A 57,546-nucleotide genomic window follows, 5' to 3' on the forward strand; every position below is an offset into this window, starting at 1 on the left:
CTCGCCCCTGTTTACCCTGGTGAAGATCGATCCCATCCGCCTGCGTGTGGAAGTGCCGGAACGCATGGCTCCCTGGGTGAAGCTGGGCCAGCGCGCGGAAGTCATCGTCGAGGCCTTTGAGGGCCGGAAGTTCGAAGGCAGGGTTTCGCGCATCTCCCCGACGGTGGACCAGACCAAGCGCACGTTTGTCGTGGAAGCGCTCATCCAGAACAGCAAGAACGAGCTCAAGCCGGGCTCCTATGCCCGCGCCCGGCTGGATACCGACAAGATGGAGAACATCCGTGTCGTGCCCCCGCAGGCAATTCTGTACGTCCTTGGTACGAATAAGTCCTACGTCGTGAAGAAAGACGCCTCGATCGACGTGCGCGATGTGAAGGTCGGCGACCGGTTCCCGAAGGAGATCGAGATCCTTGAGGGGCTGAATGAGGGCGAGACGGTTGCCATCTCGAGCCTGACGCGGCTGGATATGGGATCAAAGGTCAAGATTTCGGCCGCTGAAGCGAACTGAGCACCGGCGTGCCTGACGGCGAATCTGCGAAAATGGAAATGAAGGGTGGGTTGTCTGAAATGCACGACTCCGCCACCCTGATTTCCTCATGCGCCTTTTTCTCCTGTGTCTCGGTCTGACGCCAGCCTGCTGCCTGCTGTTTGCGCAGTCGGATCCTCCCGTCCTGAAGCAATCCGTTGTGGTCACCGGCACCTGGCAGCCGCTGCCTCTAGAGGAGGCTGACCGCAGCATCGACTCCCTGCCTGTACGCGGCCAAACCCTTCTCTTCAATAGCTTTGTCGACCTGCTTCGGCTCGACCCGTCGCTCGATCTGCGGCAACGCGGCCAGAACGGCGTGCAGGGTGACCTCTCCATCCGCGGTGCCAGTTTCGGCCAGACGCTCGTGCTCCTCAACGGACGGCGGCTGAACGACCCGCAATCCGGCCATCACAATATGGATTTGCCCGTGCCGATGGAGTCCATTCAATCCATTGAGGTTCTGCGGGGCACGGGTTCGACTCTCTATGGCTCCGACGCGGTGGGCGGCGTGGTGAACATCATCACGGCTCCGCCGGAGGCGTGGCAGGCCCGAATCCGGATGGCGGCGGGCAGTTTCGGGACGAACCAGGAGTCGGCTACGATCACTGGCCTGGTTGGGCCGCTCACCCAGCAGTTCACCTTCTCGCGGGATTTCTCCACCGGGTTCATTGCCAATCGGGATTACCGGAATCTGGCGTTCGGCTCCACCACCCGGTTCGCGTCCAAAATGGGTTCGACTGATCTGGATCTGGGTTACGCCGATAAGCCGTTCGGCGCGCAGGATTTCTACGGCGCGTATCCCTCGTGGGAGCGGACGAAAACCTGGTACAGCGGACTGCGCCAGTCGCTCGGTGAGCGCACCGAGGCTTCGTTCAGCTTCCGCCGCCACACCGATCTGTTCTATCTCTACCGGGATAATCCACAGCGCTACCAGAACAACCACATTGCGGAAAGCTGGCAGGCCAGCGTGCGCCGCCGCGAACCGCTGGGCCGAACCATGACTCTGTTCTACGGGGTAGAAGGCTTCGGCGAGAACATCAACTCGACGAACCTGGGCGTCCACAACCGGGCGCGCGGAACCGGCTATGTTTCCCTGGACATCCGGGCGCTGAAGCGGTTCTCGTTGACCACCGGGGTACGGACGGAGAGCTACCGCGGCATCTTCGACCAGGTCAGCCCGTCGATCGGAGTGGGCTACTACGCGACCTCGAAGTTCAAGCTGCGCGGCGGAGTGAGCCGTGCCTACCGGCTGCCAACCTTCACCGATCTGTACTACAAGGATCCCGCCAATCAGGGCAACGCGGCGCTGCAGACCGAGACTGCCTGGAGCACCGAGGGCGGAGCCGAGTACCGGCCCACCGCCAACCTGCGGCTGCAAACGACCGTGTTCCACCGGCGCGACCGCAACGGGATCGATTACATGAGTTCGTCGCCCACCGGACCCTGGGTCGCCGCGAACATCACCAGGCTGAACTTCACCGGCGTCGAGAGTTCGGCGGCCTGGCGCTGGCGCCACCAATTGTTCGACGTCAGCTACACCGGCCTGCGCGGCGTCTCTGAACTCCTGCCTGGAATCTATACGAAGTATTCTTTCAATTACCCCATCCACTCGGCGGTGGCCTCGTGGACCGGCACCTTGCCCGGCTCCCTCACCGCGCGGACCCGCATTGGCGCCATGGAGCGCCGGGCCCGCGATCCCTACGGAGTATGGGATCTATACCTGGCGCGAAACCGCGGTCCGGTGCGGCCGTTCGTCCAATTCACAAATCTGGCGAACACGCGCTACCAGGAGATCCTGAGCATCCCGCTGCCCGGCCGGGCGGTGTTGGGCGGCGTGGAAATCGTCATCCGATAGACAGTTACCCGCGGGCGGCGCGGTTGTTGCACAATTTTAAGGAATGCTCTCCCGACGCACTTTCCTCGCAGCCGTTCCCGCGGTCGCCCTTGCCCAGCAGGCAGACGAGTCCGGCTTCCAGCCCGTCACCGGATGGACGATTGTCGATGGGCCGGATTCGGCCTATACGATCACAGGTTCCGAGATTGCCGTGCATTCGCACGCGTCGTTCCCGTGCTGGCTGCGTTCCGGCCGCCAGTATGAGAACTTCGAGCTGCGCGGCGAGTTCTTCGTCAAGGGCTGGACGGATTCCGGTTTCTATCTCCACGCGCCTGAGTTCGGCCGTCCGTCGCAGGCCGGCTTCCAGATTAAGGTTTTCCACGAAAAAGAGGCCAAGGCCACGCCGTATTCCGTGGGTGCGCTGTTCCCGTTGATTGCCCCTTCGAAGATCAATGTCCAGCCGGGCTGGAATCCCATTCGGGTCGTGTTCGACTGGCCGAAGCTGCAGGTTTCGATCAACGGGGAAGTGGTGCAGGATCTGGATGTTACGGCCAACCCGGAGCTCGCTCCCCGGCTGCGGAACGGCTATCTGGGCATTGTCGCCGCCTCGGCCGAGTGCAAGTTCCGCAACCTGCGGGTGAAGGAGTTGCCGGGTAAGCAGAAGTGGCAGCCACTCTATACGCAGCCGGGCGACCTGGCGGCGAAGTGGACGGTGTCCGAGGGCAAACCAAACTTCACGGAACTGGGCGATATCCTGCGCGCCGACGGGGCAGGGCATCTGGCTTCAAAAGAACAGTTTCGCGACTTCCAGTTGCAGCTCTACATCCGAGGCTGCCCGCAGCACAACGGCGGAGTCCTGTTCCGCAGCGGCGGCCGGGGTACCAACCCCAGCAAGGGCTACGAGATCCAGCTCCACAACGTGGAGGAAGCGCACTTCCCCACGGGATCGCTCTACCACTTCAAGCGCGCCCGCTATCCCCGAATTGAGGACGGCAAGTGGTTCCTGCTGGAACTGTGGGTGAAGGACAAGCAGTGCCGGGTGCGGGTCGACGGCGACACGATCCTGGAGTATTCGACGCTCGAGAACCTCGAAGAAGGTTTTATTGAGCTGCAGGCGCACCGGCAGGGCTTCTGGCTGGAGTTCAAGGACATCCTGATCCAGCGTTTGTAAGAAGGAAGTTCTGAGATACGGATACGTAACAGAATTCCATTCGTATTGACTGTCAGTATTGCGAAGCTTATGCTGGAAGGCATAGGAGCTTCGCAATGCTTGACGACGTCGACGCCCAACTTCTCGCCGCGCTGCAGTTTGACGCCCGAGTCAGCAATGTAGAACTCGCCCGGCAGGTGGGCATGGCTCCCTCTGCCGTGCTGGAACGCGTTCGAAAGCTGGAAGAGCGCGGGCTGATTCGAGCGTACGAAGCCAAATTGAACGCTCGCGCGCTGGGTATCGGACTGACGGCCTTTGTGTTCGTCCGGGCCGAGGAGCGTATTGGCGCGCAGGAGACTTCGCTCCAGTTGGCGGAGATCCCGGAAGTCCAGGAAGTCCATCATATTGCAGGGGAAGACTGCTACCTGGTGAAGCTGAGGGTGCACGACACCGACGCCCTGGCCAGCTTGCTGCGCGAGCGTTTCGGCAGCATTCCCACCATTCGCTCAACCCGAACGACCATCGTTCTCCAAACAGTCAAGGAAGTTTCCACGCTGCCCATTCCGGCGCCCAAGGCTGGAGCGGGGAAGGGAGACAAGAGCCGTGCCTGACGTCAAAGCGACAGCTACCCGCTGGCGGTTATTGCTGGCGTTTGCCATTGTTTACGTGGTGTGGGGCTCGACATACCTGGGCATCCGCTACGCCATTGAGACCATTCCTCCGCTGCTGATGGCCGGCACTCGATTCCTTACTGCCGGGTCCATTTTGCTGATTTGGAGCCTCCTCCGGAACAAGGTGCGGCCCACCTGGAAACACTGGCGCTCGGCGCTGGTGATGGGCACGCTCATGTTGTTGTGCGGCAACGGCTTTGTCACCCTGGCCGAGCAGCGGATCCCTTCGGGCCTGGCGGCGTTGCTGGTTGCCAGCGAACCCCTGATGCTGGTGTTGGTCGCCTGGGCGGCGCCGCGCGGGTTGCGGCCCACCGGCCGGGATTTCGCGGGCATCTTCCTCGGGTTTGCGGGTGTGGCGGTCCTGGTCTGGCCGTCGAATGTGAGCGGACCGGGCGCCGACCTGATCGGCGCGGCCCTGGTCCTGAGCGCGGCCCTGGGCTGGGCGGTGGGTTCGATCTACGGGATCGACGCACCAACGGCTCCGGCGCCAATCCTGGCGAATGGCATGACCATGCTGTGCGGCGGGACTTTACTGTTCCTTTCCGGCGTTTTCCGCGGCGAACTGCCGCAGGTGCAACCGGAGAAGTTCTCCGTGGTGTCGATGGCGGCCTGGGGCTACCTGGTGGTCTTCGGGTCGATTCTGGCTTTCTCCGCCTATACCTACCTACTGACAGCGACAACTCCGGCCAAGGCAAGCACCTATGCCTTCGTGAATCCGGTGGTAGCCGTGATGTTGGGGTGGGCGATCGCGGGCGAGCCGCTGAGTGTGCGTGCCTTCTGCGCCATGGCCGCGATTGTGGCGGCGGTTGTAATCTTGACGGCGGGGCATCGTAAGAAGGTGGAGCCGGAGTCCGGCTTCACGGCGGAGGCACTTACCGTTGAATAGCTACCGCACCCTGAGCTTGTGCAGGATGGCCTGGAAGCGCGGCTGATCCGCCAGCACCGACAGCCGTGGATCGAGCCCGGCGAAGGGCAGGCTGTGGTCATGCAGAGCGTACGCGGACTCGAGCGCGGTGAGTGCGGCCGGATAGTTATTCAGCCCGGTCTGGATCAGCGCGACGGAGTACGGGGATCGTGCCAGCGGGCTGGTTCTCAACTGGATGGCCTCCATGACATGCACTGCTTCGGCTCGCCTGCCCAGTCTGGCGAGGCTGTGGGCTCGGGCGGGCGTGCAGCGCGGATCTCCGGGCGAGGACTTGAGGCATTCGTCGAAGGCGGCCAGGGCCTGCGCGTGCCGGCCCACCTGTTCCAGGGCAAGGCCGCGCAACCAGAACGCCATCGAGTAACCGGGTTTCCTGGCAAGCAGGTCGGAAGCAATGCTCAAGGCGGTCTGTGAGTCCAGGGACTGGTAGGCGACGATCCCCCGAGCCAGTTTGATGGACAGGGAACCGGGCAGCGCGGCGGCTCCTTCATCCAGCTTCCGCGCCGCGGCGGCGAGGTTGCCGCGGATTCCCGAAATCTCACTGTAGAGCCTCAGCCACATGGGCGCACGGAATTGCAGACTGAGGGCTTTGCCCATGTTTTCTTCGGCTTGCACGAAGTCCCAGCCGTGCAGGTACTGATCGTAACCCAACACGGCATAGGCCTCTGCCGCGTTGGCGTCGAGCGCCAGGGCTCGCTGGGCGGCTTCGCGGGCTTTACGGATCAGCTCGGGGTCTGCTTCCGAGGCGGAGAGATAGACCCAGGCCAGGCCGGCGTGAGCCTGGGCCAGTTTGGGATTCAGCGCAAGTGCCTGATTGAAAAGGGCGGTGACTGACGTCAGCGCGGCCAGCGAGGGAGGTTCCAGCATGTCGGCGCCGTGGGTGAGCAGGACATCGGAGTCGCCCATCTGCTGCCGGGCGCGGGTATAGAGCTGATAGGCCTGGTGCTGGCTGGCCGACCACTCGCTGGCGCGTTCGTGGTGGAGGTCGGTGATGACGGCGTCGACCTCTTTTGCGATTTCCTGGGCCAGATGGGTCTGCTGCTCCAGCGAGCGGGACTGGTTTGCGTCCATGGAACGGGACCAGACCTGGTAGCCGTCGGCGCGGCTGACGAGGTCGGCGACGATCCGGACCTGCTGGCTGTCCTCGCGGATCGAGCCTTCGAGCAGGAATCCTTCCTGGTCACTAGAAGACAGGGGGCGGCGAGTGGCCGCATTACCGATACCGGACTGCCGGCCGGCGACGCGGAGATTTCCGGCACGGCCGAGTCCGGCGGCCACCTCGTCGGCCAAACCCACGGAAAGAGCGGTCAGTTCGGCGCGGCCGGTGAGGTTGTCGAACGGCAGGATTGTGATCGAGGGCAGCGCCGCCGGCTGCGCGGAGGGTGGATGTAAGGCCAGGGCAATGCCCAGCGCGGCAAACAGGGCGGCGCCGCCGGCCGCCCACCACCAACGCCAGCGCGGCCTGGCGTGTGTAGGCAGGGGCACATCGACGGGCTCGGGCGAACCCGGGGTCTGAGGCGCCACCTCCAGGAAGACCGGCACATACGACCCCTTGGGGAGGTCGATGCGGATGGCGTCGGCTGCTCCCTCGTGCTCGTAGTAGTCCTTCAATTTGGCGCGGAGGCGGCTGGCCTCGACCCGGACGATGGAATCGGCTCGCGGGTCATAGTCCGGCTTCCGGCCGTACACCTCGGTGGCAATGAGCGTCTCTTTGATTTCGGCGGCTTCGCCGGCGAGAGTTTTGGCGACGACAAACCGGAGAAAGCGGCTGATGCGTTCGGCCCCGGCGAAGCGTGGCGTCCGCAGCAGTTCGTCCAGGTAGCCGGGGAGGCCGGGAGGCATAAAAAGAATAATACTTCATCCGGCTGCAACTCGTTGCTTCTGTATGGAGTTTGTTGCGTTACGTAACTCGTCCGGAACCGTGCCGTGACTCCCCGCGGCGCGGAAAAATCAGGCAATCTTGATTCCGGCGCGCGGTTTACCGCGAGCAGGAAAGGAAGGCGAATGAAGAGGATCCTTTGGGGGATCGCGGCGGCCTGGCTCTCGTTACCAGCGGGCGCGACCACGCTGACCGGGGTGAACCTGTATGGCACGGACGCAACGGGTGCGGCGCACCTGGATCCGGCCTACTGGAGTACGTCCGGAGGCGGGGACGGAGCATTCGTGTGGGACGGCTCCAACTGGTCGAATCAGGTGCGGACGCCGGACCTGAACTATGTGCTGACGCCTGGATTCTACGGTCTGGATGCATACGGAGAAGGGCATCCCGATCTGGCGTTCGTGGCCGTCAATCTCTACTTCAACGGCAATACGGCCGGCGCGCCGCACATCTCGATGTTGACCGTCCCGAACACCGGAATCTATGACGTCAATCCGGCGGCAACCAACTTGAATCTGCCCGGCTCCGGCAATAAGCCCAGCGGGCAACTTTGGTTCGACGACGGAGTGAACCGGGTGGACGTGATCGGGGTGTGGTGGTTCAACACGGGGGTAGCGGACGTGGTGGGTCCGGACGAAGTGGGTCAACTGGTGGGATCGGCCCACACGTTGGACAGCTTCGCGCACATTCTGTTGCAGGTTTCGCCGTCGCAGGTGTCCCAGACGCCAGAGCCTGCTTCCGCCTGCCTGACGATTTCAGGCCTGGCGGGGCTGCTGCTGGCGGCCCGCTGGACTCGTAAGCAATGATTTCGAACAATTTACCGAAGGAGCTCGGAGGAATACCCAAATGAAGAAGACAGTGTTGATTGCGCTGATGAGCGCGTGGATGGGCCTGGTTTCGGCGCCGGCGTTTGCAGCCGGTCCGCCGGCCCTGGCAGTGAAGGACGTCGACAATGGGGCCCGGCAGCCCTGGTCGTTTACCGGAAGCGTGCAGATGTCGTACCCGGATTTCATCGGAGGCTCAAATGAGTACATTGTGCCCGCCGGCAAGCGACTGGTCGTGGAGCAGGTCTCGGTGCGCGTGAAGGCGCCACAGGGGCAACTGTTCCACGGCTATGTGAACACCAACCTGAGCGGAGGCCATTTCTTCGACATTCCGTACAAGGGAAAGTTCTATGCGGACGGGTTGAGCGTGGGCAATACCTTGCTGCGGATGTACGTGGCTCCGGGCGATCACTTCTCGGTGTCGATATTCCGGGCCGGGAACGACTCCTCGGCTTCGGTCGAGATCAGCGCGTCAGGCTATCTAGTCGATCTGCCCTGATCGGTGATTGCCATGGGGCATCCCTGCTAGATCGAATTGGAGGAGCGGCGGCCGTGCAAGCGGCCGTCGACCTTTTGCACCAACGCGTGTTGGCGGATGCCGAAGTGGCCCCGTTCTTCCTGAGAATCGATCTGGATCGGATTCGGCGGCATCAGCGGCTCTTCCTGGAACAGTTCACCTGCTGGAGGCCCTGACGGCATTGGGCTTGGAGGAAGAGTTGACTGCGGAGGTTGTTTTCGCAATCGCACTGCTGGCGCGGGGCGTGTTGAATACTCAAGAACATCCTACGTTTTCAAGCTGATAGGGGAAGTCTGCATCGCACGGTGGACGGGGTACATCCTAATGAGGGGGAAGTCCGATTCCAGGGCCGGGTACAAGGCGCTATCCTGGGATCAGTTCACTTCTCATCTGGGAGAAACATACGATGACGCAGCTCTGGAAGACGAGTGTCTGTGCAGTGGCGCTGGCGGCGCTGGGCATGGCCGCCGAACCTGCCACTGAAGTCTCCGGCAATTATGTCGAATCACGCACGGCCGATGTGTACGTGGGTGCGTGTTTTGCCAACTCCGAGGTGCAACTGGTCGGAAACCTGGCGGTTTTCGGCTGGCAGATCAACAAGGGCGCCTGGAAGGGCGTGTCGCTGGACGGCCTGAATGTGGCCGCGGCGGTGCGGGCCAATTCCACACTGGGCGACAGGACGGGCGAGCCCTACCCGGTGAAGGCTTATCTGATCGTCGACCAGAAGGCGAATCTCGAGCAGCGGCAAGCGTTGAAAGAGTTCGCGCAGCGGATGACGGGCGACCTGCTGGCAGACATCGTACGGATTGACGCGCTGCCGATCTCGTTCGAAGTGGCCAACAACAACATCCACGAAAAGCGCGTGACGCTGAATGCAGGCACGCTGGCCGAGATCCGGACCCGGGCGCTGGTGGATAGCGATTCCACCTGCGGCCATGAGGCGACGGTGTACGATCCGCTGTCGAAGACCGAGCACGCGATGCCGGCTTACACCATGGAGAGCAAGTTCAGCGGTTCGCCGACCGGCGACCTGAAGGCGCGTTGGACGAGCCTCGACAAGCGCAGCGCGTATGTCGGCACGTTCCATGTGACTGAGTAGGAACCTTTACAGAATCATGTAGTTGGTGGGGGAGCCCGGCGCGGCTCCCCTTTTCTTTGTCCTGAAGATTGCCTCAAACAAAGACAAAAAGATCCGATTACATGATATTATGGGTCAGTTGAAACTCGCGCCCCTCATTCTTCCCCTTGCCTTCAGCCCGTTGTTTGCGCAGGCTGTGTCGAACGATTCCGCGCCGTCCAATCGTCCGGCGCGCAGATGGGTGACTACGGTCTCATCCGGTTTCGCTGATTGCTTTCAGCTCACCCTGGGTGGACTCTTCGGCGAAGGTCCCGCCTGGCAGACGAAGGTGACGACTGGAATCAGCAACGCGATCGTGAAGGGCGACATGCTGTACCTGCATGGTTGGAATACCCACGACGCCCCGTCTCACTCGAATGACTGGATGGCAGGCCTGGCGTACAAGGCGCCGGTCTGGAAGCATAGAGACCAGTTTCTCAGCCTCGGAACTGGTTTCTACAAGCTTCGTTTCCCCAGTGTGAAGACCGGCGTCAATGACTGGATGATTCCGATCAACCTGCAGTACCAGGCCAAGCCGATGAAGCTGCCGATCCTGGTGACGAGTGATGCATGGACGCTGCCGACCAGCACGATCCAGCGGGGTACGCTGCTGCACACGCAAGGCTGGTTCATTCATCCACTGTTGAAACGGGATGACGTGCAGGTGCAGTTCCGGCATGGACCGGCGCACACGCACTCATGGGGTTTCTGGGGGACGAATGGCGAGCGGATCTGGCGCTACCAGACGATGCTGGTGATCTCCTGGAAGAATACTTCGCTGGAGGGCGGCTACCGCAAGCAGTGGGGGCAGCAGCCGGGCATGCAGAACAACAACTACTGGCAGTTCGCGCTCACCCGCACCTTCACGATGTAGTCCCGGGCGGGACTACATCAGGCGCAGCAGCTCACGCTGGATCTCTCCGGTCACTTCGGCTGAAGTCTCGTGCCGGAACATGTTGATCTCGCTGCGGATGCCGAAGTCGCTGAGGTAGACGCCGGGCTCCACTGAAAAACACGCGCCAGGGATGACCAGGCGTTCGTCGTGCGTCTCGTAGTTGTCCATGTTAGCGCCGTTGCCATGCACCTCTTCGCCGATGGAGTGGCCGGTGCGGTGGAAGAAGTGCTCGGCCAACCCTTTCTCGACAAGGTGGTTGCGGCACGCGTCATCCACCTGGTAGCCCCGGAGAGTCTTGCCGGCATCCACCGTCTCTTTTACGCATTGAATGGCCGCGTCGCGGGCGCCGGTGACGGCGGCGAAGACGTTCAGCATGGCGTCGGTGGGCACGGCTCCGCAGAAGCCGGTCCAGGTGATGTCGTAGTAGATGGCTCCGGGCTTGTCGAACTTGGCCCAGAGGTCGATCAGCAGCAGGTCGCCGGGTTTGATGGCGACGCTGTTTTCGGGTGAGGGCGAGTAGTGCGGGTCGGCCGCATGCGCGTTGACGCCGACGATGGGGCCGTGGTCAGTGAACAGGCCCTCCGCTTTGAACGATTCGAGCAGGAACTGCTGGATCTCGATCTCGGTGACGGTCGTGCCGGAGGCCAGCGCCTGGCTGACCTTGGCGAAGGCGGCGCGGCGGATGGCGTCCACCTTCACACCGGCGGCGATGTGCGACTCGTACTGTTCCTGGGAGCAACGGGCTTCAAAGAGCTGGATCAGGTTGGCGGAGGTGACGATCTCGACTCCGGTGGAGCGGACGAGTTCCAGAGTCCCGCCATCGACGTTGGCCACGTAGGGCACGGCGCAGTTGGGCGAGTACTGCATGGCGACGGTCTTGTAGCCGGCCAGCAGGGCGGCCAGGGCTTCGCGTTGCTGAATCCAGCCGGCATATTGGCGGCGGGCTCCGGGCAGGTCGCCGAGCACCTTGGATTCAATCTTGTGCACAAGTCCAACGGGTTCACCGTGCGCGGGAATCAGGTAATACCAGCGGCGGGTGACCATCTGCGCGGGTTCGTATTGAAGAACCCGGTAGGCCAGCGGGTCGCGATGGTGGTGATCGAAGAACAGCCAGGCGTCGAGCCCCTCCTCGCGAAGAGCTTGCTGGATCTCGGCAATGCGCATGAGTCTAATGTATTACGCGGGACCGGCGGAGTGCAGGATCTAAGGATGGACAATCCGGATCTGCTTCTTCAGCGCGTTGAGTCCTTCCGGACCAAGATCGCGGGCCATCTGCTGCTCGGCGTTCAGCCGCATGACGGCGGAGTTGAATGAGGCAGACGGCGCGACGTCGACGGCCTGCAACTGGGGGTTCAACGTATAGAGCAGGTAGCCCTTCTGGCCCTCGAGCGATTCATGGACAGTGATCTGGAGGAGATTGCCGACCAGATCCATTGTTTCGATGAAGTTGAAGGGCTCGTTGCGGCGGTTGAGCGGGGTACGGGGGAAATAGATCACCGTCTTTTCCGTACCGGGCGGCAAGCCGCGCAGGTGGACCGGGCTGGCGGGCCTGTCGGGCGGCGGAGTGCCGTGGACATTGCGGGGGTCGAAGACGAGGAGGACGGCCTGTGAGGAGGACTCCCGGATGCCACCGACCAGAAGCTCGTAGATGCCGTCATTGTCGAGATCCGCCGCGCGCACCACGTTCATATGGCCAACCTGCCAGTATTCACCCCGCGGGCGTCCGGTGGCATCGACGACCAGCAGGACGGAGGGGCTCATGGTGTGGTGGACGAAGACGGCCGCGGTCCAGAGCGTGGAGTCGTGTTCGGGCGAAGGGAATGTTGTGAAACTGCGGACGACGTAGGGAGGTGAAAACTCCCTGGTCCCGGTTTGGACCGGTTTAGTCACGGAAAGTTGCCAACGGGTTTCCCCGCCGGAGGAAAGACAATAGAGATCCCAGCCGAGCGATTCGCGCTGATTGTGCGGGTATATGCCGATTGTTTCAATTTGGCCGTCATGATCAAGATCCCCGAGCCACGGGATCCGGGGGCCTACAATGTCGGGATCATTGGCGACCGCAAAGGGGAATTCGCGGCGCCAGATTGTGCTTCCATCGGCTCCGAAGGCGGTGAGGGTGTTGCCGTTCCAGGTGGCGTAGGCGGGCGGGCGCTTCACCCAGGCGTGACGCTTGTCCCAGGCGAGGAAGCCTGCCAGCAGCAGGACGGTGAGGCTGAGCGCCGCTGTGATTCGCTGCAGAATCAAGACATTGGCCCACCAGGGAATCTCGCTCAAGCGGCGGCGGCGCCACTCAAGGAGGTCGGACTCGAGGGCGGCGACGCGCTTGCCGTCGCGCTGGACCGGGAGTCCGCGGGTCTTTTCGTAGATTTGCGCGGTGCGGACACTAATGCCGAGAAGGGCCGCGATCTCTTTCCATGAAGACAGCAGGCGGGGCGGTGTGGATGCTTCCTGGCCGGGAGTCTCTTTGCCCATCAGTGAAAAATAAGTTTATCATTTTTATGATAAATGGATCCCGGAAGCGGCCTCAATAATAAGAAAGGAGGAAGGAGGTGAAACTGGCCGATTGGGATCATCTGCGAGGCGTGGCCGGGTCTTGCCGGAATTCTCTTTCCGCACTACACTGAGAATGTTCATTGCTGCGAGACGCCCATGTGCATCCAGCTGAGTTCTCTCTCCACGGTGCCCGCCTCCGCCGAAGTCCTTGTACCGGTGGCGGCCGGCGTGCGTCGCGCCTAGCCGCCTGCTCCGCGACGAGCCCCCTCTTCTCCCATCGAAATTACGCGGCCAAGCCGCGGTGTGTACCGGGAGCGCCCCATTCCCAGGGGCCGGAAACGCATCGCGTGATAAAATAAGAGTTTCCCATGCAGCTTGATAAAGTCTATGAGCCTCAGCGGTTTGAACCGCACTGGGCCCAGTGGTGGATTGACCGTGGATTCTTCCATGCGCCCTCTTCCAGGCACGAGGGCCGCGAGATGTTTTCCCTGGTGATTCCACCGCCGAACGTGACCGGCAGCCTGCACATCGGTCACATGCTGGAGCACACGGAGATCGACGTCACCACCCGCTGGCACCGCATGAAGGGCGACCAGACGCTGTGGCTGCCGGGTCAGGACCACGCCGGCATCGCCACGCAAATGGTGGTGGAGCGCGCGTTGAAGGCGTCTGAAAACATCACGCGTCACGACCTGGGCCGGGAAGAGTTCGTCAAGCGCGTTTGGCAGTGGAAAGAGCAGTACGGCGGCACCATCATCAACCAGATGAAGCGCATGGGCGACTCGTGCGACTGGTCGCGCAACCGCTTCACGCTGGACGAGGGGCTGTCGCGCGCGGTGCGCGAGACGTTCGTGCGGCTCTATGAGAAGGGCCTGATCTACCGCGGCGAGTACATGGTGAACTGGTGTCCCCAGTGCCATACGGCGCTGTCGGACCTGGAAGTGGTGCACGAAGAGACGCAGGGCAACCTGTGGCACATCCAGTATCCGGTGAAGGATATGCCGGGCCGCTTTGTGACGGTGGCGACCACGCGTCCGGAGACGATGCTGGGCGATACCGCGGTGTGCGTGAATCCGGAAGACGAACGCTACTTCGACCTGCATGGGAAGAGCGTGATCCTGCCGCTGACGGGCCGGGAGATCCCGGTGATCTGCGACGAACTGGCGGATCCGAAGTTCGGCACGGGTGTGGTGAAGGTCACGCCGGCGCACGATCCGAACGATTTCGAAGCGGGCAAGCGCCACAACCTGCCGCATGTGAAGGTGATCGGGCTCAACGGCGAGATGACGGCGGAAGCCGGCGCGTATGCGGGGCTCGACCGCTTTGAGGCGCGCAAGCGCGTGCTGGCGGATCTGGACTCGCAGGGCCTGCTGGTGCAGACGGCCGCGCACCAACTCAGCATCGGCCGCTGCCAGCGCTGCAAGACCATCGTGGAGCCGCTGGTGTCGAAGCAGTGGTTCTGCAAGATGAAGCCGCTGGCCGAGCCGGCCATCAAGGCCGTGGAAGAGGGCCGCATCGTCTTCGTGCCGGAGAACTGGTCGAAGACCTACTACGAGTGGATGTACAACATCCGCGACTGGTGCGTGTCGCGCCAGTTGTGGTGGGGCCACCGCATTCCCGCGTGGCATTGCGGCGAGTGCGGCGAAGTTACGGTGTCGCGGGAAGACGTGACGGCGTGCCCGAAGTGCGCGTCCACGAACATCACCCAGGACCCCGATGTGCTGGATACGTGGTTCTCCAGCGGGCTGTGGCCGTTCTCCACGCTCGGCTGGCCGGACAAGACTCCGGAACTGGCTGCGTATTACCCGACGACCGTGCTGATCACCGGCTTCGACATCCTGTTCTTCTGGGTGGCGCGCATGATCATGCTCGGCATCGAGTGCATGGGCGATGTGCCGTTCAAGACCGTGTATATCCACGGCCTGGTGCGCGACGCCGAACGGCAGAAGATGTCGAAGACGAAGGGCAACACGATCGATCCGCTGGTGGTGACAGAGCAGTACGGGACGGACGCCGTGCGCTTCGCGCTGCTGCGCGGGGCGGCTCCGGGCACCGACATTGTGCTGAGCGAAGAGCGCATGGTGAGCTCGCGCGCGTTCTGCAACAAGATCTGGAACGCGGCCCGGTTCATCTTCCTGCAGATGGAGAAGGTGGGCGTCGAGAGCCTGGAGATCCAGAGCCTGGCGAGCCATGTGGCTCCGGCGGAGCGCATCGAAGGCGCGCTGCCGCTGGAGGACCGCTGGATCTTCCACCGGCTGAACGAGACGGCGGCCAAGATCCACGCGGCGCAGGAGAACTTCCGGTATCACGAGGTGGCCGACCTGATCTGGGGCTTCCTCTGGGATGAGTTCTGCGACTGGTACCTGGAAGTGAAGAAGTTCCGCATCCAGCAGGGCGAGCACATGCATGCGCACCTGCGGAACCTGCTGACGGTGTTTGAATTCGCGCTGCGGCTGCTGCATCCGGTGATGCCGTTCCTGACTGAGGAGCTGTGGCAGCGGTTGATGAAGAAGTGCGACAGCCTGCCGGAGTCGATCTGCCTGGCGGCGTTCCCGCAGGCGCAGGACTCCACGGCGGATCCGCAAGGCGCGGCGGCGTTCGCGCTGCTGCAGGAGATGACGGTGGCGGCGCGCGGGCTGCGGGCCGACCAGAAGCTGGATCCGAAGGCGACGCAGGACGGGTTCCTGTATCCGGCCAACGAGACGGCCGTGATGCTGGGCGCGACCGAATTGCCGCTGCTACAGGCGCTGACGAATACGAAGTTCGAAGTGGGCGCGGCCGGGGCGGAGAAGGCTGCCGGCGCTTCGCGCGCCACCAACGACTTCGAGATGGTGTTGAAGTTGAGCGGCGCCCAGGTCGACGCCGTGCGCGGACGCCTGGTGAAGGAGATCGAACAACTGCAGAAGGTGATTCAGAACAGCCAGAAGCAGTTGGGCTCGGAAGCGTTCGTGGCCAAGGCTCCGGCGCATGTGATCGACGGAATCCGGTCGAAGCTGGCCGACTACGAGGCGCAACTGGCCAAGAGCCAGGCGGCCCTGACGGATCTGGGGGCCTGATGGACTTCGACATTACGCATCCGCAGGTGATGAACGCCGTGGCTCGGGCGATGGAAGAAGACATCGGCCTGGGCGATATCACCAGTGAACTCACCGTGCCCGGCGACCAGCAGGCGTCGGGCGCTTTCTTTGCCCGCCAGCGCATGGTGGTGGCGGGCATCGAACTGCTGGAAGTGGTTTACGGGCTGGGCGGCGACGGGGTGAAACTGGAGATTTTGAAGCCCAGCGGATCCCATGTTGAGCCCGGTGAGTGCCTGGCGCGAGTCGAGGGGCACGCACGTACGCTGCTGCGCTGTGAGCGGACTGCCCTGAACTTTGTTCAGCGCTTGAGCGGTGTGGCCACGCTGGCCTCGCGGTTCGTGCAGGCCGTGGCCGGCACCAAGTGCAGGGTTTTGGATACGCGCAAGACCACGCCGGGGTTGCGGATCCTGGAGAAGATGGCGGCGGCGGCCGGTGGGGTGACGAATCACCGCATGGGTCTGTTCGACGCGATTCTGATCAAGAACAACCACATCACGGCGGCCGGCGGCGTGCGCGCGGCGCTGGAGGCAGTGAAGGGCCAGCCGATTCCGGTGGAGATCGAAGTGCGGACGATGGAGGAGCTCGACGAGGCGCTGGGCTGCGGAGCGACCCGGCTGCTGCTCGACAACCTGACTCCAGACGAGGCGCGGCAGTGGATCGCGCACATTGCGGGTCGGGCCTTGGTGGAGCTGTCGGGCGGCATCACGCTGGAGACCGTGCGAGCGTATGCGGAAGCTGGGGCGGATTATGTATCCAGCGGATCCATCACGCACTCAGCACGGGCAGTGGATATCAATTTCCGGTTGACGCTGGCATGAGACGGACCGAGTGGCACCAGAGCATCGATTCGACGATGCACCGCGCGGCGGAGCTGGCGGCGGAAGGCTGCCCGGCCGGCACCATAGTCGGAGCCGACATCCAGACGGCGGGACAGGGCAGGCTGGGCCGGACTTGGCACTCCAACGACGGCGGGTTGTACTTCACGATGATCCTGCGGCCCAAGGTGGAGATGCGCGACCTGCCCATGGTCACAATGGCGAGCGGCGTGGCGGTGGCGGATGCGCTGCAGATGTTTGCGGGTGTGAGCGTGGATCTGCGCTGGCCGAATGACGTCATGGTGGGCGAGCGCAAGCTGGTGGGGATCCTGGCGCAATGGCATGCTGGAGCGGTGCTGGCCGGTATCGGGCTCAACGTCAGTCAGTCTGCGTTTCCGGACGATGTGAAGAACATCGCTACGTCGCTGGCGCGCGAGACGGACCGGATCCACAACAAGCAGGTGTTGCTGAAGGCGATTGCGGCGTCGGTGGAGACTCATGTCGAGATCCTGGAGACCAGCGGCGTGACGGCGATCCTGCGGCTGTTCGCCAATGCGTCGTCGTATGTGTCGGGCAAGCGCGTGAAGGTGGAGCTGCCGGGCGGCGATGTCGTTGGTACCACGGCCGGATTGACTCCGGACGGGTTCCTGCTGCTGCGCAAGGACGACGGCGAGGAGATCACGATCACCGCAGGCGGCTTGCGGCCTGTCTGATCAGGACTCAGGGGCTGGTATTTAGCGGGAAGGCATAATTGCCGGACTCCGCAGAGAAAAGGCGATCGCCGAAATTAGCTGCCTTAATTTTCAGGGTGCCGTCCGCGTTAATTGCCAGAGCGCTGAGAGTTTGCTGGTTCCGGCGATACTCCACCAGGAACTCCTTCTTTTCCGCGTAGTGCTTTGCGGCGCGATCAATCAGTTGCTTCGCCTCAGGAGCGGCCTGCCGCCATGCCTGGATCCTATCTAAAAGGAGACTGAAATTGCGGGACGGTTTCCAGGGCTTTTGGGTATGGATATGCACCGGATTGACCAGGCCTCGCGGAGCGGATCGCCGCCCGTGTCTCCACAGGCGCCACATGGACGGAGCACAACCGCCGGCGTGCCTGCGGCCACACCTGGAGTGCTTCAATGCTAGCCTGAGGGTTCATCGATTTCACTGCCATGTTGCTCGCTATTGACGCTGGGAATACGAACGTTACGATTGGGATCTTCGACGGTCCGCGGATCATCACCCGCTGGCGCCTGCGCACCGTCCATGACCAGACTCCGGATGAGTGGGGCATCAAGCTCCGCAGCCTGTTTGCGTTGGAAGGATTGCCCCTGGAAAAGATCAGCGGCATCATCGCCGCTACCGTGGTTCCGCCGCTGGAATCGTCGCTGACGGGCATGGCCCGCCGCTACTTCCCGGTGGAACCCATGTTTGTCACCGGGCATACAGAGACCGGGCTGAACATACTCTATGACAATCCGCGCGAAGTGGGCGCCGACCGGATTGTGAACGCCGTGGCCGCCATCGCCAAGTACGGCGGACCGTGCATTGTCGTCGACCTCGGCACCGCCATTACCTTCGACGCCGTCAGTGCGAACTCAGAGTATTTGGGCGGCATCATCTGCCCGGGCATCGGGATGTCGATCCAGGGGCTGTTTACGCGTACGGCGCGGCTGCCCATGGTCGATTTCCGCGATCCTGAGAAGCTGATCGGGACCAACACCGTGGTGAGCATGCAGTCGGGCCTATACTACGGCACCATCTGCATGATCGACGGGATTGTGGAGCGCATGATCGCGGAGATGGGCAAGGACACAAAGTCGGTTGCGACCGGCGGGCAGGCGTCGTTGATCACAAAGGGCTCGAGGTTCGTCAAGATCGCCGATGAGGATCTTACGCTCGAAGGCCTGCGCATGATCTGGGAGCGGAATCGCCAGTGACCGAGCAAAAAGACGACGGCTCCTGGCGGCTGAACTACTTCAATTACTTCACCGAGGTGGAGGAGCACTTCCAGCGCGCCCGGGCGAGTGCGCTGTTCCTGTTGTCGCCGTTGGACTGGGCCATGGTGGAGAGCTGGAAGAACTCAGGTATCCCGCTGGAGGCCGTGTTGCGCGGCATCGATGCCTCCTTTGAGAAGTGGCGATCGCGCAAGCAGAAGACGCAGATGGTGAACTCGCTGGCCTATTGCACGCAGGCGGTGATGAAGGAGGCGGAAGCGATGGCCAACAACATCCCATCGAGCGCGGTGGGTGCGGCTGAAGAGTCGCCCTTCCCGCTGGAGGCCGTCAAAGCGCACCTGGCGAAATGCGCTGAGGCATTGCGCGCCGCTGCTGGGTATGAGCAGATGGCGGAGTCGCTGGACGCGCTGCTGACTGGGATTGAAGAGCATTTCCAGCACCTGGAAGAGCTCGACCAGCGGCTCACCGCACTGGAAGACAAGATGTCGGCCATCGCGCGAACCCGTCTATCCGAGGAAGAGTTGTTCCGGATGCGGCGGGAACTGGATCTGCAATTGAAGCCCTACCGCGGGAAAATGACAGCCGACCAGCTTATCCGGTTGGAGAAGACTTACCTCGATAAAAAAGTGTACGAGCACTTCCGTCTGCCGAGGCTGAGCCTGTTCTACATGAGCTGAGGGGAGCAGCGTAGATTGCGGCCCGAAAACCCGCTTGAGTTAGTACCAATGGGGCTAGTTCCCGCCTCTTTTGGGCGGCCGCAATGCTTATCTTACTCCTTTGATTACAAGAGCTTAATCAGATTTGTTCGATCCGCAACAAAGACCACGCAAAATGTACACATTCAATGTGGCGGAGGGATACAGCCGGGAAGCATTGTGATATTATCTCCAGTAGAGCGTACATCTAGTACGAGTAGGCCAGCATTCCTCCGATTCAAGCTGGCTTTGTGCCGGTGGGGATCTTCCTCCGAGTCCCCACCGGCCTTTTTATTTCCAATGAGTTAGGTAGAGCAACAGGGCTTCCGGCCCGGCTTGCTGAGCGGGGCCTCCGCCCAGGCACAACTCTCCTGCGCCCGTCGAATACCCGTTGCAACAGATAGTTCAGGACCGATTTCGCGAACTGGGACATGCCCTATGCGAAAGATAGCCTAAGACGGGCTCAGTGGAAGTACATGATGTCGGGCCGTACGCGATTCCCGACTGCGTTGCAGGGCCCGCATTCGGTGGTGTAACCCGGCCAGGCAGCCAGCACGCCCTTGGGCACTTCCACGGGGTGATCGTCCTGGTGATAGACGGAGAGCGACATGCGGGGATGGAACTTCGCGATGGTGGCCCGGCCGCCGGCCAGCGCTTTCACTTCCGCCCCTTCGATGTCCATCTTTACGAAGTCGACGCGCTCAAGCTTGAGTTCGTCCACCATTTTGTCGATGGTGGTGAGCGGAACCTTGGCTATGGCCTTGGCGCCCTTGCGGTGAATGACGAAGCTATCGGCCGCCTGGTTGTCTTCGTCCACCAGGAGCTCCAACGTATCGTCCTTATCCCATACGCCCTTGGGGTAGATAACGAGCCGGTTCTCGCCGATCTCCTTGGCGAAGTTGCGGCGCAGGCACTCCAGGTTGTCGGGCGCGGGCTCGATGGCGACGACGAGTTTGGCTCCGGCATCGAGGGCGAAACGGGCGAAGGTGCCGACGTTGGCTCCGCAATCGAGGACGATGTCTCCCTTGTGGACGAACTGTTCGCCGGTCCCATAGATATGGGTGGCTTCCTCAGAGAGATTGAAGGGCAGAATGAAGCGGCTGCCGGCGGGCGACCAGAAGTTGCCATAGGGCGTCTGGTACAACTCCAGTCCTTTGTACTCCTTCTGAAGCAGGCGCGTATGGGCCAGGATGCTGTCCTTGACGCGGGTGAGCTCCTCTTTCTCCGCCTGGATGGCCCAGGCCCTCTGGGTGGTGCAACCGTCCCCACGGCCGATCAGGACCAGCGCCCAATAGCGCAGCGGCGGGTGGATGGCCAGCAGGGCGACGGCGATGACAGCCACCGAAAGTACCAGGATTAAGAGTCGTTTCACAGGGTTCAATCTATCACGGCGGCCACCTTTATAGCTGCGCGGGTTATCCTGTCATACGATGGACTTTATCTCGGGTCATGTAGGTTGGATCGAGGTCGTCTGCGGTCCGATGTTTTCGGGGAAGAGCGAAGAGCTCATCCGGCGGCTGAGGCGGGCGCTGATCGCCCGCAAGCGCGTGCAGGTCTTCAAGCCTGTCATTGATATTCGCTACTCGGCGGACGAAATCGTGAGTCACGCCGACGTCAGAATGCGCAGTGAAGTAGTACAGGGGCCGGCGGAGATACTCACCCGGCTCGACTGGCGCACGCAGGTAGTCGGTATCGACGAGGCGAACTTCATGGGGCAGGATCTGGTGGGAGTGGCTCAGCAGTTGGCGGATTCCGGCAAGCAGGTGATCATCGCCGGCTTGGATACAGACTATATGGGCCGGCCGTTTCCGCCGGTGCCGGACCTGCTGTGCGTGGCTGAGTCCATCACTAAGACCCTGGCCATTTGCTTAAGGTGCGGCAATCCGGCCAAACATACCCAACGGCTGGTGGACTCCAGCGATCTGATCGTGGTGGGCGCCACGGGGATGTATGAGGCGCGCTGCCGGCACTGCTTCGATCCGGGGGCTCCCAGGCAGGAGTACCTGGACTTTAGTAGTCCCAGGATTATGTCTCCGGGCACGCCCCAAAACGGATGAAACCGTCTGACATGCCAACTACATCTATGGTGTTAGCATAGGTTTAGCAGCCTGACTGTTCAAAAAGAGAGGGATATCGAAGTGAGCGATCCACAATATGGCGCACCGCAGGGTGGCGGTCAGCCCAGCTATGTTTTGCCCGCACCGGCCTCCAGCGGCTCCGGTGTCAAGATGGCTATCCTGTTCGGCGCAGTGATCGCGCTGATCGCAGCCAATGTCTATCTGTTTCTCCAGATTGACACACTGAAGCAGGAGATGGCCAAGAACCGCGACTCCATCCTCGAAGAGGTGGGCCGCGTGAAGGAAACCTCCTCAGTTAGTTCAGCGGCGGCGCGGCGGAACATGGACACCCTGAAGGAAGAGCTGGAAGCAGCCCGCCGTCAGGCCTCGATGGCCGTCGGTCAGGCTAAAGTGGATGCCACGAAGCATGCCGAAGACTTGGCCGCCCGCCTGGCTCAACAGCAGAAGGCGAGTGAAGCCGCGATGAAGGGCCAGATCTCGAAGGTGGAAGAGGCCGCGACCACGGCGAACACCAAGATCGGCGAAGTGGCCACCGATGTCACCGGCGTCAAGACGGACCTCAGCAACACCAAGTCCGAGTTGGACAAGACGATCGCCAGCCTGAAGACCGTTTCCGGCGACCTGGGTGTGCAGAGCGGCCTCATCGCCACCAATGGCAAGGAACTGTCGGCCCTGAAGGCCCTGGGCGAACGCAACTACTTTGAGTTCAACCTGGCGAAGACGAAGGCCCCGCAGAAGGTTGGCGACATCTTCCTGCAGCTGAAGAAGACCGACAACAAGAAGAACAAGTACACGGTGGAGATCACGGCCGACGACAAGCGGGTGGAGAAGAAGGACAAGGGCGTGAACGAGCCCGTCCAGTTCTACACCTCCAAGGCGCGCCAGCCGTACGAAATCGTCGTCAATGAAGTGAAGAAGGACGTCATCGTCGGCTACCTGGCCACCCCCAAGGTCCAGTCCGCCCGTTAAACCTATTTGCTTCCGTAGTTTGAAAGGCCCGCCAGTCTCCACCGAGGCTGGCGGGCCTTTCCGTTTCTAGCGGCGGGCCTGCGTTTTCAGCACGGGATAAGGCTGGTCGTACCCCTTGGCATCCCACCACAGGATCTTGTTCAGCACGTCGCTGGGAATGTCGTCCACATCTTCCCAGTTCATGGCCGCCGATTGCTGGGCCGCCCACAGCTTGCGGCCATTCAGGGCCTTCAGCGGCGGATTCATCTGGTCCAGCGGGATCCGGTTGGGGATCGCCGTGTACGGCTCCAAGTTGGATTCGGGCGTGAAGACGCTCGTCATCGTGCGCGAATTCTGCAGGAAGACGGTGCGGGGTGGAATCTGGAACAGCTCCTGAATGGTCTTGACCATCGAGATCTGGTTGTAGTGGTTCGAGTCGACGACACCGCGCCGGATGTTGGGCCCGATGGCCAGGGCGACCGTTCGGTGCCCGTCGACGTGGTCTAGCCCGTCCTGCGCGTCGTCTTCCACCACCAGGATCAGGCTGTGCGCCCAGAACCGGCTCTTGGAGATGCCCTCGACGATGCGGCCCAGCGCCAGGTCATCGTCCGCCACCATGGCCTTTGGGGTCGGCGAACCGGGCCGGGTCCCGTTGGTGTGGTCGGAGGTCATGGTCAGGATGTTGATATTGGGCATCTCGCCGGACTTCTCGCGCTCGCCCAGTTCACGCAGGAACTCTTCGGCTCGGATCTGGTCGGTGATCACCGTGTCGTCCTGCGGGTAGCTGGGGCTCATCAATGGCTTCAGGGCAGGGAGACCGGCCGCGCTGCAGCCCACCTGATCGCGCCACTTGCCGGTTTTGTACAGATCCCAGTAGTAGCTCCAGCTCATCCCGGCGCGCTCGTGGATGTCCTCGGCCTGCTGGGTGGCGGGATCGAACTTCCCGGGCAGGCAGAACTCGCCGAAGATCCGTACCTTCACGTCCGGCGGCGCGCCCTGGAAGAAGAAGCCGGCGGGCGAAACGGTGAGCGCGTCGCTCATGTCCCACGCGTAACCGCGCGGCGAGGCGGCGAAGGCGCGTTGGGTGTAGTCGCTGACAAACGCCATCATCAGCCACTGGTGGCCGTCGAAGCTGATGGAACTCGAAGTGAGGAAGTTGTCGAGCACGACATAGCGCTCGGCCAGCGCGTGGTGGTTCGGCGTGACATCCCCGCCATAGATCGCCAGCTTCGGGTCGCCGTTCGCTTTGGCGATGTCGCCGAAGACCTGGTCGTAAGTGCGGTTCTCCTTGATGATGAAGAACACGTGCTGGATGCCGAGCGAGCGCAGGTTCTCCACGCCTCCGGCTGGGGTGAACTTCGGCTGATTGGCGGCTTTCACTTCCCGCAGTCCGGCCAGCCACTGGGCTTTATCCGGAGCCGGCATCGACTGGATCAGGCCTTCATAGGCTCTCGAATTGAAGTTGCCACCGGGCAGGGCGGTGTTGCCGGTGCCTTTGATGGAGACGACCCGCAATTTGCCCGCTGCGTCGATGGCGATGCCGGACGGGAACCAACCGGTGGGCAGGGCTCCTTCCACCTTGTTCTTACGAACCACGGCGACGGAATTGGTGCCGCCGCAGAGAACGTAAAGGGTCTGTCCGTCGGGGGCGTAGGCTGCGTTGGTTGGAATACTCCCACGCGTACCGTCGGGATAGCTGGGGATGCGCACTTCGCGCGTCTTCAAGGTGGCTGTGTCGACGAGGGTCACGCTGTCGGAGTGGCCGTTGGCCACCGCCAGTTCCTTGCCGTCTCCGCGGAGCGCCAGGCCGGAGGGCGCGAGGCCCACGGCTACTTCACGGGGCTGGGAGCCGTCGGGATCGATGACCGTCAGGGTCCCGCTGATGGATGAGCCGGTCACGGGATCGCTGGCGATCTTTGAACCGCTGGACGGCGCCAGTACGTCGCCTTCCTTCGGCCGGCGGCCGCCTCGGTTGGCGACAAAGATGCGGCCTGAGCGGGGCTCCAGCGCGACATGGAACGGCGCAATGCCAACCGGGATCTCGCGCTTCACCTGGCGCGTGGCGGCGTCGATCTCGGCCAGCGTGTTGTTGCGGCTGAAGGCGACGTAAGCCGTTGCGCCGTCCTTCGAGAAGGCGATGCCGATGGGCAGGGGGTGGGGCTTCAGTTCGACCCGCTCTTCCTTTGTGGGGGCGCCGCGATCATCCAGGGTGATGATCAGGAGCCCGTCAGGACCGTTGCGCAGCGTTTCGCTGGCCCAGACTTCACGGGTTCCGGGCCGGAAGGCCAGTCCGGCATACGAGGTGGACTTCGACTTCGTCTCGCCCAGCAGCGACATGGCCGTGGGGTCGAAGAAGACGACTCCCTTTGTATTCAGCACGGCCAGGACGCGCTTCTCCGGGTCGAAGGCCAGATCCACCGGCCGGCCCGCGATGGTAACCGGATCACCCCAGGGCTGCAGAAGTTGGGTGGTGGGGATCAGATAGACACCCCCGGGCTGCTTGCCGCCCCTGACGGTGCTCGACAACACCGCGAATACGCCTGTCTTCTCCGCTGTCACCAGCGCCGCGCCCGCCAGGCACAGCCCGCCCGCCGCCAACCAATACCCGAGTTTCACGCCTGCTCCTCAGTCAAAGAAAAAAGCCCGGGTCCCATTGAAGGGCCCGGGCTTGATTCTATCGTGTTCAGTCTCTACAACTCCCGGTAGCAGGTCCGGGTTTCGTTGCACTCATACTCATCGACCACTTTTGCGTCGGGGCCGATGCAGATCTGCGTCTTCTCGCACCAGAAAGCCCGGTCGTTGCCGTGCGGCACCGTTGGGTCCCACTCGGCCTCGACATACAGGCCTTTCCAGCGGAGACATTCACAGCGGTCATCGCCGATGCGCGTCAGGCCTGCGCGTTCGCCGTTGACGATTGCCATGCCGGGTCTCCTTTCAGCTCTTCACGCCGGCCGCGGCCAGCAAGGCGCGCTTCACCGCCACCGATGCGAGCTGCACTTTGTACGTATTCTGGCTGAGGGGTTTGGCGCCCTCCACCGCGGCTTTGCCCGCGGCCTCGGCCGTCTCTTCCGTGATCGCTTTGCCGGCCAGCAGACTGGAGGCTTTCTCCGCCCAGTAAGGCGTCGGGCCCACATGGCCGAGCACGATGCTGGCGGAAGCGACGGTCGAGCCCTTCATGGTGAGGGTGACCGACGCGGCGGCCAGCGGCCAGTCCATTGCGTCCTTCTGGCGGACTTCGTAGGTGGCGCTCTTTTCACCGGCCTTGACCGGGACCATGATCTCCGTGAGGATCTCGTTGGGCAGGAGGGCCACTTCGCGGGCGTCGTTGTTCGAGGGCGCGACGAAGAACTTCGCCGCATCCACTTCCCGGGTGCCGCCGGCCGAAGCCAGCTTCACCTTGGCGCCCATGGCTACCAGCGCGGGTCCGAAGCTCGAGGCGGAGACGAACTTAGCCGCTCCATCGCCGAAGATGGCGTGGTAGCGGTTGTCGCCTTCGATCACGAGGTCCTTCCCTTCGTGTTTGGGCAGCAGGCCGAAGCCGGCGCGGAAATACCAGCAGCGGGGCCGCTGGCACAGGTCGCCGCCCACCGTACCCATGTTGCGGATCTGCGGGCTGGTGATGCCGTGGGCAGCTTGCGTGAGCGCGGGGAGGGCGGCGCGGACAATCGCGTTGGAGAGCAGTTCGTCCACCGTCACCGCCGCTCCGATGCGCACGCCGGTGGCGGTCTTGGTGATGCCCTTCAACTCAGCGATTTCCTTGATGTTGACCACCCGCTTGGGGGCCACTACGCCGTCCTTCATCAGGCTCAACAGGTCAGTGCCGCCGGCCAGCACCGCCGCGTCGTCCCACCCCGAACCCAGCAGGGCCAGGGCTTCTTTCAGCGTTTTCGGACTTGCGTACTCGAAGGGTTGCATCAGGACTTCCTCCCGCTCAGCGCGTCCAGGACATTCATCGGGCTCATGGGCACCGTGGGCACCCGCGTGCCGATGGCGTTGGCCACCGCGTTCGAGATGGCCGCGATGCCGCCGATGGCCGGGGGTTCGCCCAGGCCGATCACGCCGCGCTTGTCGTTCAATTCATCGATTTCAAAGTGGACCACAATCTCGCCGATATCTTTGATGCCGGCCAGTTTGTAGAACTCCATATCCGCATTGAGCATGCGGCCGGTGAGCTCGTCCATGATGCGCTCTTCCATGAGAGCGCCGCAGATGGACATGATGCAGGCGCCGAAGACCTGGCTTTCCGCCGTCTTCGGATTGACGACCAGGCCGATGTCCTGGACGGCCACCAGCTTGTTCATCTTAACGACGCCGGTTTCCACATCGACGCTGACGTCGGCAATCTGCACGCCGCCCACGCCGCCCGTGTTCAGGCCTTCCTTGGCCGCCTCGCGGGGCACGTTGGAACCCGTCTCGGAGACGGTCTTCACGCCCAGCTTCTGGCAGGCCGCTTTCCAGGTCAGGCTCTTGGTAGCGTTGCCCTTCACCTGGATCTTGCCGTCCACCGCTTCGAGCTGGTCGGCCGGTGCGCCGAGTCCGCCGGCCACTTCGGCCAGCAGCTTGTCGAGCGCATTGACGGTCGCCTTGCGGGTGGACGAGGTGACGCCGCCCACGGTGGTGGATCCGCCCGATGTGCCCGACGGGGGATAGTTCGTATCGCCCAACTTGACGCGGATGTCAGGAACCCGCAGCCCCAGGGTCTCGGCCGCCACCTGCGCGATGATCGTGCGGGTGCCGGTGCCCAGGTCCTGCGAACCGAGTTCGACTTCCACGGTACCGTCGGGATGGATGGTGGTGCGCGCCGTCGAGTCGTGACCCGCGCCGCCCCACGTATTCACGCCGATGCCCAGGCCGCGCTTGATGGGGCCCTTGCCCGCATCGCCGCGCGGATGCCACAGCTTCTTCCAGTCGGAGAGTTCCGCGGCCTTCTTCAACTGGCGGACGTAGGTGTCTTCCCGCTGCGTCAGGTTGGCGTTCTTGATGAACATGTCCAGCGGGTCCATCTTGAGCTTGGCCGCCAGATCTTCCAGCGGAGCGCACGTCAGATAGGACGCCTGCTGGTGGTTGGGAGCGCGCCAGGCGCGGATGGGTGCCGTGTTCAGGCTGACCGCGGTGTGGTTCTGGCGCCGGTTGGGCACCTTCGTGAAGACATACGGGATGGGTGGGGATCCGCCGCCGCCGATACCGCCGGAGGCCCAGCTTTCGCTCTGCCACACGGTGAGGGTGCCGTCCTTCTTGGCGCCGAGCTTCACGTTCAGGAAGCCGGAGGGGCGGCAGCCGGCGATCATCAGTTCCGTCGGCCGATCCAGGAACAGCTTGACGGGCTTGCCGCCGGCGGCCTTGGAGAGTTGCGCCGCTTCCACACCCCAGCGGTCGGGCTGGAACTTGGAGCCGAAGCCGCCGCCGACGTGGTCCTGATGGACATGGATGTCGGTGGTGGGGATGCTCAGCAGGCGGGCGAGGTCGCCGCGGATGCTGGTGACGGATTGGGTGGAAGGGTTGAATTCGACTTTGCCGTCGGCACCCCAGCCGATGACCTGGCCGTGGGGCTCCAGGCAGCAGTGGGTCAGTGTCGGAATGCCGTAGCTGGCTTCCAGCGTGACGTCGGCTTCCTTCATCGCCTGGTCGGGGTCGCCTTCAAGCTGTTCGCCCGCCGGCTTGGCGCGGGTCCGCACCTTCTTGAGATCATTCTCGACTACGACGTGCGGCATGATGTCGTACTCGATCTTGATTTTCTGGACTGCGTCGCGGGCGGCCAGTTCCGTGCTGGCGGCGACCACGGCAATCTCCCAGCCGGCCCATTGGATTTCGGTGCCGGCCGGCGCGATGACGCGAACGGCGGCGACTCCGGCGTGTTTTTCGGCGGCGCTGGTGTCGATGGACTTCACCTTCGCGTGGGCGAACGGAGAGGTGAGCAGGACGGCATGCAGCATGCCCGGTTTGTTCAGGTCGGAGTTGTATTTCGCGCGGCCGGAGGCCTTCTCGATGCCATCGGTGCGGCTGAGGCGCTGCCCGATCACCTTCCGGCTGGCCATGGGCGGCCAACTGTAATTAGGCATTCGAGCCTCCCTTCATCATCTTGGCTGCTTCGAGGACGGCCTTGCGGACACCGACGTAGGTGCCGCAGCGGCAGAGATTGCCGCCGAGACCATCCTTGACCTGCTCGTAGGTCGGGTTGGGGGTGTGATCCAGAAATGCTTTTGACGCGACGACAAAGCCCGGTGTGCAATAGCCGCACTGCTGGGCGTCGTTGTTCACGAAGGCCTGCACGACGGCATGGGGCTTGCCGCCCGACATGGCAAATCCTTCGATGGTGGTGATCTGTTTGCCCTGTGCGTCGATGGCGAGGATGGAGCAGGCGTAGGAGACTTTGCCGTTGACGAGGACGGAGCAGGCGCCGCAGGTGCCGCGATCGCAGACGCGCTTGGCGCCCGTGATATCGAGTTGGTTGCGCAGTGTGTCGAGCAGCGTTTCGCGCGGCTCCACCGTGGCCTTCATTGGCTTTCCGTTAATGTTCAGGGTGATCGCTACCGCGCCCGGTCCCATGACGCCTGGAGGCGTTTGGGCCTGGGCCTGCTCTGGAAGCAGAGCTGGAGCAACGGCTCCGGTGACACCGATGCCCTGCATGAAACCGCGGCGGGAGAAACCGCGGCCTTTTCGCTTTTCCCGGTTCTCGGGATCGAGGATTTCACTCACGAACGAACCCCTTCCTTCCGCGTCCCGGCGCCAATTGCGCGCCTGACTCGAATCAGTAGAATTGTACCCGATTCAGACTGGCGCGATTGGGTTTACGAGACGAGGGTCTGAAACCGGCGAAGGGACACAAATGCAAGCACTTTGGCGAGGTGAGCGGGTATGGAAAGGGAGCGCGGCGTCAGGTGCTGAGACGATTCAGTGCGCACGGGGCAGATTATCGGGGGATAGGTGGAAGCGGTTCTCGGTGGAACTGACTGTTGGGGCGCACACGCGCACCAGCGCTAATGTGTGGTGGCCCGCTGGCTGTGACAGAAGCGGCGCGCGGGTGCGGCGCGCGCCCATTCCAACTAGTTCGGCCGGGAGTTGACCCGGCGCACCCAGACTTCCAGTTGTTGCGCCTGGGCGGGCTCAACCACCTTGCTCTTGGCGTCTTCTTCTGACCCATGGACCACCAGGCGCAGCAGGCTCTGCTGGAACTTCATGATCGCTTCGAGATCTTTCACCGATTGCTCCATACTGCATTTCTCATCGGCCCATTCGCCCGGCTTGAATAGGGATTGTTGCTCCCCGCACCGAAAAAACTTTGAACTCAAGAAGCCGGCTGGGTGGGGAAACGAGGAAAGGTGGGGAACAGGGTTGGGGGAGGAGAGGAGTAGCAGTTCAGGGAAGTAGGAGACAACCGCGCTTCTTGAGTTCGCCCTGTGGATTCACAGTCCTTTCTAAAGCAGGCGTCGGACCAAATGCGATCCACGTAAACTCAAGCACTTACGCCGGGCACTCCGTCCCGTTTCGGAACTGGGTGTCAAAACGGAACCCGGAAATGCACACCGGCCCGGATGCCGTTGAACATCCGGGCCGGTTGGGTTTGTTCCGCAGCGGCAGTCTAGAACGTGAGCTTGGCGCCCAATTGCATGTTGCGGCCGCCGCCGGCTCCGGTGATGAAGCCGAAGTTCGCGTTCCCGAGCGTGGTGTTCGGGTTGTTGAACTGCGCGGTGTTCGTGATGCCGAACGATTCGGCGCGAATTTCCAGGCCCATGCGTTCAGAGATCCTGAAGATCTTGAAGAGCGAGAAATCCAGGTTGAAGAAGCCCGGTCCGCTGAAGTTGTTCCGGCCCAGGTTGCCGAAGACGCCGGTTTCCGGAGCCGCGAAACTGCCGGTGCTGAACCAGGGATTGCCCACGTTGATCCCGTGCAGGACTTCGATGGGCGCGATCTGATTCGGAGACTGGCTGTTGCCCGGAGCCGACAGGCCCGCGGCGCTGTAGCTGAAGTTCACAGGCATACCAGACATGAGAGTCAGGACGCCGTTGACCTTCCATCCGCCCAGGCCATGGGAGGCCCAGCCCGAGTTCAGGAAAGGGTGGCCCTTGCCGATGGGCAGTTCGTACACATAGCTCTGGACGAACGTGTGGGTACGATCCCAGTTGGTGCGGGCATAGTTGCGGCGGAAGTTGATGTAGTAAGCCGCACCGCCGTCGTCGCCGTCCTGGAACGCCATGCCCTTACCGTATGTGTACGCGGTGGTCATGGTGAGGCCAGTCTGGAAACGGCGGTCCAGTTTCACCTGCAGGGCATTGTACATGGAGGAGAAGCCGGCGAACAGCAGGTTGGTGGAGGCCGTGCGGCCGAACGGTCCAAACTGCGGCAGGCCGTTGTTCCCCTGGCCGACGACGGTGGCGGCGTTCAGGTTGTAGTTCAGGCCGGTGTTCACGCCGTGGTTGCCGACGTAGGTGACGTCGAGGGCGAGCTGCATCGGCAACTGGCGCTGGATGGCGAAGTTCCAACTGATGACGTGGGGATTCTTGTAGCCCGGATTCACGACGAAATAGGCCTGATTCTTGTCGGGGTTCGTGATGATTCCGCTATCCGGGATGGGCACCTGGATGGGGGCAGGGAAGCCCTTCTGGAAGGTGGCGACGGAGCCGTCCGGCAGGATCGCCGGACCGTAGCTAGCCACGGCCGGGTTGAACGAATTGTTGGCGCGCACCGGGTAGTTGTAGGCGTAGCTGTTGTCCGGGAAGGGCGTGTAGCTGATGCCGGAGCCGGCGCGGATGACCGTCCTGTCGTTGAGACGGTAAGCGATGCCGAGGCGGGGCGCGAAGTAGTCCTTGTGGTTGGTGATGCCCAGATTCATCGGGACGCTGCCGTAACCGGCGACCGAGAGGGTGTTCTTGTACGGGTCGTAGTTCGAGAAGCCGCCCTTAAACCGCGGCGTGGCCGGGGGATAGAGTTCCCAGCGGAGGCCGATATTGACGGTCAGCTTGGGGGTGACCAGCCAGCGGTCCTGGAGAAAGAAGAACGACTGCCAGGCGCGGTAGGCCGGGAAGTAGGTGGCCAGGTCGCGGCCGGCGGAACTGGGCACGTCCAGCAGGAAGCTGGCCATGTTGTTCATAAAGCTGGTCTTGGCGCCTGGGATGGAGGTTTGGCCGTCGCCGAAGTTGTAGACGCCGCGCGGGCTGAACGTCTGCATCTGCAGCAAATCGTCACGAACGCGGCGGATGTCGGCGCCCCATTTGATCGTGTGGTTGCCCAACGTCTTGGTCCAGGTGTTGGCAATGTCGATGTTGGCTTCGGCGCGCTTCCAGGGGAGGCTGGCGCTGTAGCCTACCAACGGGTTGCTGTATCCGTTGTTCAAATTGATGCCAACCAGGCCGCTGGAGTAGGCGTCGATGTTGACGCCGGGAATCCCCAGCGCTTCGGACGACTTGGTGCCGAAGTCGGCGTTCTGGGCATCGTTCCGGTAGTGGGCCACGCCCACGCGGAATTCGGAGACCAGGGTGGTGGAGAAGACCCGGTTGTAGTTCAGTCCGGCGCTATAGGTGCGCTGGATGCCGGTGCCGGCGAAGGCGCTCTGGGCCGCGCCGCCGGCCGCGCCGAAGGCAGGGGCCTGGAAAACCACAGGCCGGGCGAAGCTGAAGCGGCCGCTGAGGCGGTCTTTATCCGACTTGTTGTAGTCCATCTTCCAGTCGAGGGAATCGGTGTCCTTGGTGAAGGGCAGCAGGCCGAACCAGTTGTTGGTGTCGCCTGCTGAGGTCGGGGCCGGGACCAAGCCCAGGATCTTGGCGGAGATGGGGTTGATGCGGCTGGTGGGGATGACGTTGTTGGTAAACGGGACGCGGCCCGTGCCGTCGGCATTGCCGGTGGCCGGGTCGTAAATCGGCGTAGTGGAACGGCTTAGGTCGCCCGTGCGAAGGTCCGCGGCTGGAATGTTCAAGCGGTTGGTGTTCGCCTGGTGATCGGTGATTCTCAGATAGTCGCCGAAATAGAACAGCTTGTTCTTGATGATGGCTCCGCCGGCATTGCCGCCGAAGTAGTTGTAAGCCTGGTGGCCCACCGAGGTATCGAAGAAATTGCGGGCGTTCAGCGCGCTGTTGCGCATGAAGTAATAGGCCGCGCCGTGCAGTTCGTTCGTGCCCGACTTGAGCATCACGTTCGTGACGGCGCCGGCCGCGCGGCCCAGTTCCGCGTCAAAGTTGCTGGTCGCCACGTCGACGTTCTGGATGGCTTCGATTGGTGGAATATAGACCTGCAGCAGGCCCGTGCGCTCGTTATTGTCGATGCCCTCGATCTGGTAGTTGTTGCCCATGCGCATCTGCCCGTTGACCTGCGTTTGCAGGGAACTGGCGGCATTGAAGAACTGCGAGTGCTGGAACGACGCGCGGCTGGTGCCGGGCACCAGGTTCAACAGATTCTGGAAGTTACGGTTCGTGCCCAGGGGCAGGTTTTCCGTCTGCACGGCCGACATCTGGCTGCCCGTGGTCGCCGTTTCCGTCTGGAGCAGGGCGGCCTGGGCAGAGACTTCGATGGTTTCGGAGACGTTGCCGGGTTGCAGGACCAGATCGACGCGGGCCGTGGTATTCACCTGGAGGGTGACTCCCGTCCGGGTTACCTTCTTGAAGCCTGTGACCTCGCTGGTCACACTGTAGGTGCCTGGCGGCAGGTCGGGGTAGTTGTAATTGCCGCTGTCATTGGTCGTCGCCGTTTTGGTGACGCCGGTATTGGTTTCGGTCAAAGTGACTTTGACGTTGGGAACGGACGCTCCGCTCGCGTCTGTTACGGTGCCCAGCAGGGTGCCGTTCACGGCTTGCGCTACAAGCGTCAAGGTGGCGGCTACAAACATGACAAGAAGGGCTGCAATCGTTCTGGACTTCAAATCCGACCCCTTTGATGAACGTGGACTAACTTGTATATTTACCCGGGCCAAGTCAGTCATTCCAGAAGCCCGCCCGTCAATTCTGCACCGACTGGCCCGTCAGTTGGCGTTTAACCGGTTTGCTAACGGCACGCTACGTTGTTGAAAGGTAAGGCGATCTTTGGAAATTGCTGCAAAACGGTTAAGGTGTTAGCATTGCTGAGGCGTAACATGGCACAGAAGGCCACCCCAGATCCGGTGCCGTCCTCCGCAAGCTCCAATGCCGCGTCGCCCGACGCCGAGGTGCTCTTCGAGTTGCGCCAGGTTCTGGAGAGCTCGGAATTCGCCGGCTCCGAGCGTGGACGGACGCTACTGGTTTACCTGGTTGAGAATGCCCTCAGCGGCGGCTTGGAGCGGCTGAAGGAAAGGACGATCGGAATCGAGATCTTCGGCCGCGATGCATCCTACGATACTGGCCAGGATGCGATTGTGCGGGTCTCGGCGAACAGCGTGCGAAAACGGCTGCAGGCCTATTACAGCCGGGTCCCCGCTGCCAGCCGAGTCCGGATTGTCCTGCCCGCCGGCACCTATGTCCCTGAATTTCAGCGTGTTGTAGAGGAACCGGTGGACGTGCCCGGGCCCGCGGAGGTCCCCCAAGGCCCGACTGCCCGGCCGCCCAATGCTTTCCTCTCCAAGATGCGGCTGAGCTTCGCCCTTGTAGTACTGGTGTTGGCTTGCGCCGTGCTCGGCTATCAGAACTGGAAGTTTCGATCGGCCGTTGCGGTGTCGGTCCGCCCGGATGTGCTCCCCTGGTCGGGTTTCGCCGGCCGTGCCGATGCGGGCATTATCCTCACCGACGCGAACTTCACGCTGCATAAGTCGTTCAGCCATCGGGAAATGACGCTCGCCGAATACTCGAGCCTCGACTGGCTGTACGAGCTGAAGGCACAGGCGCCGGCGATGCTTCCGCTGAGCGGGGTACCCTACACGAGCGTCGCCAGCGCGGTCACCGCCTCGAGGATCGCGATCCTCCTCGATCGCTGGGGCGTCACGTCGTTTGTCCGTTCCGCGCGGAACATGCAGGTGGACGACTTCAAGGAAGACCGGCCGATGATCCTGCTGGGCAGTGCTCCGTCCAATCCGTGGGTGGAGCTGATCCATGACCGCCTGAATTTCCACGTCAGCGTGGATGTTGTGCGTGGAATGCAACTAGTGCTGAACCGGTCACCGCGCCAGGGCGAACAGGCGTCCTACGTCCCGACAGCGCAGAATCAGACCGCGGGAGTCGCCTATGCCGTGGTGGCCTTGATGCCCAATCTGGCCAACAAGGGACCGATTCTGCTGATCGCCGGCACGAACGCCAACGCGACACAAGCGGCGGGGGAGTTTTTGACGGACCTGCCGTTGCTGAGGTCTGAACTGGCGGGGCGGAAGATTCTGCCAGGGCGGAAGGTACAGAAGATGGAGTTGTTGCTGAGGGTGGACTGCATGAATTCGGGGGCCAGCCGCTCAGAAGTCGTCGCTCATCGCTTGACTCCCTAGCAACCGGCCCCCGTCGACAGGCCCGAGGAGGTAGGCCGAGGTCTAATTCTGCGGAGTTGTGATGGGCCGCGAGCTCTTGCCGATCCGCGCTTCGCTCACTTCCACCTTGTACTTGCTCAGGATCTGAGCAGTCGCCAGATCCAATTGTACTCGCGCACGGCTGTAGCCCGCCAGTGCGGATACTTCGGTGCCCTGTGCCTGTGCCAGGTCGCGTTGTGTCTGAACCACCAGGAACGCCGTCGAGGCGCCCAGGGCGTACTTCTTGTTCTCCGCGTCCAGCGTCTGCTGCTGCAGGACGCGCGCCTTCACGGCCGAGTCATACCGGGCCTTGGCCTGGATGACCGCGATCTGGGCGTTCTGGACGTTCACCCGGATGTCGTTGATCTGCCGTTGGGCGTTGATCTCCTGCTGGCGTAGCGAGAGGGTATCGCGGACGTAGTCGGCTTTGGCCGTGCGGTTCCGGATGGGTACGTTCAAGCTGAAGGCGATGGAATAGTCAGGAAAGTTGCGCCGGAACAACTGGGAGAGGGCTGTGCTGTAACCACCCTGGAAGAAGGGATCCACATTGTGTACAACGGGGTCCTGCCCTGCCGGGGCGGGCACTGTGTTGGCGGGACCAGCTAAGCCATTGTTCGTCGCCGTGGCCTGCACCTGCAGCGAGGGCAGCAGGGCGTTGCGGCTGCCGTTCAAACCAATCTTAGTGTTGTCGATGTTGATCTGGGTCTGGGCCACATCCGGCCGCTCCCTAAGCGCGGTCTCGACGAGTTGCTTTAGGTCGATGGCCAGGTCGATGGTCGGCTGAATCAGCGTGTCGGTGGGGACAATGCGGGCCTCGGAAAGGCTGGGGCTCGCCACGCCGGTGCGGCTGAGCGCGCTCTTGACGATGGTCTCCTGCTGCAGCAGCGACGTCTCTGAGTTCGTCAGATCCTGCTGCGCCTGGGCGACGTTGGCCTCGGCGCGTACGATTTCGATGGGCGCCAGGGTGCCGATTTCTACCTGTTTCTTGTTGTCCTCATAGAACTTCTGGGCGACTTCAAGGGCCTTCTTCTTCACCTTGAGGTCCTCGCTGTAGCTCACCAGGTCCCAATAGAGGTTCACCACGCCCGCGACGGTGGTCATCACCTGCTGTTTGAAGGTGAGATCCGAGAGGCGGATGTTGTTCTTGGCGACACGAATGTTGCGGTTGTTCACCGCCAGGCCCCATCCCTGCAGCAGGTTTTGCGTGATCTGCAGGGTCATATTGGGGTTCCAGCCGGGGTTGATGTCGCTGCGATAGTTGTTGGACTTGAACCAGGTGTTGTTCCAGCCGTAGCTCATCGTGGTGCCGGACAGAAACGACTGCTGGTAACCGGCGCTCCAATAGCGGGAGTCCGAGATCAGGGCCGTCGTACCGGTGGTGACCGTGTTCGACTGCGGTGAGGAGCGGTGGCCGAACTGGCTGGAGAAATAGAACGACGGGTCAAGATTCGGAATCGAAGTGCCGGTCTGTGTGATCACGGCGCCGCCGGCGCTGGAGGTAGTGCTCGAACTCGCGGTCGTGGCGGTGGTGCCGCCGGTCGCGCCGCCGGTCACCTGCGACTGGGCGGAGCCGGAGGTGCTGCTGACCGCTGTCGGAACACCGCGCAACAGACCGCCGGCCTGGGCGCGCAGCAAATCCGCTTGCGCCAACTGAGGCGTATAGCGCTGAAGCTCGAGATCCAGGTTGTTCTCCAGGGCGAGTGCGATCACATCGTCCAGCCCGAGATAAATCTTGCCTCCCTTGATCAGGGACTCCAGGCGGCTCGAGTTCTGCAGGTTGATAGGGTCGACAACGGCCTGCTTGTAGTCGCGGATGAAAAACGGACCCTTGGCCGTCGGAAACGTCGAAAAGTCGGTCTTCACACCCGCGGACGCGGGCGTTCCCGGCGCCTGCGGAGCCTGGGCCAGGCTGGCTGGTGCAATCATGAGCGCCGAGAGGAACACGGCGAGAATCGGTCGGATCAAATTCATCTTGAGAACTTCCTGCTTTGTATGGATGCTCGGCTTATTGCGTTTTTAGGTCAAAACTCTAGAACGCTGCTGACGAGGCGGATGTTCCTGCAAAATCAACTTCATGGTAGCGCAGGGACGCCCCGGGAAGCCCTACTCCGGAGATGAAATGTGTCCGCTTCCGGACAGACTGTAGCGATGGTGGGACGAATCACACTCACCCGGGGGGCTCCAATGTTAGACTATTCGCGAAGTGGCACTCTCTCCTGAATCCCTCCTGGACATTTTCCGCCAGACCGGCGCGTACTTGAAAGGACACTTCCGGCTGACCAGTGGGTTACACTCCCCCGAATATTTGCAATGCGCCCTGGTGCTGCAGCACCCCAACCATGCCGAGACCTGCGGCCGGGAACTGGCCGCGGCGATCAAGGCCCTCACCGGAACATCTTCCGTGGATGTTGTTGTATCTCCAGCGATGGGCGGCCTGATGATCGGCCATGAAGTGGCGCGGGCCTTCGGGGTCCGGCATATCTTCACGGAACGGGATACAGATCGAAAGATGACTCTCCGTCGAGGGTTCTCGCTGCAGCCCGGAGAAAGGGCTGTCGTCATCGAGGACGTGATCACCACCGGCGGCAGCACCCTGGAAGTGGTGGAACTGCTGAAGGCGGCCGGCGCTGAAGTGGTGGCGGCCGGCTCAGTGATCGACCGCAGTGGCGGCAAAGCGGATGTCAGTGTCCCTCGCGCCGCTTTGGTGACGCTGAATGTGACCGCCTACAATCCGGCCGAATGCCCGCTGTGCGAGCAGGGTTTGCCGGTGGTGAAGCCCGGCTCGCGCCCTTCCTGAGCCGGCCATGCGCCGCATCCGCATCACCGTCGCCTACGATGGCACGGAGTTTCACGGCTGGCAGGTCCAGCCCGGCCTACCCACCATACAGGGCTGGTTGGAACAGATTCTCACCGGTATTGAGAGCGCGCCCGTGCAGGTTCACGGCAGCGGCCGGACTGACGCCGGTGTCCATGCGATCGCGCAGGTGGCCGCGTTCGACCTGAAAAATCCGATTCCGTGCGACAACTTGCGCAAAGCGGTCAACCGGTTGCTGCCGCGCTCCATTCGCGTGACTTCCGTGGAAGAGGCGGCGGCCGATTTTCATCCGCGCTTCCAGGCCAAAGAGAAGACCTATGAGTACAGGATCTGGCGGGAGGAGATCTGTCCGCCCATGCGCCGTCTGTATGTCTTCCACCATCCCTATCTCCTGAATGAAGAGGCGATCCGGGCCGCGGCGCCGCTGCTGGAGGGGGAGCACGACTTCACGGCCTTTGCCGCCGCCGATGAGAAAGATGAGCTCGGGCGCTCGAAGGTGCGGCGGATCTTTGCCTCCGCGGTGTGGCGCGAGGGCGGGGAACTGGTGTATCGTGTGCGCGGTAGCGGCTTTTTGAAGCACATGGTCCGCATGATCATGGGCACGCTGCTGGAGGTGGGCAAGGGCAACCTGACCGAGGCCGATCTGCTGGCCCGCCTGCAACCCGGCTATCCGGCCAAATCGGGACCCGCCGTCCCGGCATCCGGCCTCTGTCTGATGAATGTGGAGTATTGACCATGAAACGTAAGCTCGCCGTTCTGTTTCTTGCCGCCGCGATGGCATTGAGCGCGGCTCCGCCCATCCCGGTGATCTTCGATACCGACATGGGCAACGACATCGACGACGCACTGGCGCTGGCGATGCTCCATAGCCTGGAGTCGCGCGGCGAGATCAGGCTGGTCGCCGTCACCGTGACCAAGGACAATCCGTGGGCTCCGCGTTTTGTGAGTGCCGTGAATACGTTCTATGGTCGGGCGGGCATCCCCATCGGGATGGTGAAGAACGGCGTCACGAAGGAGGAGGGCAACTACCTGCGCAAATCCATCGATGGGGGCCGCTATCCGTTCAGCAACCAGACTGAGGACGCGGTGGAACTGCTGAAGAAGACCCTCAGCGCCCAACCGGACGGCAGCGTCGTCGTCATTCAGGTGGGCTTCTCCACGAATCTGGCCCGACTGCTGGCATCGCCGGGCGGACGCGAGCTGGCCGCGAAGAAGGTGAAGCTGCTTTCGCTGATGGCGGGAGATTTTACGAACCACGGGCCCGAGTACAACGTTAAGGAAGATGTGCCCAGCGCGAAGAAACTGGTGGCCGACTGGCCGACGCTGACGGTGTGGAGCGGCTACGAGATCGGGCAGACGATCAAGTTCCCGGCGCGCTCCATCAGCAACGACTTCGCGTGGTCGGCGAAGAATCCGGTGGTGGACGGGTATAAGAACTACATGAAGTTTCCCTACGACCGCGAGACGTGGGATCTGACGGCCGTGCTGGCCGCGCTGCGCCCCGATGCGGGCTACTTCACGCTGTCCCAGCCCGGCCGCATCGCTGTTGACGACAAAGGGATGACGAAGTTCCAGCCGTCGGTGGGCGGACGCGACAGATATTTGATCGTCAACGACTTACAGCGGGCGAGGGTGTTGGAAGCGCTGGTCTGGCTGGCTACGCAACCGGTTCACTAAAGAGGTCATGTTAGGCTGATAGAGACACTCCCTATGAGCGAAAAGGTCATGAGTCCGTACCCGGCGATGCCGCCGATCACGAAGTGGCTGCCCGTTGTCGCAGTCGCCTGGCTGGTGCCGGGCGGCGGCCATTTTCTACTGAAGAAGACCTATCGCGGCGCCATCCTCTGCGGCTGTTCCGTCATCATGTTCCTGCTGGGACTCACGATGCGCGGCTACATGTTCCAGCCCATGACAGGCGACCTGCTCACGACCATCATCTATGTGGGCGGCTTTCTGGCGGATCTGTCCAACGGCGTGCTGTACATCCTGACGAAGATGTTCGGTTATTCCGCGCCCGACATCGCGGGGCATACGGTGGACTATGGCACCAAGTTCCTGGTGGCGGCCGGGCTCTTCAATGTTCTGGCCGTGGTCGACGCGTTCGAAATCGCCGTGGGACGGAAGGACTAGCAGCATGCCGAAGATCAACCTCTCCCACTTCGAAGCCACCATGCTCTTCGCTTTGTTCACGAGCGCCGTGCTGGGCGTGGTGACAAAGAAGACCGACAAGGAACGCCTGCGTTATGGCCTGACGTCGTTCGGCTGGTTTGCCGCGACTGTCTTTGGCCTGGGCTGGCTGATGTTCCTCGGCCACAGATAGACAGATTCAAGGTGGCCTCCGAAAGTGGGGCTGGTCCTCGCCTGGTTCTTGGGCGCGCATTTCGCTATCCCGAAGAGCTTTAGTCCGGCTTCGCGCAGAAGCAATCTGCCCGCCCCGCGGTGCGCGCGATTCGGCGGAATGTGGTACGCCGAATGGGCGGCGACATCGAGATGATTGCGCACAAATCCTGAAGGTCGTAGGATGGGGTTTCGTTGCGGATCTAGTGCAAATCCGGAGCCTGTGTCTCGGAATCAGGCGGAAACCAGTGATGCACCGGTGGAATTCCTTCCCGCTCGCGGCCGCGGCGGCCTTCCTTACCCTGAGCCTTGCATCCGAGGCAGACGCGCAGATTCTGGCGAGCCAGCCGGAGTTGTGCGGGCACCGTGAAGCCGGCGCAATTGCGCCTCCCGGCATCACGACGGTGCCGGACGAGAGCAGCGGCACGCAAGTCACGATGCAACTGGCCAAATCCGTTGTCACGATCCATCTGCCGGGCGTCGGCAGGGTGGAACAGGTGTGCCCGAATATCGCTGGCAAAACTCTGTTGTTTGGACGCGTGACCGAAATCTCCTTCGAGATTTACATCGTCGATTCATCCGATGGGCGCGTGCTGGACAAGGTCCTTGCCACCACGCCCGCGATCTCTCCGGATCAGCATTGGCTGGCCTATCGAGCCTTCTGGCCGCGGTTCAGCGACCTTGAGCCCTCCGAAGAGTACCTGCTCTACGACCTGACCGGCGATGCGGCAAGGAACACGGCGGTAGGCATGGAGGCCGACCTCTACTCCGGTCGGGGTTTCGTGTTGTACCCTCGCGTCGCGGACGGCAAGCCCTTCTCGCACGCCGGGCTTCCGCCCGCTTTGACCCATGTGTTTCGCGCGGATGCTTTGCGCTGGTCGGAGGATAGCAAGTCGCTTGTCTTCGCCGACTCCGTCGAGGATAGGCTGAGCGTGGTCATGGTGAGTATCGGGAAAACGAACCGGGACCTCACACAACGGACTATGGCGGTCACCCGAGCCCAAGTCTGCGGCGATTCAAAGGACTGGGACGCGATGGAGGAGCGCCCCTTCTTGACATTGTCAGCAGTGGCTCGATCCGGTCGCCGCATCGCGCTGGACTTTCGGACGCTTGACCATACTTGTCCTGACAAATCGGTGCTGGTCTCCGAGGATGAGTTCCAGGACGCATTGATGGAGACACCTGCGCCACCTTCACGGGAAGGACGGGTACCGGTGAAACTGAACTGACTTGGTGATCCGGCGGGCAGATTGTTGTCCGCCTGCCCTGCTTCGACAGGTGTACCCTGAAACTTGGTCACCGACCTGGTGCAGATCCGGAGTCTGGCTGACGCGAAAGAGAGCGAGAACACCGAGTTTCGACGCTTCCTGCGCCATCACCATGTCCCTGACCAGGTCTTCTACAACGTTGCCGTCGAAATCGAACATTTCATCGACTGCCGGGCCTGCGCCAACTGCTGCCGGCAGACGCGCGTCAATGTGACGGAGCCGGAGATTGCCCGCATCGCGGCCTTCCTGAACGATCCGGTGGAGACCGACCTGCACGAGTATGTGGAAGAGGATCCGGTCGAACACCGGCTGATGCTGCGCCAGGAAAACGACGCCTGCGTGTTTCTGGATGGCAACTTATGCCTGATCTACGAGGCGCGTCCGGATGCCTGCCACAACTTTCCTCACGTCGACGCGCATGGCTCGACTTTGGGGAGCAGGATGTCGTCAGTCGTCCGGAATGCCTGGATCTGCCCCATCCTCTACAACGCGCTGGAGGAACATAAGCACCGCACCGGCTGGCATCACCACAAAGCGCAGTTTACTGGCACTTTCCCTGGCACACCGTCTCACTGATCTTCTGCAGCGGACCCAACTCCTTCGTGCTGTTCACGGAAGGGCGCTGCACAGCGAAGACCTGCACCACGCTGCCGTCGCCGCTCTGCTTCGACGTGAAGACCTGTTTCTCGCGCAACTGCATGGCGCTGCTGTCGGGAATCGCGCGGCCCGGTGCCGCCGGTCCGAAGACGTCCACTTCGCGCTTCTCCGTGCCATCCGCCTGCTTGGAGACTCGGGCCACGGTCTGCCGCGCCAGTTTCAGGCTGCCCGATGTGGCGGATTCATACTCGTCCACCTGCTCCTGCTGGACGCCGCCCTCCGTCTTTGACCGCACCACCTTGCGGCCCGCCTCGGAGAACCGGCCATTGGCGTCCCGCGTATACACGGTCTCGTCCCGCTCGCTGGAGGTCTTCTCCGTCGTCTCCTGGGCTACGCGGCGTTCGACGCGTTCAAAGCCGCCATTGATGGTATTGCGCTCGACCTCGGTCTCAGTCACGGCCGTATTGCCGGATTTGCGGGTCGAACTCACTGTGCGTTCCGCCGGCTGGAGATTGCCGTTGAGGTCGCCGCGGTAAACCGTCGACTTTTCCACTGCCGTGCCGTCAGCGCGGGTTTCTGTCTCGGTCACCACTTTTTCCGGAGGCAGGGGATTGCCGGTCACATCGTAGCGCCTGACCGTGCGCTCCACCACCCGCACTCCGCCCTCATTTTTGACGACCTTCTCTTCCACTTTCTCGATGGGCACGCTGCGCCCGTTCAGGTTGCGCTGGGTCTGGGCCGTGCGTCCGTCTCCGGCCTGGCTTTGAGACCAGTCGACGCGATGTCCATTGATGTCGTAGACCGCGGTGGTCGACTGGCTCTGCTGCGCCAACAGGGCCGCCGGCAACGCGAGTAGGAACGCAATGGTCCTCATGTCCTGATTATCGGCTGAAGGCGCGCCCGCCTTTATGGGGGCCTATTCTTCGCGTAGGGCCCGCAGTGGATCGACCCGCCCGGCGCGGATCGAAGGCGCCAGCATCGAGAGCGCGGCGGAGCCCAGCAGCAGCACCAACACCCACCCGTAGAGGCGCCCATCCCAGGGCCCCATCCCCATCTGTTGAGTGAAGCGCGACAACAGCTTCACCAGGCCCGCGGCAAACGGCAGGCCGGCCACCAGGCCCACCACCACGGGCTTTAACCCCGCCTTCATCATCAGCGATGACACCTCGCCCGCCTTCGCGCCCAGCGCCAGCCGGATGCCCAACTCGCGGGTCCTCTGGCTTACCGTGAACGCCAGCACTCCGTAGATTCCGATCATCGCCAGCACCACGGCCAGCCCGCTGATTGCCGCCACCACGCCGGCCAGCGGCTTCAGTGCCGCGAGCAGCTCCTCATAGACCAGCGTCAGCGTCTGCGTCCCCCGCATCAGGCCCGGCTCGGACTTCAGCCGCAACTCCTGTAGCGCGCGCTCCAATGCTGCCCCCTCGCCGCTGAATCGGGTGAGCAGAAACGTCCGTTCGCGCCCCAGCGCTACGGGTAGATAGACCACATTCGGGCTCTCGGTCGGGATGGGCCCCGTGGAGGCCACCACGCCGATCACCTGCGCCCGGATCCGTCCGCCCGGCTGCTCCACTTCCAGCCGCTGACCCAGCGGATCCACTCCAGGGAAGAACGCCTGCGCCGCCTCCTGCGCCAGCACCGCCGGCCAGACCTCGGCGCTGGTCCACTCCAACTCCGCCGGAGAGAACGTGCGGCCCAAGCGCAGAGGCAGGCCCATCGCCGGGAAGTAGCCGGCATCGGTCAACCGCGCGGCGCCGCTCCGTCGGGAGCCATCCGGCAGCACGACTTCGCGCCGGTGAGCCCCGCGCATCGGCAGGCCATCGGCAAACGAGACCACCTGGACCCCCGGCAGCACGGCCACCCGCCGCCGCAACTCGTCCTGTGTCCGCAGCGCCCGGGCCGCATCGTACGACTCCGAACGGAACCACAGATCCGTCACCATCAGGGTATCCGGCCGGAACTGGCTGCCCATCTCGCGCACCGATTCCACCGTGCGCAGCAGCAGCCCCGAGCCCAGCAGCAGCACCAGGCTCGCCGCCACCTGCACCGACACCAGCCAGCCGCGGAATCTTCGCCGCCCTGACCACACCGACCCCGTGCCCTTCAGCGACGAGTAGATGTCCAGTTTCACGGATTCGAACGCTGGAGCCATTCCCGCCAGCAGTCCGGCCAGCAGCGCCGCCGCCGCCGTATAGCCCAGGATTCTCAGATCCAAACGGAACTCCGGCGCCAGGATCGGACGCTGCGGAGCGGGAATGATGATCGCCAGCAACGGCGGCACTCGCAGTGCCAGCCACAGGCTCAAGGCGCCCGCGCCCGCCGCCAGCAGCACGCTCTCTGTGAAGAGTTGCCGCAGCAACCGCCCGCGGCCCGCCCCCAGGCTCAGCCGCACCGCCACTTCCCGCTGCCGCACTGCCGCCCGCGACAGCAGCAGCGAGGCCACGTTGGAGCAGGCGATCAGCAGCACCAGCGCCATCGCCGCCTGCAAGAGGGGCAGGATCAGCATCAGCTTGGGACGCAGGAACGGCCGCTGTACCATCGAACCGTCCGTCACCAGCACATCCATCGACTCGCGCGGATTCTGCGTATCGAATTGCCGCGCCACTGCATTCAGCTCCTCATGCAGCTGCCGCAGGTTCGCACCCGGCTTCATCCGGCCCACCACTTCCAGCCACCGGGTGGTGTGAAACAGCCCCGCGTCCGAGCCCAACAGGCGTTGGAACGATAGCGGCGCGACGAAATCGGCCGCGCCCATGGCGCGATTGTCGAAGGACTCCGGCAGCACGCCGATGACGGTCAGCGTTCGCCCCTCCAGACGCACCTTCTGGCCCAGCACCCCGGCATCGGCACGAAACGTCTGCCTCCACCGCCGTTCCCCGATCAGCGCCACGGAGCCGTCGCCCGCCGGCGCGCATTCCTCCTGCGTGAACCACCGCCCCAACAACGGCTGCCGTACCCCTACCACGCTCATGGCGTCGTAGGAGACAAGTTTCACCTGCGTCCGATTGGCCGTCGTGTCATTGGCTTCATAGGCCGGGTGCCACTCGCTCCAGCCCGCCAGTTGGACCAGTGACGGCGCCTGGCTCCGATACGCCAGGAATTCGTCATACGAGACCCCGCGATCGCCCTCCTGCGCCCACTGTCCGTTCGGTGGCGCCACCAGCTTCTGCGGGTAAAACTGGACAAACCCCCGGCCGTCCACCTCCGCCTGGCCATCCAGCATGACCGTGTTCAGGAAGGTGAAGACACTGGTGTTCGCCCCAATCCCCAACGCCAGCGTCCCAATGGCCGCCGCGGCGAAGCCCGGGTTCCGCCGCCAGCCCCGCAGGGCATACTGGATGTCCTGCCACGCCGACTCCACCAGCGGCCAGCCCCGCTGGTCCTGGTTCGCCTCTTTCAATGAGTCGACGCCGCCCAGCTTCAGCCGGGCCGCCCGCCGCGCATCCCGCTCACTCAGCCCCCTCGCCTGGTACTCGTCCGTCAACATTGCGAGGTGAGCGGCCAGTTCCTCGTCGAACTCCGCGTCCAGGCGGCGCTTGCCCCACAGCGCCAGCAACTTCGCCAACAGCAACTTCCTCATGCCGGTCCACCCCCCTTCAGGGCAAACAGTTTCGCCATCACATCCGACAGCCGCTGCCAGTTGTGGGTTTCGCTGGCGAGTTGGTTGCGCCCGTCCTCGCTGATGGAATAGAACTTGGCCTTGCGTTTGTTGTCGGATTCACCCCACTCCGAACTGATCCAGCCGCGCTGCTCGAGGCGCACCAGCGATGCGTAGATCGTCCCTTGATTCAATAGGATAGAGTCGCCGCTCACCTGTTCGATGCGGCGTGCGATGCCGTAGCCGTGCAGCCGCCCGAGGGCGAGCAGGGTCTGCAGGACCATCAGGTCGAGGGTCCCCTGTAACAGTTCCAGACGTTCCGGTTCCGACATCGTGCTGTCTCCTTTGGGATGACCACATATATGCCATAATTCCTGTGGTGTGTCCACAGGAATTATGAGACATGGGGGAATCTGACAGAAAACGCTACAATTGTTGGATAGGGGCTATGAAAAGCTTTTACCTCGAAACCTTCGGCTGCCAGATGAATGTCCATGACTCCGAGAAAGTCATCGGCACACTGGAGCAGCGTGGCTACGCTCAGGTCGACACCGCCGATGCGGCTGACCTCGTGCTGTATAACACCTGCAGTATCCGTGACAAAGCCGAGCAGAAGGTCTTCCACCGCCTGCAGGAAGGCAAGCGGGTCAAGGGCAAGGTTTTTGGTGTCCTCGGCTGTGTCGCCCAGCAGGAGGGCGAGAAGATCTTCGAGCGCGCTCCGCATGTCAGCCTGGTGGTCGGTTCAGCCAGCTATACAAAGCTGGGTGAACTCCTGGTGCGGATCGAAGCGGGCGAGCGCAAGGTGACCGGCCTGAGCCTGGACACTGAAGACACGTTCGAAACACCCCTCACCCGCCGCGACAACCCGCACCGCGCCTACATCACGATCATCGAAGGCTGCGACAAGAGCTGCGCCTACTGCGTCGTCCCCTTCACTCGCGGACCTGAGCGCAGCCGCACTTCGCAGAGCGTGATCGACGAGACCGCGAAGCTCGCCTCGAGCGGCTATTCCGAGATCCAGCTATTGGGCCAGAACGTCAACAGCTACCGGGACCCTTCGCCGGCGGGCTGGGACTTCGCGCGCCTGCTGGAGGCCGTGGGCAGCGTGCCGGGCATCCGCCGCGTGCGCTTCACGACGTCCCATCCGCGCGATTTCGTGAAAGAGATCATCGACGCCATCGACCGTACGGAGACGCTCTGCAACCAGGTGCACCTGCCCGTCCAGAGCGGCTCGTCGCGCGTGCTGGCGGCCATGCAGCGGCAATACACACGCGATCAGTACATGCAGCGCATCGAGTGGATGAAGAACGCGAAGCGCGACATCGCCATCTCGACGGACATCATCGTAGGCTTCCCTGGTGAGACCGACGAGGATTTCGAGCATACCCTCCACCTGCTGGACGAGGTGGAGTACGACAGCATTTTCAGCTTCAAGTATTCGCAGCGGCCCAATACGCCGGCGCTGAAGCTCGAGGACCAGATCCCCGAGGAAGAGAAGAGCCGGCGGCTCACCATCCTGCAGGAACGCCAGCGCGCCATCCAGATGCGGCGCAACACCAACCTGGTGGGCGGGCGGCAGGAGGTGCTGGTGGAGGGTTCCAACAGCTCCACCGGGCAGTGGATCGGCCGCACGTCGCAGAACCGGATCCTGAATTTCACCACCGCGCCGCGTCCGGATGGCACGGTGATTCCGCGTGAGCGGATGATCGGCAACTACCTGCCGGTGCGGGTCACGCGCGCGGGTCCGAACTCTCTGGTGGGCGAATGTGCTATAGCGGTGTAAGGAAGGCGGGACTCCAATGGAAGTCGAGATGAAGATTCGCGGGCTGATGATGGACCCTGTCACCAATATGCCCATCGTGATTCTCAAGGATGCCAATGGCGGGCAGATCCTGCCCATCTGGGTTGGGATTTACGAAGCCAACGCCATCGCCCTGGAGATCGAAAAGGTGAGCACCCCGCGTCCCATGACCCACGACCTGATCAAGAACGTGCTGCTGGGGCTCGAAACAGGAGTCCGCAAAGTTGTTGTGAGCGAGCTGCGCGACGACACGTTCTACGCCGTCATCTGGCTGGAACGCGACGGCGAAATCATCAGCATCGATTCGCGTCCCAGCGACGCCCTGGCCCTCGCACTGCGGCTGGACTGCCCCATCTATGTAGAGGAGCAGGTCCTCAAGACTTCGAAAAGCACGGCCAATGTCTCCGATAAGGTGACCAATGAGGAACTCCGGCGCTGGCTGGAAGGGCTCAACGACGAGGACTTCGGGCGCTATAAAATGTAGGTTTTCCGTGACCCCGGACATCCTGATTCAACTGGAAAAGCTGGCGGCCGCGGGTATCGAAATTATCCCCACGCCGCAAACCCCATCGCATTTCGTCTTCTCGCGCGACGGCTGCGTGGTGCTGGTGGAGCGCCGTGGCGAAGGTTTCGGCTCCATCGGTTCACCTGGCTTACTGAGCGAAAAGGGTGGATTTGCGGCCCTCGTGGACAGGGCGGGGCAGGCGTGGTTCGTCGCCAAGGGCGAAGAACGCCCGGCCCAACCAGGCGAAGCCGAAGCCGCCCGCAGGCTTTTTACAGATCTGAAGTCAGCTTTGCGCTAACATCCGTCCTTTTCCACCGTATTACTAGGTGTGAAGAGACAAACACAGTTCGGAACCGGCGCCCCGATGGCGACGCTCGCTGTGCTCGCTCTCGTCCTGTCCGGCATGGGTGCTCTTTCGCCGTTGCGTGCATTGCCCGCGACGGCTCAGCGCTTCGTCTGTTACATGACCGCCCTGGACCAGAGCGGCCAGCATCTCAGCCTGTGGGACAAAGTTACCTACAGCCTGGTGCTCTCGGGACCCAATCCCAAGCAACCCAACCCCACGCAGGCCCGCATCTGAAGAACGGCCGTTGAAATCCGGCCGGCGGTGCGGCGTCTCCACGAACTGGCAGGTCTGCGTGTGTGCAGGCCTGCCGTTCCTATAATTTACAGATCCTTACGTTCGCTGGAGTGCCCGTTCGATGGATTCGCTCGTCTTACGTGTTGTGAGAAGAAATAAACAGTTCGGAAAAAGCACTCCGGTGGTCGCATCGGCCGCGCTGGCTCTCACCCTGCTTGGCCTGGCCGCGATCTCGCCTGTCAGGGCGCTGCCTATCACCGCCCAGCGTTTCATCTCCTACATGAGCGCCATCAACAAAAGCGGGCAGACGCTGAGCCTTTCGGACAAGATCACTTACAGCCTGATTCTCTCCGGTCCCAATCCGAAACAGGTGAGGCCCGTCCGGCCCGCCGTTGGCCGAATCTAGCCGGCTCGGTCCGCGCCAGCCAATCGTCTTCGAAATCCGTCCGCGGGGCTGCACCCGACGCAAAAAGGCCGGCGTACGCGCTGAAAGAGTCTCAAGCGCGTGCGCCGGCCGCAGGGATCAGGGTGGATCTCTCTAACCACCCCAATCACAGACTAAGGCAGAGCCGTGATGGAGCCGAAGACTCCGTGGTCGCCCTTGGCGCCGGATGGGCCGCCCGAAACGGCTGCTGTGAAATACAGTGTGTTAGCGTCTCCACCACTGCGTCCGTTGCCGAATGTGAGGCCCCAGAGGCCCTCCAGGGCCACAGGAGTGCCGTCCCGGTAGGAAAGCATCCCCACAGGCTTGCCGCTCGTCATATCGAACGCGTTGATGCGCCCGTCGCCAAAGTTGCCCACCAGCAGGGTGTTGCTGTAATCCCCGAAGAACGCTGGCGCGATGGCCATGCCCCAGGGTGAGTTCAGTACGCCGCCGGTCACCAACCGCTGCTGGAAGTTGCCGTCCAGGTCGAACACACTGATGATGCCGTTGCCGTCGCCCGGAACATCCTGCGTCTTCGCCTCGTTCTGCTTCGCATAGGCCACGAAGAGCCGCTTGCCGAAGCGCTGAATGTTGAACGGAGCATAGCCCGCCGGCAGGTTGGGATCCTTGAAGCCTCCGGGAGCCGGCACGGCCTGATAGGTGTAGTCGAACACGTCGATATTGCCGGAGCTGAAATTCGGAGCGTAGAGCATCGGTCCACTGCTGCCGACGCCCATCGCCAGGCCCTTGTAGACGGCGCCGGAGTTGTCGACTTTCAGCACCGCGTTGCCCGGATCCACATCCCGGTTCCAGCCCGCGATGCCGCCGTTCTCGGTGGAGAAGATGAACGCCGCCGGTTTGCCGCTGCCCACTTCAAAGCCCGCGGTACCGTTCCAGATCTGGCCCGTCGGACGGCCTGGCCCGTTCCTGCCCGCGCCATTCGGAACTTTCACGATTAGGGGATTCGCCGCCGGCGCCGGGGCGCCATTGGTGTCGTAGACGGTGGCCGTGCCGCTGCCCGCATTGGAGATCCAGAAAGGCGACGTCGGGCTCAGGGCGATGGCCCACGGGTCTTTCAGATTGGGATCGACGCGCTCGCCCCAGCCGCCCGTCAGGTCGGAGGTCATGTGGCGTACGTCGTAGGCGGTAGAGGGCACTTGCAAGCCGCCGCCGTTGCCGGTGGCTTCCGTGATGCTCAGGCTGCTGGTGTAGATGTGGTCGCCTTGCGGCGTGCCGCTGTTGTTGGCGGCGTTGCCCGCCACGTAGAACGTGACTGCACCGGAACCGGCGGGCGGCGCCGTCCAGTCGAGTTCGAAGTCTACCCCATTGGGTGTACCCGGGCGGGTGCCTGCCGCGACATGCTCGGCGAACTGCACAGGCGTGGCGGGAGAACAGGGTTTCGGTGTTCCGGCGACGCTGCCGTCGCACAGGACGCGGGCGTTGCCGTCGACATTGTTCAAGTCTCCGGCCTGTCCGTTTACAGGCTCTGAGGCTAGACGGGCGGTGAGTTCAAAGCCCCAGCGGGACTGTTCGGGATCCCGGACCTGAACCAGAAGCCTGTAGGTCGCGCCTGGCTTGTAAGAGGTACCGCCGGGGTAGACTACCCTGACTGAACCGCTGAACGAATTCAAAGTGCCCGCGTGGCACTGTGTGCAGGCGAGCGGATTGTCACCGGGCGCTCCCGTAAAGCGCACCCGCGGTCCGCTGCTGAATGCGCTGGCCGGCAGTGCGGCCAGGGCCAGGCAGAAAATCCCGGTACCCAGAAATCTCTTCATTAACACCCTCCAGTTGGAACTGTCGGGATGAGACACCGGGGCGCGCGGTATGGAACAGATTATTGCGCGGGCAGCCTTGCCGTGGTCCCCCTTGGCTGGTTTTACAGATCTTAAAGTCCAGCCCTCGGACTTCGCGCGCTGTTTCAGCGTCGTAGAAGATGTGAGCAGGCCAATACAGTTCGGAAATTCTACTCCGGTGCTTGCCGGCGCCGTACTGGTCATGGCCTCCTTGGGGCTGGGGGCGATCGAACCGGTGCGGGCGCTGCCTGCAACCGCGCAACGTTTCTTTTCCTACATGCACGCGATCGGGCGGAGCGGCCAAAAAATGGGTTTCTGGGACCGGGTGACTTACAGCCTGATTCTTTCCGGGCCGAATCCACGGCAACCTCGACCGCCCTCCGCCGCGCAGGTGAGGCTGTGATTGAGATCAAAAAGTAAAAGGGCGAACCCACGCGGGGCCCGCCCTTCTCAACATCAAACCAGCTAGCGAAGCGTCTACTTCTTCGGTGCGGCCTTCTTCGCCGGGGCCGCCTTGCGGGCGGACGGCGCGGGAGGAGCGGGCAAACCGGAGACGTCCTTCGGCTCGACTTCGATCGTCAGGTTGAACGGCTCCGGCGTGAACGCCGAGGCAGCTCCACTGAACTCGAGTTCCAGGCCGGGATCCGGGCAGACCGCCAGGGGGTTCTCAAACAGGAGCGTCACTTCGCTCATGTCGGCGGAACTGATCCCGAGCACGATCTTCTTCGCCTTCTTGGGCGCATCGCAGCTGACAACCTTGCCCTTGAACTTCTCCACCTTCGTCCCGCCGACGTCCACGCCGCCGGGAATCGCCGCATTCTTCAGGGTCGAATCGAAGTAAGCCGCGCCATTTTCGGCGGAGAGGCTGTGCTTGATGCTGATCCACAGAGCCAGTGTCGGGTTGGTCTTCTTCAGCTCTTCTTCCTGCTTGATCAGCAGTTCATCCTTCGATTCCAGCTTGAAGCCGTCGGGGGGAATCGGGCTGGCCTTCGCCTTCGCGATGACGTCATCCATGCCGTTGGTGTCGCCATGGAAGTTCTTGTAGTTATTCTCGAATGATTTCCGGAGTTGATCGCGAGTCTGTTGGGGAAAGGCACCCGCGCCTTCGTATACCGCAGCGCGGCAGAAATGGAAGAGCGCTACACCCTGCCGTTCCAGCTTCTTGGTGCGCAGATTCGCCGTGCCGGCCCAGGCCGAGGCCTGCGCATCGCCCGGATTCCGCTTCAGCGCTTCCAGAAGTTCCTTGTCGGCTTCTTCATACTGCTTCCTCTGCAGGGCAACCCAGCCGAGTGTGCGGTAAGCAACGGATTCCGTGCCGGTCCGCTGCTGCTTCCACTGATCGTCTGTCGCCTGTGCAGGCTTGCGGGCCGGACTGAAAGTATCGTCCATCAGGCCCAACATCGTCTTCGCCGCCTTCTCCCCGGCATCGAGAGCCGGATCGGAGGTGTCGTTCATGCTGATCGTCAGCAGGTTCACCCAAACCAACGCCTGAACCGCCTTCGGGTTCGCGGCCAGCCACGCCTTGGACGTCTCCAGCATGCCCTTGGCATTGCCCAGGGCCTGGTAGGTTCCGACCAGCAGCTCATAGCGGCCTTCCTTGAAGTCAGAAGTGGGATATTTCTGCTCCCAGCTCTGAATCAAGCCCAGCTTGGTTTGAGCATTGGTCTCTTTCTTGATCGATTCGACTAGGTCGTATTCGGCTCGATCCTTCCACTGCGGCGCAGCCGCCTGGCCCCAGAGGGTAAGACCAAGCAGCGAAGCCGTAGCGACTCCCACAACTGCACGTTTCCATGAAAACAGCACCACATGCCTCCTAAAGGTCGGGTCAGATGCAATCCTTGCAGGCTCCGGGCCACGACTGGGAACCCTGCTCGCCCACCAGCTTCGCAATTGCGGAGTATAGCCGAAGGGCTGATTCAGCCGCAAGCCTGAGAACCAGGCCGTTAAACTCATCATCATAGTACTGACTGCCGGTTAGATGCTGACGGTTCCTAAATTGTTCCCGCCCGCGGCTTTCCACACTATCAAATGCGCAGGCACAATGGATGGCCACCTTTCGCCTGGCAGGCCGCGGCCGGCGGGACGGCCCTGGCGGCCGATCCCGCTTCCAGGCCCAATGTGAGAATCTGGTAACTCATCATGCGGTACTTCGACCTGGCGGTCATCGTCTTGTATCTCATCGGGATCACTTGGTTTGGCTCCCGTTTCAAGGAGTCGCAGAAGAGCTTGCGCGACTACTTCCTGGGCGGGCGCAATACTCCCTGGTGGGCGATCGGCTTCTCCATCGTGTCGGCGGAAACCAGCACCCTTACCGTCATCGGCACTCCTGCCCTGTCCTACTACGGAAATTTCGGCTTCCTCCAGGTGGTTTTGGGCTACCTTCTTGCCCGGATCTTTATCTCCACATTGTTCCTGCCCCACTACTTTCGAGGCGAACTCTTTACCGCCTATGAGCTCATGGAGCGCCGCTTCGGTCCCCGCCTCCGCAAGCTGACCGCGGGTACTTTCCTCCTCCTTCGCGCCCTCGCCGAGGGCGTGCGCGTCTTCGCCATCTCTATCGTGGTTTCCATCATCCTGGGCACCGGAGAGGTGGCTTCCATTGTCCTGATCGTCTGCCTGACGCTGTTTTATACATTTGAAGGCGGCATGACCGCCGTCATCTGGACCGATGTGGTTCAGATGGTTCTCTACGTCGGCGGAGCGATCGTCAGCCTCTTTGTCATCCTCGGGAAGATCCCGGGCGGCTGGCCCGAGGTGTGGCAGGCGGCCGATACCGCGGGCAAACTGCACATCTTCGACTTCCATTTCGCCTGGACCATGGAGTTCTTCAAGCAGCCCTACTCTTTCTGGGCCGGCTTCCTGGGCGGCTGCTTCCTCACCACGGCCAGCCACGGTACGGAACAACTGATGGTGCAGCGGCTCCTCTCCGCCCGCAACGAGCGCGAGAGCCGACTCGCCCTCTTCTCCAGTTGGATTGTCATTCTCTTCCAATTCACGCTCTTTCTCGTGATCGGCCTGATCCTCTGGGTCTACTACGGCAATACCGGCCAAGTGCCCCCGAAACCGGCTGACCGCATCTACCCGCAGTTCATCTGGAACTCCCTGCCTGTCGGGGTCGCCGGTCTCGTCATCGCCGCCATCCTCGCCGCGGCCATGTCCAACCTCAGCGCGGCCCTCAACGCCCTGGCGTCGACCACGATCATGGATTTCTACCGTGTCATGCGCCCGGGCCGCCAGGAATCCTCTTATTTGCGCCTCGCCAAATGGGCCACTGTCGCCTGGGGCGGCGTCCTGTTTGTAATCGGTTTGCTCGCCCGCAGCGTGAGCAGTGTGCTGGAAGCCGGTCTCGGCATCGCATCCATCCTCTACGGCGCGCTGCTGGGTGTGTTCCTGTTGGGCGTTTTGACGAAGAACGTCCGCGAACGAGCAGCGATGATCGGTATGACCGCTGGCCTTGCGGTCAATCTCTATATTAAATTTGCTACACCCGTTGCCTGGACCTGGTACGTGCTCATCGGCACCATCGTTACCGCGGGCACCGCTTTGATCGCATCTTGGATTCTCAGGGAGAAATCGATTGGCACAACTGCGTAGGGATCTGGGCCTCTGGGGCGCTGCCTCCATCGTCGTCGGTACCGTAATCGGCAGCGGAATTTTCCTCGTGCCGAAGACAATGATCCAGCAGGTGGGCGACCCCTGGATGCTCTTCGCCGTTTGGATTTTCGGCGGCATCCTCTCCCTGGCCGGCGCGCTCACCTATGCCGAACTCGCCGCGATGCTGCCGGAAGCGGGCGGCGAGTACAACTACTTAAGCGAAGCGTACGGGCCGTTCTGGGGCTTTCTCTATGGCTGGACGCAGATGTGGGTAGCCAAAAGCGGCTCCATTGCCACTCTGGCCACCGGCTTCTATCTCTACCTGGCCAATTTCCGCCCCGAACTCGGCGTCACGGCGTTCGTCATCCCCCTGCCACTCGGCGAAAACTTCGCCCCTCTGGAAGTCCGCACCGGACAACTGTTCGCCATTGCGCTGATTCTGGCCCTGGCCGTGCTGAATTGGTTCGGGGTCAAGGTGGGCGGCGGCGTGCAGATCGGCGTCACCATCCTGAAAGTCGGCCTGATTGGCGGCATTATTGGTGTTGGAATCTTCGGCAGCTCCGGACCGAATGCGGGCGGGGCCTTCGTCGGCGCTACCGGCGGAACAGCCGGGTTTTTCGCCGCCCTCGTCGCCGCGCTCTGGGCTTACGACGGCTGGAACAATGTGAGCATGGTCTCCAGCGAGGTGAAGAATCCTCAACGAAATCTGCCGCTGGCCCTGATTTATGGCACGTTCGCCGTAGTTGCCATTTATCTGGCGACCAACTTCGCCTACTTCCATGTGCTGAACGCCAACGAGGTGGGGCATTCAGACCGTGTAGCCGCCACCATGATGCACCGCGTCCTGGGCAACTGGGGCGCCAACGCCGTCTCGATTGCGGCCATGGTCTCGATTTTCGCCGCTCTCAACGGCTCGATCCTCACTGGATCCCGTGTGCCGTACGCCCTGGCCCGCGACGGCTATTTCTTCCGCCGCTTCGCCGCGGTCAACGAAGCCCATCGCACGCCGGGCTTCTCGATACTGGCCCTGAGCGGCTGGTCGTGCGTCCTGTTGCTCAGCGGCCGCTACGACCAATTGCTGAATCTGGTGATCTTTCCCAGTTGGATTCTGTACGGCATGGCGACGGCGGCGGTCATTGTTCTGCGCCGGAAGCGGCCCGATCTGCACCGGCCCTACCGAACTCTCGGATATCCCGTGGTACCGGTTCTATTTGTACTGGTGGCGGTCCTGCTTTTGTATTTCACGCTGCGGAATTCGCCGCGGGAATCCATCCTCGGCCTCGTTTTGATTGCTGCCGGTTTCCCTTTTTACCGTCACTGGAAACGACAGCTCGCCAAGGGCCACTGAAACCCTCCCGTCGTGCCATCTTTTGAAGTTCTGTTCTGTTTTCAGAACAAGAATCTTGTTTCCTAGCACAAAATGGGGTACAACTGCGTGTAGACCTGGACTGGAGGTCGGTTCTGTTCCGATTTCAGAACTGCCTCGACGCAAGACATGAATCCAGCCGGGTCAGAAACGCAGGGAGCATGACAATGGACGTAATGAAAATGTTGGCGGACTTACGCCAGGAACGCGAGGCGATTGAGGAAGCAATTCTGACCCTCGAACGCTTGGCCCGGGGTCAGGGCAAGCGGCGTGGGCGCCCCCCGGCCTGGATGGCGGCAATTAACAAGAAGAAACTTGACGAGAAAGTGGTGGTTACACCCAAGCGTCGGGGCCGCCCCCCCAAGTCTGCCAGCCAGCCGGCCGATTAGGTGCTAGCGCACCTGGTTTGGAGGAGAAACAAAAAGGGGCCCAGACCGCGGAATCGCCGGTCAGGCCCCGTTTTGTTATCCTCCGGCGCTAGCAGGCTCTACTGATACAGCAGATACTTCGCCCGCTTCTCCAGAAAAGGCTGCAGCTCTTCCTGTAGCTTTGGTTCCAGATTCCTCGGATCTTCCCCTCGTCCGATCGCCTCCATCGTTTCGTTTGAACCAATTAGGTTGCGGTTCAGGTTCACGTCGATCTTCCCCGGATAGAGCTTCTGCAAAGCGACAGCCAGTTCCAGCCCCAGCCGCAGCGAAGAGAATCCTTCCCTGTCCAGGATCACAAACCGGACGCCCTGCACAAGTTTTCCCTTCAGATTCGAGGCCGCCGGTGTGAATCGCGTCGGATAGAACCTTACCCCAGGCACCATCCGGTGGTTCAAGTACGCTGCCAACTGAGGACCGTTGATCCAGTCTGCCCCCACCTGCTCGAACGGGGCGTCCGTCCCGCGCCCCACCGAATAATTCTTGGCGTATTCGAGCATCCCGATGCCGGGATAAAGCAGCGCCGCAGTGAGGCTGCGCATATTCGGTGAAGGATCCACCCACCCCAGGGTTGTGGCATCAAACCAGTCGGCCCTTCTCCAATTTTTCAGCTTTACTACTTCCAGCCGGGCATGGATCCCGTCTTCCTCGTTCAGAAACCGGGCCAGTTCCCCCATGGTCATGCCATGCCGCAGCGGAAGTGTAGCGCAGCCTACAAACGAAAGCTTGTCTTCCTCCAGGACCGGACCCTCGACATGCAGGCCTGTGATGGGGTTTGGGCGGTCCAGTATCAGAATCGGAATTTTTGCGGCGGCAGCCGCCTTCATCGCGTTCTTCATTGTGGAAGGATATGTGTAGAATCTCGTACCGATATCCTGAATATCGAACACCAGTACCTCTACACCCTTGAGTACCGACTGCCCCGGCGTGCGGTCTTCCCCTTTGTAAAGACTGTAAACTGGAAGACCTGTTTTGTCGTCTTTTGCATTTGCGACGTTCTCCTGGTCTTCCTTGCCTGAAATCCCATGTTCCGGCGAGAACAGCGCCGTCAATTTCACTCCGCCCGCCAGCATAACGTCGATATTCCGCTCGCCGGTGCGGGTAAGTCCCGTGTGATTCGTGATCAGGCCCACGCGCTTGCCGGCCAGCCGCGCGAACCTTTCCTGCACCAGAACATCAATACCTGTTAATGTTTCAACGGTCCGTCCCACTGCCCGCGCTGGCAGCAACTCATTGAATCCAGTGAGGTTGACATTCTGAACGTCGATGCCTGCCGCCGCCGCCGCAATGGTCGCCACCTTGGCCCGCAACGCCGTGGTCGCCGGCCGCAGATGCGGGTGGACGCTGTTGGTGAGTAGGATGACGTAGGTCTTAGTGTAAGGATCCATCCAAATGGACGTACCGGTAAATCCCGTATGTCCATAACTTCCGATGGGAAATAATTCCCCTCGATTGCCAGAGAACGGCGAGTCGATATCCCAGCCCAGCCCGCGCATGGTCGTCTGCAGGGGTGGGGTCTGCGGCTCAGTGAACTTCCTCACCGTCAGTGGCGAAACGACTCGCGAGCCTTCCACCTGGCCCAGATTCAGCATGAAAGTGGCAAATCTCGAGAGATCCATGGCGGTCGTGAACAGCCCGGCATGGCCCGCCACGCCCCCCATGAAGCGGCAG

General features: G+C 62.3%; 52 protein-coding genes (2 of these 52 cut by a window edge). 33 read left to right on the forward strand and 19 right to left on the reverse strand.

Translation table 11 applies throughout. The annotated features are described in order from the left end of the window. From IRI77_RS03870 to yedA, 5 genes are all read left to right on the forward strand, one after another. On the forward strand, positions 1-508 hold the 3' portion of the coding sequence (locus IRI77_RS03870) for an efflux RND transporter periplasmic adaptor subunit (protein WP_194450769.1). Its footprint begins 707 nt before the window's first position; 508 of the gene's 1,215 nt are visible here — the last part of the coding sequence; its start codon lies off the left edge, out of view; it ends in the stop codon at positions 506-508. 88 nt (positions 509-596) lie between these two features. Next, positions 597-2,381 carry a TonB-dependent receptor plug domain-containing protein gene (locus IRI77_RS03875; RefSeq protein ID WP_194450770.1) on the forward strand — a complete coding sequence of 595 codons (1,785 nt, stop codon included), beginning with the start codon at positions 597-599 and terminating at the stop codon, positions 2,379-2,381. 43 nt (positions 2,382-2,424) lie between these two features. After that, positions 2,425-3,531 carry a 3-keto-disaccharide hydrolase gene (locus tag IRI77_RS03880; RefSeq protein WP_194450771.1) on the forward strand — a complete coding sequence of 369 codons (1,107 nt, stop codon included), beginning with the start codon at positions 2,425-2,427 and terminating at the stop codon, positions 3,529-3,531. A 95-nt stretch (positions 3,532-3,626) separates the two neighbouring features. Continuing rightward, complete coding sequence (locus IRI77_RS03885) at positions 3,627-4,121, forward strand: Lrp/AsnC family transcriptional regulator (RefSeq protein ID WP_194450772.1); 495 nt, start codon at positions 3,627-3,629, stop codon at positions 4,119-4,121. Next, on the forward strand, positions 4,114-5,067 hold the full coding sequence (gene yedA, locus IRI77_RS03890) for a drug/metabolite exporter YedA (protein WP_194450773.1): 954 nt from the start codon (positions 4,114-4,116) through the stop codon (positions 5,065-5,067). The genes IRI77_RS03885 and yedA overlap by 8 nt, the downstream gene beginning before the upstream one ends. On the opposite strand, the gene IRI77_RS03895 is transcribed toward yedA, so the two are convergent. Further along, entirely contained in the window at positions 5,068-6,945 is a 1,878-nt protein-coding gene (locus IRI77_RS03895; protein WP_194450774.1) for a tetratricopeptide repeat protein, read from the reverse strand. Positions 6,946-7,107: 162 nt separating this feature from the next. Between IRI77_RS03895 and IRI77_RS03900 the strand changes: the two genes are divergently transcribed. The 5 genes from IRI77_RS03900 to IRI77_RS03920 all read left to right on the forward strand — a co-directional run bounded on the left by IRI77_RS03900 (position 7,108) and on the right by IRI77_RS03920 (position 10,314). Further along, positions 7,108-7,788: a hypothetical protein gene (locus IRI77_RS03900; protein ID WP_194450775.1), complete on the forward strand. Its 681-nt coding sequence runs from the start codon at positions 7,108-7,110 to the stop codon at positions 7,786-7,788. A gap of 40 nt (positions 7,789-7,828) precedes the next feature. After that, positions 7,829-8,305: a hypothetical protein gene (locus IRI77_RS03905; protein ID WP_194450776.1), complete on the forward strand. Its 477-nt coding sequence runs from the start codon at positions 7,829-7,831 to the stop codon at positions 8,303-8,305. Between the two features lie 53 nt (positions 8,306-8,358). Further along, positions 8,359-8,499: a globin family protein gene (locus tag IRI77_RS38550; protein ID WP_194450777.1), complete on the forward strand. Its 141-nt coding sequence runs from the start codon at positions 8,359-8,361 to the stop codon at positions 8,497-8,499. A 230-nt stretch (positions 8,500-8,729) separates the two neighbouring features. Further along, a complete protein-coding gene (locus IRI77_RS03915) occupies positions 8,730-9,422 on the forward strand; it encodes a DUF1326 domain-containing protein (protein ID WP_194450778.1) in 693 nt (230 codons plus the stop codon). 109 nt (positions 9,423-9,531) lie between these two features. Then, the gene (locus IRI77_RS03920; protein WP_194450779.1) at positions 9,532-10,314 is read left to right on the forward strand and encodes a hypothetical protein; all 783 of its coding nucleotides are present in this window, start codon (positions 9,532-9,534) and stop codon (positions 10,312-10,314) included. A gap of 12 nt (positions 10,315-10,326) precedes the next feature. Here the strand turns inward: IRI77_RS03920 and IRI77_RS03925 are convergent, their stop codons facing one another. Both IRI77_RS03925 and IRI77_RS03930 read right to left on the reverse strand, forming a co-directional pair. Beyond that, positions 10,327-11,499 carry a M24 family metallopeptidase gene (locus IRI77_RS03925; protein WP_194450780.1) on the reverse strand — a complete coding sequence of 391 codons (1,173 nt, stop codon included), beginning with the start codon at positions 11,497-11,499 and terminating at the stop codon, positions 10,327-10,329. Between the two features lie 39 nt (positions 11,500-11,538). Then, positions 11,539-12,807: a helix-turn-helix domain-containing protein gene (locus tag IRI77_RS03930; RefSeq protein ID WP_194450781.1), complete on the reverse strand. Its 1,269-nt coding sequence runs from the start codon at positions 12,805-12,807 to the stop codon at positions 11,539-11,541. A 389-nt stretch (positions 12,808-13,196) separates the two neighbouring features. Here IRI77_RS03930 and IRI77_RS03935 point away from each other — a divergent pair, with 389 nt between their 5' ends. Genes IRI77_RS03935 through IRI77_RS03945 form a run of 3 tightly spaced genes read left to right on the forward strand, consistent with a single transcriptional unit; the run spans position 13,197 to position 17,433 of the window. Further along, positions 13,197-15,884, forward strand: a complete 2,688-nt coding sequence (locus IRI77_RS03935; RefSeq protein ID WP_194450782.1) for a valine--tRNA ligase — start codon at positions 13,197-13,199, stop codon at positions 15,882-15,884. Beyond that, positions 15,884-16,723 carry a carboxylating nicotinate-nucleotide diphosphorylase gene (gene nadC, locus IRI77_RS03940; RefSeq protein ID WP_228486585.1) on the forward strand — a complete coding sequence of 280 codons (840 nt, stop codon included), beginning with the start codon at positions 15,884-15,886 and terminating at the stop codon, positions 16,721-16,723. Before IRI77_RS03935 ends, nadC begins: the two co-directional genes overlap by 1 nt. After that, on the forward strand, positions 16,720-17,433 hold the full coding sequence (locus IRI77_RS03945) for a biotin--[acetyl-CoA-carboxylase] ligase (protein WP_194450783.1): 714 nt from the start codon (positions 16,720-16,722) through the stop codon (positions 17,431-17,433). Before nadC ends, IRI77_RS03945 begins: the two co-directional genes overlap by 4 nt. A gap of 7 nt (positions 17,434-17,440) precedes the next feature. Here the strand turns inward: IRI77_RS03945 and IRI77_RS03950 are convergent, their stop codons facing one another. Further along, the gene (locus IRI77_RS03950; RefSeq protein ID WP_194450784.1) at positions 17,441-17,737 is read right to left on the reverse strand and encodes a hypothetical protein; all 297 of its coding nucleotides are present in this window, start codon (positions 17,735-17,737) and stop codon (positions 17,441-17,443) included. 140 nt (positions 17,738-17,877) lie between these two features. Here IRI77_RS03950 and IRI77_RS03955 point away from each other — a divergent pair, with 140 nt between their 5' ends. Together IRI77_RS03955 and IRI77_RS03960 are read left to right on the forward strand one after the other, a co-directional pair. Further along, complete coding sequence (locus tag IRI77_RS03955; protein ID WP_194450785.1) at positions 17,878-18,645, forward strand: type III pantothenate kinase; 768 nt, start codon at positions 17,878-17,880, stop codon at positions 18,643-18,645. After that, positions 18,642-19,340 (forward strand): magnesium transporter CorA family protein, encoded by a 699-nt coding sequence (locus tag IRI77_RS03960; protein WP_228486586.1) that lies wholly within the window; start codon positions 18,642-18,644, stop codon positions 19,338-19,340. Before IRI77_RS03955 ends, IRI77_RS03960 begins: the two co-directional genes overlap by 4 nt. 481 nt (positions 19,341-19,821) lie before the next feature. Here IRI77_RS03960 and IRI77_RS03965 read toward each other — a convergent pair whose 3' ends face one another. Next, a complete protein-coding gene (locus IRI77_RS03965) occupies positions 19,822-20,730 on the reverse strand; it encodes an FkbM family methyltransferase (RefSeq protein WP_194450786.1) in 909 nt (302 codons plus the stop codon). A gap of 58 nt (positions 20,731-20,788) precedes the next feature. Here IRI77_RS03965 and IRI77_RS03970 point away from each other — a divergent pair, with 58 nt between their 5' ends. Together IRI77_RS03970 and IRI77_RS03975 are read left to right on the forward strand one after the other, a co-directional pair. Beyond that, on the forward strand, positions 20,789-21,415 hold the full coding sequence (locus IRI77_RS03970) for a thymidine kinase (RefSeq protein ID WP_194450787.1): 627 nt from the start codon (positions 20,789-20,791) through the stop codon (positions 21,413-21,415). 81 nt (positions 21,416-21,496) lie between these two features. Further along, positions 21,497-22,405: a hypothetical protein gene (locus IRI77_RS03975; RefSeq protein WP_194450788.1), complete on the forward strand. Its 909-nt coding sequence runs from the start codon at positions 21,497-21,499 to the stop codon at positions 22,403-22,405. A 66-nt stretch (positions 22,406-22,471) separates the two neighbouring features. Here IRI77_RS03975 and IRI77_RS03980 read toward each other — a convergent pair whose 3' ends face one another. From IRI77_RS03980 to IRI77_RS04010, 7 genes are all read right to left on the reverse strand, one after another. Continuing rightward, on the reverse strand, positions 22,472-25,000 hold the full coding sequence (locus IRI77_RS03980) for a bifunctional YncE family protein/alkaline phosphatase family protein (protein WP_194450789.1): 2,529 nt from the start codon (positions 24,998-25,000) through the stop codon (positions 22,472-22,474). A gap of 74 nt (positions 25,001-25,074) precedes the next feature. Further along, the gene (locus tag IRI77_RS03985) at positions 25,075-25,305 is read right to left on the reverse strand and encodes a hypothetical protein (RefSeq protein ID WP_194450790.1); all 231 of its coding nucleotides are present in this window, start codon (positions 25,303-25,305) and stop codon (positions 25,075-25,077) included. Positions 25,306-25,318: 13 nt separating this feature from the next. Beyond that, a complete protein-coding gene (locus IRI77_RS03990) occupies positions 25,319-26,299 on the reverse strand; it encodes an FAD binding domain-containing protein (protein WP_194450791.1) in 981 nt (326 codons plus the stop codon). After that, positions 26,299-28,443, reverse strand: coding sequence for a xanthine dehydrogenase family protein molybdopterin-binding subunit (locus tag IRI77_RS03995; RefSeq protein ID WP_194450792.1), 2,145 nt, complete (start codon positions 28,441-28,443; stop codon positions 26,299-26,301). The genes IRI77_RS03990 and IRI77_RS03995 overlap by 1 nt, the downstream gene beginning before the upstream one ends. After that, positions 28,436-29,080 (reverse strand): (2Fe-2S)-binding protein, encoded by a 645-nt coding sequence (locus tag IRI77_RS04000; RefSeq protein ID WP_228486587.1) that lies wholly within the window; start codon positions 29,078-29,080, stop codon positions 28,436-28,438. The genes IRI77_RS03995 and IRI77_RS04000 overlap by 8 nt, the downstream gene beginning before the upstream one ends. Positions 29,081-29,427: 347 nt before the next feature. After that, complete coding sequence (locus IRI77_RS04005) at positions 29,428-29,583, reverse strand: hypothetical protein (RefSeq protein WP_194450793.1); 156 nt, start codon at positions 29,581-29,583, stop codon at positions 29,428-29,430. Positions 29,584-29,963: 380 nt separating this feature from the next. Next, positions 29,964-33,233 (reverse strand): TonB-dependent receptor, encoded by a 3,270-nt coding sequence (locus IRI77_RS04010; protein ID WP_228486588.1) that lies wholly within the window; start codon positions 33,231-33,233, stop codon positions 29,964-29,966. A 210-nt stretch (positions 33,234-33,443) separates the two neighbouring features. Here IRI77_RS04010 and IRI77_RS04015 point away from each other — a divergent pair, with 210 nt between their 5' ends. Continuing rightward, a complete protein-coding gene (locus tag IRI77_RS04015; protein WP_194450795.1) occupies positions 33,444-34,754 on the forward strand; it encodes a hypothetical protein in 1,311 nt (436 codons plus the stop codon). A 42-nt stretch (positions 34,755-34,796) separates the two neighbouring features. Here the strand turns inward: IRI77_RS04015 and IRI77_RS04020 are convergent, their stop codons facing one another. Further along, complete coding sequence (locus IRI77_RS04020; RefSeq protein ID WP_194450796.1) at positions 34,797-36,743, reverse strand: TolC family protein; 1,947 nt, start codon at positions 36,741-36,743, stop codon at positions 34,797-34,799. 232 nt (positions 36,744-36,975) lie between these two features. Between IRI77_RS04020 and pyrE the strand changes: the two genes are divergently transcribed. From pyrE to IRI77_RS04055, 7 genes are all read left to right on the forward strand, one after another. Further along, complete coding sequence (gene pyrE, locus IRI77_RS04025) at positions 36,976-37,569, forward strand: orotate phosphoribosyltransferase (protein WP_228486589.1); 594 nt, start codon at positions 36,976-36,978, stop codon at positions 37,567-37,569. 7 nt (positions 37,570-37,576) lie between these two features. Continuing rightward, on the forward strand, positions 37,577-38,320 hold the full coding sequence (truA, locus tag IRI77_RS04030) for a tRNA pseudouridine(38-40) synthase TruA (RefSeq protein ID WP_194450797.1): 744 nt from the start codon (positions 37,577-37,579) through the stop codon (positions 38,318-38,320). A 2-nt stretch (positions 38,321-38,322) separates the two neighbouring features. After that, complete coding sequence (locus IRI77_RS04035; RefSeq protein ID WP_194450798.1) at positions 38,323-39,264, forward strand: nucleoside hydrolase; 942 nt, start codon at positions 38,323-38,325, stop codon at positions 39,262-39,264. 33 nt (positions 39,265-39,297) lie between these two features. Next, positions 39,298-39,717 (forward strand): DUF6677 family protein, encoded by a 420-nt coding sequence (locus IRI77_RS04040; protein ID WP_194450799.1) that lies wholly within the window; start codon positions 39,298-39,300, stop codon positions 39,715-39,717. A gap of 4 nt (positions 39,718-39,721) precedes the next feature. Further along, a complete protein-coding gene (locus tag IRI77_RS04045; protein ID WP_194450800.1) occupies positions 39,722-39,907 on the forward strand; it encodes a hypothetical protein in 186 nt (61 codons plus the stop codon). 268 nt (positions 39,908-40,175) lie between these two features. Continuing rightward, positions 40,176-41,153: a hypothetical protein gene (locus tag IRI77_RS04050; RefSeq protein WP_194450801.1), complete on the forward strand. Its 978-nt coding sequence runs from the start codon at positions 40,176-40,178 to the stop codon at positions 41,151-41,153. A 63-nt stretch (positions 41,154-41,216) separates the two neighbouring features. Continuing rightward, positions 41,217-41,768, forward strand: a complete 552-nt coding sequence (locus IRI77_RS04055) for a YkgJ family cysteine cluster protein (RefSeq protein WP_194450802.1) — start codon at positions 41,217-41,219, stop codon at positions 41,766-41,768. Here the strand turns inward: IRI77_RS04055 and IRI77_RS04060 are convergent. The 3 genes from IRI77_RS04060 to IRI77_RS04070 are packed head-to-tail and all read right to left on the reverse strand — an operon-like array spanning position 41,734 to position 45,719. Then, positions 41,734-42,663, reverse strand: coding sequence for a hypothetical protein (locus tag IRI77_RS04060; RefSeq protein WP_194450803.1), 930 nt, complete (start codon positions 42,661-42,663; stop codon positions 41,734-41,736). The genes IRI77_RS04055 and IRI77_RS04060 overlap by 35 nt on opposite strands. A 42-nt stretch (positions 42,664-42,705) precedes the next feature. Then, entirely contained in the window at positions 42,706-45,369 is a 2,664-nt protein-coding gene (locus IRI77_RS04065) for an ADOP family duplicated permease (protein ID WP_194450804.1), read from the reverse strand. After that, a complete protein-coding gene (locus IRI77_RS04070; protein WP_194450805.1) occupies positions 45,366-45,719 on the reverse strand; it encodes a PadR family transcriptional regulator in 354 nt (117 codons plus the stop codon). Before IRI77_RS04070 ends, IRI77_RS04065 begins: the two co-directional genes overlap by 4 nt. A gap of 116 nt (positions 45,720-45,835) precedes the next feature. Here IRI77_RS04070 and miaB point away from each other — a divergent pair, with 116 nt between their 5' ends. From miaB to IRI77_RS04095, 5 genes are all read left to right on the forward strand, one after another. Further along, positions 45,836-47,170 carry a tRNA (N6-isopentenyl adenosine(37)-C2)-methylthiotransferase MiaB gene (gene miaB, locus IRI77_RS04075; protein WP_228486590.1) on the forward strand — a complete coding sequence of 445 codons (1,335 nt, stop codon included), beginning with the start codon at positions 45,836-45,838 and terminating at the stop codon, positions 47,168-47,170. Positions 47,171-47,186: 16 nt separating this feature from the next. Beyond that, positions 47,187-47,672: a bifunctional nuclease family protein gene (locus IRI77_RS04080; protein WP_194450807.1), complete on the forward strand. Its 486-nt coding sequence runs from the start codon at positions 47,187-47,189 to the stop codon at positions 47,670-47,672. Positions 47,673-47,679: 7 nt separating this feature from the next. After that, complete coding sequence (locus IRI77_RS04085; RefSeq protein ID WP_194450808.1) at positions 47,680-47,991, forward strand: hypothetical protein; 312 nt, start codon at positions 47,680-47,682, stop codon at positions 47,989-47,991. Between the two features lie 30 nt (positions 47,992-48,021). Further along, positions 48,022-48,273, forward strand: coding sequence for a hypothetical protein (locus IRI77_RS04090; RefSeq protein WP_194450809.1), 252 nt, complete (start codon positions 48,022-48,024; stop codon positions 48,271-48,273). 145 nt (positions 48,274-48,418) lie between these two features. Continuing rightward, complete coding sequence (locus IRI77_RS04095; RefSeq protein WP_194450810.1) at positions 48,419-48,679, forward strand: hypothetical protein; 261 nt, start codon at positions 48,419-48,421, stop codon at positions 48,677-48,679. Positions 48,680-48,831: 152 nt separating this feature from the next. Here IRI77_RS04095 and IRI77_RS04100 read toward each other — a convergent pair whose 3' ends face one another. Continuing rightward, complete coding sequence (locus IRI77_RS04100; protein WP_194450811.1) at positions 48,832-50,472, reverse strand: TIGR03118 family protein; 1,641 nt, start codon at positions 50,470-50,472, stop codon at positions 48,832-48,834. A gap of 49 nt (positions 50,473-50,521) precedes the next feature. On the opposite strand from IRI77_RS04100, the gene IRI77_RS04105 reads away from it, so the two are divergent. Next, on the forward strand, positions 50,522-50,893 hold the full coding sequence (locus tag IRI77_RS04105; RefSeq protein ID WP_194450812.1) for a hypothetical protein: 372 nt from the start codon (positions 50,522-50,524) through the stop codon (positions 50,891-50,893). A gap of 74 nt (positions 50,894-50,967) precedes the next feature. Here IRI77_RS04105 and IRI77_RS04110 read toward each other — a convergent pair whose 3' ends face one another. Beyond that, positions 50,968-52,266, reverse strand: coding sequence for a tetratricopeptide repeat protein (locus IRI77_RS04110; protein WP_194450813.1), 1,299 nt, complete (start codon positions 52,264-52,266; stop codon positions 50,968-50,970). A gap of 363 nt (positions 52,267-52,629) precedes the next feature. On the opposite strand from IRI77_RS04110, the gene IRI77_RS04115 reads away from it, so the two are divergent. Both IRI77_RS04115 and IRI77_RS04120 read left to right on the forward strand, forming a co-directional pair. Beyond that, complete coding sequence (locus IRI77_RS04115) at positions 52,630-54,084, forward strand: sodium:solute symporter (protein ID WP_194450814.1); 1,455 nt, start codon at positions 52,630-52,632, stop codon at positions 54,082-54,084. After that, the gene (locus tag IRI77_RS04120; protein WP_194450815.1) at positions 54,068-55,432 is read left to right on the forward strand and encodes an APC family permease; all 1,365 of its coding nucleotides are present in this window, start codon (positions 54,068-54,070) and stop codon (positions 55,430-55,432) included. The genes IRI77_RS04115 and IRI77_RS04120 overlap by 17 nt, the downstream gene beginning before the upstream one ends. A gap of 505 nt (positions 55,433-55,937) precedes the next feature. Here the strand turns inward: IRI77_RS04120 and IRI77_RS04125 are convergent. Next, a protein-coding gene (locus tag IRI77_RS04125; protein ID WP_194450816.1) for an exo-beta-N-acetylmuramidase NamZ domain-containing protein crosses the window boundary here: on the reverse strand, positions 55,938-57,546 show its 3' portion. Its footprint extends 719 nt past the window's final position; 1,609 of the gene's 2,328 nt are visible here — the last part of the coding sequence; the start codon falls outside the window, past its right edge; it ends in the stop codon at positions 55,938-55,940.

It is taken from the genome of Paludibaculum fermentans, assembly GCF_015277775.1.
Classification (GTDB): Bacteria; Acidobacteriota; Terriglobia; order Bryobacterales; family Bryobacteraceae; genus Paludibaculum; species Paludibaculum fermentans.

Excerpts from the sequence above, each read along its gene's own strand:
- IRI77_RS03875 (WP_194450770.1), top strand. The coding sequence starts at position 597 with ATGCGCCTTTTTCTCCTGTGTCTCGGTCTGACGCCAGCCTGCTGCCTG.
- IRI77_RS03880 (WP_194450771.1), top strand. The coding sequence starts at position 2,425 with ATGCTCTCCCGACGCACTTTCCTCGCAGCCGTTCCCGCGGTCGCCCTT.
- IRI77_RS03885 (WP_194450772.1), top strand. The coding sequence starts at position 3,627 with ATGCTTGACGACGTCGACGCCCAACTTCTCGCCGCGCTGCAGTTTGAC.
- IRI77_RS03895 (WP_194450774.1), bottom strand. The coding sequence starts at position 6,945 with ATGCCTCCCGGCCTCCCCGGCTACCTGGACGAACTGCTGCGGACGCCA.
- IRI77_RS03900 (WP_194450775.1), top strand. The coding sequence starts at position 7,108 with ATGAAGAGGATCCTTTGGGGGATCGCGGCGGCCTGGCTCTCGTTACCA.
- IRI77_RS03905 (WP_194450776.1), top strand. The coding sequence starts at position 7,829 with ATGAAGAAGACAGTGTTGATTGCGCTGATGAGCGCGTGGATGGGCCTG.
- IRI77_RS03915 (WP_194450778.1), top strand. The coding sequence starts at position 8,730 with ATGACGCAGCTCTGGAAGACGAGTGTCTGTGCAGTGGCGCTGGCGGCG.
- IRI77_RS03920 (WP_194450779.1), top strand. The coding sequence starts at position 9,532 with ATGGGTCAGTTGAAACTCGCGCCCCTCATTCTTCCCCTTGCCTTCAGC.
- IRI77_RS03925 (WP_194450780.1), bottom strand. The coding sequence starts at position 11,499 with ATGCGCATTGCCGAGATCCAGCAAGCTCTTCGCGAGGAGGGGCTCGAC.
- IRI77_RS03930 (WP_194450781.1), bottom strand. The coding sequence starts at position 12,807 with ATGGGCAAAGAGACTCCCGGCCAGGAAGCATCCACACCGCCCCGCCTG.
- IRI77_RS03935 (WP_194450782.1), top strand. The coding sequence starts at position 13,197 with ATGCAGCTTGATAAAGTCTATGAGCCTCAGCGGTTTGAACCGCACTGG.
- nadC (WP_228486585.1), top strand. The coding sequence starts at position 15,884 with ATGGACTTCGACATTACGCATCCGCAGGTGATGAACGCCGTGGCTCGG.
- IRI77_RS03945 (WP_194450783.1), top strand. The coding sequence starts at position 16,720 with ATGAGACGGACCGAGTGGCACCAGAGCATCGATTCGACGATGCACCGC.
- IRI77_RS03955 (WP_194450785.1), top strand. The coding sequence starts at position 17,878 with ATGTTGCTCGCTATTGACGCTGGGAATACGAACGTTACGATTGGGATC.
- IRI77_RS03970 (WP_194450787.1), top strand. The coding sequence starts at position 20,789 with ATGGACTTTATCTCGGGTCATGTAGGTTGGATCGAGGTCGTCTGCGGT.
- IRI77_RS03985 (WP_194450790.1), bottom strand. The coding sequence starts at position 25,305 with ATGGCAATCGTCAACGGCGAACGCGCAGGCCTGACGCGCATCGGCGAT.
- IRI77_RS03990 (WP_194450791.1), bottom strand. The coding sequence starts at position 26,299 with ATGCAACCCTTCGAGTACGCAAGTCCGAAAACGCTGAAAGAAGCCCTG.
- IRI77_RS03995 (WP_194450792.1), bottom strand. The coding sequence starts at position 28,443 with ATGCCTAATTACAGTTGGCCGCCCATGGCCAGCCGGAAGGTGATCGGG.
- IRI77_RS04015 (WP_194450795.1), top strand. The coding sequence starts at position 33,444 with ATGGCACAGAAGGCCACCCCAGATCCGGTGCCGTCCTCCGCAAGCTCC.
- IRI77_RS04020 (WP_194450796.1), bottom strand. The coding sequence starts at position 36,743 with ATGAATTTGATCCGACCGATTCTCGCCGTGTTCCTCTCGGCGCTCATG.
- truA (WP_194450797.1), top strand. The coding sequence starts at position 37,577 with ATGCGCCGCATCCGCATCACCGTCGCCTACGATGGCACGGAGTTTCAC.
- IRI77_RS04035 (WP_194450798.1), top strand. The coding sequence starts at position 38,323 with ATGAAACGTAAGCTCGCCGTTCTGTTTCTTGCCGCCGCGATGGCATTG.
- IRI77_RS04040 (WP_194450799.1), top strand. The coding sequence starts at position 39,298 with ATGAGCGAAAAGGTCATGAGTCCGTACCCGGCGATGCCGCCGATCACG.
- IRI77_RS04045 (WP_194450800.1), top strand. The coding sequence starts at position 39,722 with ATGCCGAAGATCAACCTCTCCCACTTCGAAGCCACCATGCTCTTCGCT.
- IRI77_RS04050 (WP_194450801.1), top strand. The coding sequence starts at position 40,176 with ATGCACCGGTGGAATTCCTTCCCGCTCGCGGCCGCGGCGGCCTTCCTT.
- IRI77_RS04060 (WP_194450803.1), bottom strand. The coding sequence starts at position 42,663 with ATGAGGACCATTGCGTTCCTACTCGCGTTGCCGGCGGCCCTGTTGGCG.
- IRI77_RS04065 (WP_194450804.1), bottom strand. The coding sequence starts at position 45,369 with ATGAGGAAGTTGCTGTTGGCGAAGTTGCTGGCGCTGTGGGGCAAGCGC.
- IRI77_RS04070 (WP_194450805.1), bottom strand. The coding sequence starts at position 45,719 with ATGTCGGAACCGGAACGTCTGGAACTGTTACAGGGGACCCTCGACCTG.
- miaB (WP_228486590.1), top strand. The coding sequence starts at position 45,836 with ATGAAAAGCTTTTACCTCGAAACCTTCGGCTGCCAGATGAATGTCCAT.
- IRI77_RS04080 (WP_194450807.1), top strand. The coding sequence starts at position 47,187 with ATGGAAGTCGAGATGAAGATTCGCGGGCTGATGATGGACCCTGTCACC.
- IRI77_RS04100 (WP_194450811.1), bottom strand. The coding sequence starts at position 50,472 with ATGAAGAGATTTCTGGGTACCGGGATTTTCTGCCTGGCCCTGGCCGCA.
- IRI77_RS04105 (WP_194450812.1), top strand. The coding sequence starts at position 50,522 with ATGGAACAGATTATTGCGCGGGCAGCCTTGCCGTGGTCCCCCTTGGCT.
- IRI77_RS04115 (WP_194450814.1), top strand. The coding sequence starts at position 52,630 with ATGCGGTACTTCGACCTGGCGGTCATCGTCTTGTATCTCATCGGGATC.